We start from the raw sequence: 56,864 nt of genomic DNA, 5'->3' as shown, positions 1-56,864 counted from the left end.
GCGTCATACATGGTGTTGAGCGTGGCCTTGCCGGAATCCAGCGCCATCGCCAGCGTCAGGGTCTTGAAGGTCGAGCCCATCTCGAAAACGCCCGTCGTCAGGCGGTTGATGCGATCGGGATCGTGCGCCTCCTTCGGATTGTTCGGATCGAAATCGGGCAGTGAGACCAGCGCGACGATCTCGCCGGTCCGGACATTGGAGACGAGGCCCGAGGCCGCCTTCGCCTTGTACTTCTCCTTCGCCTTCATGAGCTCGTCGCGCAGCGCGTGCTCGACGCGCAGATCGATCGACAGTTGCACCGGCTTCTGCAGGCGGTCGGTGGCGAAGCCCGCGCGATGCAGATCGGCCAGACCATTATTGTCCAGCCACTTCTCCATGCCGGCGATGCCCTGGTTGTCGATATTCACAAGGCCGATCAGGTGGGCAACGGTAGGGCCGGTCGGATAGATGCGCCGGTTCTCGCGCAGGAAACCGATGCCGGGAATGCCGAGGCGGTGGATATCCTGCTGCTGTTGCGGCGTGATCTCGCGCTTCAGCCAGGCAAAACCTTTTCGCGAGGACAGACGATCGCGCACCTCGACGGTGTCGAGGTCGGGCAGTGTCGCTGTCAGAAGCTCGATCGCCTCGTCCTTGTCAATGATGCGGCGCGGCTCGCCAAACAGACTCGGCGCCTTGACGTCGGTCGCGAGGATTGCGCCGTTGCGGTCGATGATATCAGGGCGTGCAGTCGCGATCGCATCCTGCGCGGCAGTGCGGCGCGCGCCATGGCTGTCCGCGCCGATCGCGAACATCACGAGCCGCCCGGCGATGATGGCGTAAACAGCAGCAAAGGCGATGATCGCAAAGCCGACGCGGGCGCGCGCCTTCACTGCGCGGTCGACGTTGCGCCCATAGAGCAGGCTGCGGATCAGACGCTGCCGCCACGGCTCGGCCGGCTTTGTGTTTGGCGCGCGGTCGGTCATTGCTGATCTCCCTGCTGCGCCGGCTCTCGTACCGATCCGGTCACGCTCTCCTGGTCAGCGGCGGCCTCGATGGTGTTGATCATCGCGCCAATCGGATCATGCGCGCCCGGCCGCGCGAAGTTCGGCGGACGTTCGGGCAAATTCTTCAGCGAGTCATATTGATTGGCATTGAGCGGCTTCAACGCCAGATGACGCTCGGCCAGCCCCTGCAATCTCATCGGCGAGTCGAGCTTGGCCCATTCGGCGCGCAGGGCCGCGATCGCGTCGCGCTGCTCGCGGATTTCCGCGTTCAGCCGCAGCACGCGCTCAGTGCGCGCCGTCGATTCCATCTTGATGCGGTAGACATAGGCCGCACAAACCACGAGGAAGCCGATCACGAGGAAATGGAGGATGCGCATGCGCTAGCCTCCCCTCATCACACGTTCGAGCGTCGGCCATGACGGCGGCGTACCCTCGGCATGCGGCGGTGCATCCGTACGCTCGGCAGCGCGCAATTTGGCCGATCGCGCGCGAGGATTGGCCGCGATCTCGTCCTCGGACGGAATCAGCGGACGTTTTGTCAATATCTTGAAGCTGGGCACCGCCTGCGCGACCGCGGGCAGGTGCCGTGAACCACTGGCCGCCTTGCCGCGCTCGGCGAAGAAATTCTTGACAATGCGGTCCTCCAGCGAGTGGAAGGAAATCACCACCAAGCGACCGCCCGCTCTCAGCAAGCGCTCGGCGGCGCTGAGCGCTTGCTGCAATTCGTCGAGCTCTTCGTTGACGAAGATGCGCAGCGCCTGAAACGTCCGCGTCGCCGGATGGATCTCGTTCGGCTTGGAACGGACAACCCTGGCGACGAGGTCGGCCAGCGCCTGCGTCGTCGTGATCGGCGCTTCCTTGCGCGCGGCAACGATTGCGCGCGCCACCGCGCGCGAGTGCCGTTCCTCGCCGAAGAGATAGATGATGTCGGCAAGGTCGCGCTCGGATGCAGTTGCGATCACGTCCGCCGCGGTCGGTCCCGCGTGCCCCATCCGCATGTCGAGCGGGCCCGCCAGGCGGAACGAGAAGCCACGCGCGGCCTGGTCGAGTTGCATCGAGGAGACGCCGATGTCCATCACCACGCCGTCGATGGTCTCGACGCCCTGGGCCGCACAGACGTCGGCGAGATTGGAAAAGCGGTCCTCAACCAGCGTCAGCCGGCCATCGGCACGGTCCACCAGATCGAAACCGCCCGCGATCGCCGAGCGGTCGCGGTCGATACCGATGATGCGGGTTCCAGGCACGGCAAGGATCAGGCGGCTATAGCCGCCGGCGCCGAAGGTGGCATCAACGTAGATGCCGCCGTCCCGCGGATTCAGCATCTCGACCGCCTCGCGGCCGAGCACGGAGACATGGGGCGCAAGAGGCATCATGCGCCGGTTCCCAAGATCGTCCGACGTACGGGATCGAAACTGGACACGGACCAGCCCATGGCGCCTCGAATGGTTGCGCGTCACACCGCGGTCCCGGCCGAGCGGCCGCGGCACGGAGCACGCGCCGGTTCCCATATCAGGCCGCAAATCCTGATGTCCGACCGGAGTTTGCTGGGCTGCCATGGGATTTCGCGCGCAAGCGGGCCTCGGCCGTCCCTCAAATACCGGTTCGGCTATTCACCACTTAGTAACGGCACTTAGCGTTAAGAAAGCGTTGCCGAATTCTTCACGGTTTATTTTGCTTTTGAGCCACAGGTGGAACCGGCCGGTGCGCATCGTCCACAAGGCGGGGCTAGAATTCACGGGATATGCGCCGATATGATTGCGCCCGTGGCAGGGTAAAGGAATAGTAAATTGAAGGCTGTCCGGAAATTGCAAGACTGCCGTTCTGCCGCCGGGTTTGAGATTTGGGATGTCGCTTGGTTCGTTCACGTCTGCTGATTCGAAACGTCAACGCGCCCTTCCCGTTCCCAGGGCCATCGCCGACATGAAGACCTTTACCCCGGATTCCTCGATCGTCTCCGACGTCATCCCGTCGGTGAATTTCGGCGAGCGCGCCAACAACCGGCAGCCCGACATGATCGTGCTGCACTACACCGGCATGCCCGACGTCGAAGGCGCCATCGCGCAGCTCTGCACCGCCGGCACCGAGGTCTCTGCGCATTACATCGTGCTGGAGGATGGCCGCATCGTGCAATGCGTGTCGGAGAGCAAGCGCGCCTGGCATGCCGGCGTGTCCTGTTGGGCCGGCGAACAGGACATCAATTCCTGCTCAATCGGCATCGAGATCATCAACCGCGGCCACGACTGGGGCTATCCGGATTTTCCGCTGCGCCAGATCGCAGCAGTGATCGCGCTGTGCCGCGGCATCATGCTCCGCCGCAACGTGCCCTCGCACCGCGTGCTCGGCCATTCCGACGTGGCGCCGGCGCGCAAGAAGGATCCCGGCGAAAAGTTCCCGTGGCATTCGCTGGCCAATTCCGGCGTCGGGCACTGGGTCCAGCCTGCGCCAATCGTGCGCGGGGATACGCTCCAGCTCGGCGCGATCAACGACAACGTCACCAGCATGCAGCAGGCATTCGCCCGCTACGGCTACAACATCCCGACCACCGGCCAGTTCGACGGCCCCACCATGGACGTCGTCACCGCCTTCCAGCGCCATTTCCGCCAGGCGCGCGTCGACGGCATTGCCGATCAATCGACCATGGCCACGCTGCACGCGCTGCTGGCAAGCCTGCCGCCTGAGGCGGCGACGGTTGCGGCGAATTAGGCACTGTCTCCGCAACGAAGCTCGAACCCCTTCCCCCTAAAAGGGGGAAGGCTGGGATGGGGGTCAAGCCGCGGGCACAGGTGCTCGTGGAGAGAGATGATCCCCACCCGGTTTCCGCTTAGCGCAAACCGACCTCCCCTTTTCAAGGGGAGGTGGGAGGTAGCGCGATCAACCCATCTCCGCGATGCGCCGCGCGTAGAGCCGTCGCAGCGGCTCCAGTTGCGTCGCGGCGGTTGCTGCCAGATACGCTTCACGCGCGGCGTCGTGGCGACCGAGGCGGCGGAGCAGATCGGCGCGGACCGCCGGCAGCAATTCGTAGCCTTTCAGGCTGCCGCGCGCTTCCAGCGCGTCGATCAGGTCGAGCGCCCGCGCCGGGCCGTCGACCATCGACACCGCCGCGGCATGGTTCAGCTCGATCACCGGCGACGGGCTGATGCGGAGCAGCACCTCATAGAGCCCGGCGATCTGCGGCCAGTCGGTGTCTTTATAGCTCGGCGCACGCACATGCAGCGCCGCGATCGCGGCCTGCACGGCGTAGGATTGCGGCCGCCCGGGCATCCGCAGTGCTTCCTCCACCAATCGCAAGCCTTCGGCGATCTGGCGATAGTCCCACAGCGAGCGGTCCTGCTCCTCCAATAGCACGATATCGCCGTGCGCGGTCGCGCGGCCGGCGCGGCGCGCGTCGTGCAGCAGCATCAATGCCAAGAGCCCCTTGATCTCCCCGCGGGCGGGCATCAATGCATCGATCAGCCGCGCCAGCCGGATCGCCTCGCGCGCCAGATCCGGGCGCATCAAGTCCTCGCCGGAGGTCGCCGCATAACCTTCGGTGAAGACGAGATAGATCACCGCCAGCACGCCGCGCAGCCTCGGCTCCAGCGCCTCGCGCTCCGGCACCTCATAGGGAATGCCGGCCAGGCGGATCTTCTGCTTTGCGCGCAACAGCCGTTGCGCCATCGCGTCCTCACTGATGAGGAAGGCGCGCGCGACCTGCGCCGTTGAGAGGCCGCAGACCGTGCGCAGCGTCAGCGCGATCTGCACCTCATCGGCGAAGGATGGATGGCAGCAGGTGAAAATCAGCCGCAGCATGTCGTCGTTGAGCGTGGCATCGACGAGTTCGGAAGGCGCGGACGCGTTGAGCAGGAGTTCGTGCGTCAGCTCCTGCTGCTTGCCGCGAAATACAACGTTGCGGCGGATGCGATCCATCGCCTTGTTGCGTCCGACATTGACGAGCCACGCCCGCGGGTTTTGCGGCAGTTCACCCGCATACCAGCGCTCCAGCGCCACCGCGAACGCCTCCTGCAAGGCGTCCTCCGCCAGATCGAAATCACCGACGAGACGGATCAACGTCGCCAGCGCCCGGCTCGCCTCGTCGCGAAAGATCTTTTCGATCTGGGTTGGAGTCATCTGGTGAACTGCTCGTCGTCGTTCCGGGCCTGCGCCTCACGGCGCATCCCGGAATGACGCTGGTGAGAGACACTCAATCATATACCCAGATCGGCCGCACCTCGATCGCGCCGAGCCTCGCGCTCGGGATGCGCGCGGCAATCGCGAGCGCCGTGTCGAGGTCCTTCGCTTCGATCAGATAATAGCCCCCGAGTTGCTCGCGCGTCTCCGCGAACGGGCCATCCGTGGTCAGCGTCTTGCCGTCGCGCACGCGCACGGTGGTTGCGGTGGTCGTGGGTCGCAGTCGGTCTCCAGCCTTGAAGTTGCCGCTCTGGATGATGGACTGGGTGAACTTGCCGTATTCCTCCATCATCTTCTGGCTCGTTGCCGCGTCGAGTTTCGCGTACTCGACCTCGTTCTGATAGATCATCAACAGATACTGCATCACGAAATCTCCTTTTTCATCGGCTGGATCGCCGACAGCCGGTCGAGCGGGCCGCACGCAAAACGACATCTTCAGGATAATTTATCTTGGTAAGGTTCCGCAGGCCGCTTTCGCCTTGACCTTGCGGCTACAAACCCCCATGCCTATGGACGTCAGTCGGCCGGACGGCCGCTCCCGCAAGCGCCGAAAGGCCGCGGGGGAGGAAAGTCCGGGCTCCATCGACATGCGGTGCCGGATAACGTCCGGCGGGGGCAACCCCAGGGAAAGTGCCACAGAGAACGAACCGCTTCCCCCACCCTAGCGGGAGGGGCAGCAAGGGTGAAAAGGTGCGGTAAGAGCGCACCGCGTTTCCGGCAACGGAGACGGCATGGCAAACCCCACCGGGAGCAAAACCGAATAGGGACGGCAACGCAGGCTGTTCGCGCAAGCGATAACGCTGCAGGGCGATGTCAGGCCCGCCGTCCGGGTAGGTTGCTCGAGGCCATCTGCGAGGATGGCCCCAGAGGAATGGCCGTCACGTACCATTCGCGAGAATGGTGCCCTACAGAACCCGGCTTACAGGCCGGCTGATGTCCTAAAGCGTTTTCAAGCGAAGTGGGTTTTCGGTTCGAAGAAAACGCGTCTTGATGGACCAAATGAGGGGTTCGGCGCAAACACGCCGGACCCCTCGCCATTTTTTGGAAGCCACCTGCCGGGCTCGTCGTGTAAACGTCGGGCCAATGACAATGAGAACAAGACGATGACGGGGGATTCGCTCTAGCGCTGCTGTTTGTCGGCGCGTTCGCGGGAGGCTTAGTCTCCGGCCTCGCCGGCTTCGGCACCGCGCTGATGGCGCTGGGAATCTGGCTTTACGTGGCACCGCCTGCGATTGCCGTGCCTTTGGTCCTGATCTGCTCGGTCGTCGGCCAGCTCACGACCCTGCCCTCGATCTGGCGCTCGATCGATTTCAGGCTGGTCTGGCCCTTTGTGCTCGGCGGCCTCGCCGGGGTGCCGCTCGGCACGCGGCTGATCGCCCATGCCGATCCCAACACCTTCAAGCTGACCATCGGCGTGCTGCTGTTGATCTTTCCCACCGCGCTCTATTTTCAACGCAGGCCAATGGCGATCAAATTTGGCGGAAAGCCTTTCGACGGCGCCATCGGATTTGCCGGCGGCATCCTCGGCGGCCTCGCTGGCCTCTCCGGCCCGCTACCGATTCTTTGGGCCAGCGTACGCGGCTGGAATAAAGAGCAGCGCCGCGGGATCTTCCAGACCTTCAACTTTTCGGTGCTGGCGACGGCGTTATTGCTCCAGTCCTTCGCCGGCTTCGTCACCAAGGAAGTCCTCGCGCTCGCGGTCCTGACCTTTCCGGCGACGGTGGCCGGCGCCTGGCTCGGCGCGCGAATCTATCATGCGCTGAGCGACCGGAATTTCACAAACATCGTGCTCGGGCTTTTGTTTCTGTCCGGCATCGGACTGGTGTGCAGCGGAATTGCTCCGAGATAGCGCGCGCATGGCTGCCATATGCACCGAGTAGATTGCTGTACGCTGATCGGCAAACCCGCTATCCACGCCTATCATGTCCTCGTCCTCCTCGCGCGAACGTCTCGGCCTGTTGCTGGGCTTCATCGGCATGGCGATCTTCGGCGGCACGCTGCCGGCGACGCGGCTTGCTGTTGCGGAAATTGACCCGATTGCGCTGACCGCGGTCCGCACGGCGATTGCCGGCCTGTGCTCGCTTGCGCTCCTGATCGTGTTGCGGCGGCCGTTACCGCGAAGGGCGCTCTGGCCGCAGCTTGCGCTGGTCATGCTCTGCGTCGCCATCCTGTTTCCATTGCTGATGGCCGAGGGCATGCAGCGCGTGGACGCCTCGCATGGCGGCGTCGTGCTCGGCGTGCTGCCGATCGCGACCGCGCTGGTGGCGGTGGCCATCACCCACGAGCGGCCGCGGCCGTTGTTCTGGATCGCGGCGGCCGCGGGCGCCGCGCTGGTGATCGCCTTTGCGCTGCGCGGTGGCGGCGGCACGCTGTCGACGGGCGACCTCTTCCTGTTCGCGTCCGTTGCGGTCGCCGCCATTGGCTATGCCTTCTCCGGACGGCTCACCGCGGAGATGCCGGGCTGGGAAGTCATCAGCTGGGTGCTGGTGATTGCCTTGCCGTTCGCGCTGCCGGCGGCTGCGCTGACCATGCCGGCCGATCCCCTGCACATTTCGCTAAAGCCGTGGCTTGGCCTGCTCTACGTCGCGCTGTTCTCGCAGTGGATCGGCTTCTTCGCCTGGAATGCCGGCATGGCGATGGGCGGGATCGCGCGGGTGTCGCAGGTCCAACTGCTGCAGCCCTTCGTCACCTTCGTGCTTGCCGCGCTCTTCAACGGCGAGACCATCACCTTGCCGGTCGTGCTGTTCGCCGCCGCGGTGGTGGCGACGGTTGCGATCAGTGCGCGCACGCGCTATGGGTCGACCGTGGCTCCGGGACGGCTCAAAGAGCCGAACCCGGAACCACGAATGACGGCGGCTACTCCGCCGCGGTGACGCGGCCGAACTCGGTCGCCTGCCGCTCGAACAGGCTGCGATAGATGCCGCCCGGCCGCGCCGTGAGCACCGCATGGGTGCCCTGCTCGACGATCTCGCCGCGATCGAACACCAGGATGCGATCCATGCCGCGCACCGTCGACAGCCGGTGCGCGATCGCGATCGAGGTGCGGCCCCTCATCAGCCGCTCCATCGCCTCTTGGATCAGTGCCTCCGATTCCGAATCCAGGCTCGAGGTCGCCTCGTCCAGGATCAGGATCGGCGCGTCGGCGAGGAACGCGCGTGCCAGCGCGACGCGCTGCCGCTCACCACCGGACAGTTTGACACCGCGTTCGCCGACCAGCGTGCCGTAGCCCTTCGGCAGCCGCAGGATGAAGTCATGCGCGTTGGCCAGCCGCGCCGCCTGCTCGATCGCCGCCATGCTGGCGCCGGGCCGGCCATAGGCGATGTTCTCCGCCAGCGAACGGTGGAACAGGATCGGCTCCTGCTGCACGATCGCGATCTGGCTGCGCAGCGATTGCTGCGTCGCGTGCGCGATATCCTGGCCGTCGATCAGGATCCGCCCGCCCGAAACGTCATAGAGCCGCTGCACCAGTTTGACGAACGTGGTCTTGCCCGAGCCGGACCTGCCGACCAGGCCGACGCGCTCGCCGGCGCGAATATCGATCGACAACCCCTCATAGAGCGGTATGCGATGTCCGCCGTAGAGGAAGGTAACGTTGTCGAACGTGATCCTTCCACCCTGGACGTCGATCGTCCCTGCATCAGGCGCATCCACGATGCCGAGCGGCTCGCCATGGATGGTGACGAGCTCCTCCATGTCGTTCACCGAACGCTGAAGGTTGTTGATGTGCATGCCGACGTCGCGCAAGTAGGCGTGGATGACGTAATAGCTCGTCAGCACATAGGTGACGTCGCCCGGCGAGGCGCGGCCGGCAAGCCATAGCAGGATGGCGCCGCCGATCACCGAGGCGCGAAAGCACAGCAGCACCACGAGCTGCGCCGTGTTGGTGGCGTTGTAGCGCAGCCAGGTTCGCGACACGCGTCTGCGCCAGCGGCCGATGACGCCGCCGAGCCGCGTGTCCTCGCGCGTCTCAGCGCCGAACGACTTCACCACCGCGTTGCAGGTGAGCGCATCCGCCAGCGTGCCGCCGACCTTGGTGTCCCAGGCGTTGGATATGCGCGCGGCCGGCGCAATATAATTCACCGAGAGCACGACGGTCATGGCAACATAGATCACCGCGCCAACGCCGATCACGGCGCCAAGCACGGGCCAGTGCAGCCCGAGCAGGATCATCGAGCCGACCAGCACCAACAGCGACGGCAACAGCGCCATCAGGACAGTGTCGTTGAGCAGGTCGATCGCCCACATGCCGCGGGTGATCTTGCGCACGGTTGAGCCGGCGAACGAATTGGCGTGCCAGTCGGTCGAAAACCGCTGTACCCGCGCGAACGCCTCGCGCGCCACATCCGACATCGTCGTCAGCGTGAACGGCACGATTGCCTGCAGCCCGGCAAAGCGCAGGATGATCGACAACAGGCCGAGCGCAACGATGCCGCCGAACGCGACCATCGCCGCATGTCGCGCTGCCTGGTCCGAGGTGCCGAGCGTCAGCGCGTCGACCAGATGACCGGAGTAGACCGGCATGAAAAGGTCGGCGACGGTGGCGCCGAGAAAGCCGACCAACACGGTCGTGGCGCGATACGGTTGCTTCAGCCAGTGGCGGAATACAAACGGGATCACGACGCGGATCGCGGCGGGACGTTTGTCGACTTGAACGGTCATGGCGCAATCCGGCCGCGCTCGCCGCGCAGGCCGGCTCCATCTGAATTGACGCGCGAAGGCGCAAGAGCGCGCAACGCAAGTGTCGTTGAATAAAGTGTTGGAAGGTTTGGAGGACCGGGACGTCAGCCCCGATCAACGCTGGCGGTCAACGGCGCGACCACATACCCAGCACAAACATCGGACGGGGGCGCGCGATCTGCGAATAAGCCGAAATCATGCAAATCTCCCCGGTTCGAGCGACAATGCGTTGCTTATAAATGCGTCACGCCTGATTTGCAAGATGACAAAGCCGTGAGCTCGCGTCTTCGCGCTAATGTCCGCCGCCGCCGGGCGCCGCTACTGACGGCTTGTTCAGCAGCAACACGAGGAGACTGAGGCCGACATAGAACACAGTCAACATGAAGAAGGCGTCGCCATAGCCCATCACCGCGGCCTGACGGTGCACGATCTGCGACAATTGCTTCAGCGCCATCAGCGCGGAATCACCCATGCCCTGCATGCGCTGCGTCAACATATTGAGCGTCTCGACCGCCGCCGCGTTGCCCCAATGCACCCGATCGTGCAGACGCGAGATGTGCAGGTCGGTGCGATCGTTCAGCACCTGGTTGATGAGCGCTAATCCCACCGCGCCGCCGAGATTGCGCATCAGGTTGAACAGGCCGGAGGCGTTCTTGACCAAATGCGGCGCCAGCGTGCCGAGCGCGATGTTGTTGGTCGGCACCATCGCGCACATCATGCCGATGCCGCGCAGGATCTGCGGCACCAACAGTTCGTAGAAGTCATAGTCGCGGGTGATCCAGGTCATCTGCCACGAGCCGAGCGCGAAGGTGACGAGACCAAACGCGATGATGTAGCGCAGGTCGACCTTCTGCATCAGCTTCCCGACGACCGGCGCCATCAGGAACATCGTGATGCCCGAGACGAACATGGTCTCGCCGATCATCAGCGCGCTGTAGCCGCGGATTTCCGCCAGATAGCGCGGATAGATATAGGTGAGGCCGTAGAGGCCGATGCCGATGCAGAACTGCAGCACGCAGCCGATCGCGAAATTGCGGTTGCTGAACGTCCTCAGATCGACGATCGGCTCTTCCACCGTGAATACGCGCCAGAAGAAAGCGATCGCGGAGACGAAGCAGACCGCGGCGAAGATCGCCACCGACGTGTCCTGCAGCCACTCGTATTGCGGCCCCTCCTCCAGCACATATTCCAGCGAGCCGAGGAAGCCCGCCATGAACAAGAGGCCCCACCAGTCGAAGCGCTCGAGCAATGCGAAATTCGGCTGGTCGAAATCGATCAGCGCAAGCGCGCCGAGGGTGATGCCGATGCCGGGCACGATATTGATGAAGAACAGCCAGTGCCACGACATCAGGTCCGTGATGTAGCCGCCCACAGTGGGACCTACGGTCGGCGCCAGCGTCGCGACCAGCCCGATGATCGGCGCGACGATGTGGAACTTTGAGCGCGGGAAGATCGTGTAGGCCGAGGCGAACACGGTCGGGATCATGCCCGCGCCCAAAAATCCCTGCAGCGCGCGCCAGATGATCATCTGCTCGATCGATGAGGCGAAGCCGCACAGGAAGCTCGAGACGGTGAAGCCGAAGGCGGAGATCGCAAACAACAGCCGCGTGCCGAGCGCGCGCGACAGGAAGCCGGACAAGGGAATGGCGATGACCTCGGCGATCAGATAGGCGGTCTGGACCCACGATACTTCGCTCGAACTCGCCGAGAGCCCGGCCTGGATGTCAGCGAGCGAGGCCGAGACGATCTGGATGTCCAGGATCGACATGAACATCCCGAACACCATGATGACGAAGGCGACCACCCGCCTCGGCTCGATGCGCTCCTCGGGCGCGGCGGACGGATTCATCATGTTTGGCGAAGCGGTGGTGGCGTCAGCCATATCTGCTCACCTGCGCCCGGGATTTCCCGCGGGCTCAAAATATCACTGCGGATGGATCGTCATCGGCGCGTCGAGATCGGCATCGTTGTCCGCATCCGCGGCGCCCTCGCGGGTATCCACGGTGGTGTAGACCGACATGCCGGCACGCAGCATATTCTGCCGCGCGACGCTCTTCGGCACGCGAACCCGGACCGGCAGCCGCTGCACGATCTTGGTGAAGTTGCCGGTGGCGTTGTCCGGCGGCAGCAAGGTGAACACCGAGCCTGCGGCAGGTGAAATGCTGTCGACCACGCCTTTGAACTTGCGGTGACCGTAGGCGTCGACCGAGATCGTCACCGACTGGCCCGGGCGGATGCGCTTGAGCTGGGTCTCTTTATAATTGGCGTCGATGAAGACGTCGTCGAGCGGCACCACATTGCCGAGCCGCTGGCCGGCCTGGATGAAGTCGCCGACATTGACCAGGCGGTTGGAAAAAGTGCCGTCGACCGGCGCGCGCACCGTAGCGAAATCGAGGTCGCGCTCGGCCTTGGCGAGCTGGGTCTGCAGCTCCGCGAGCGTGGCGCGGGCCTCGTTCTGCTGCGCCTTGGTCACCTCGACATTGTCGCGCGCGGCATCATAGGCGGCCTGCGCCGACTTCACCGCGGCAATACCCTGGTCGCGGCTTGCTTCGGACACTTCGAAGGTGGCGCGCGAAGCAAAGCCCTTGGTGCTCAGCGCCTGCTGGCGGTCGAAATCGAGGCCGGCGCGCTTCAGGTTCGCTTCGGCGGAGACGAGCTGTGCCTGGGCTTGTTCGACCGCGCTCTCCAGCGCGGTGACCTGGCGGCCGATGCGCTCGATGGTCGCCTGCTGGGTGGCGATCTTGCTGCGCGCCGCATCGACTGCGATCCGATAGTCGCCGTCGTCGATCCGGAAGATCACTTCGCCGGCGCGCACGATCGCATTGTCGGCAGGCAGGATCGCCGCTAGATGGCCCGAGACACGCGCGCCGAGCATGGTGTTGTTGGCGCGGACATAGGCGTCGTCGGTCGAGATGTAGAAGCGCCCGGCCACAAACCAGTAGACGCCATAGCCGACTGCGGCGAGCGCGAGCAGGCCGAGCACGCCCATCATGACGAATTTGCGTTTGCCGGGTTTTGGCGCAGCGGCACTTCCCGCCGGCGCCGGCTGCTCCGGCGCAGGCGCGGGCGGCGTTTCGGCAGGCCGGTGCTTGGCTTCTTCAGGAGCCGGGCCGCGAAGCTGCTCTGCCGGCTGCGCCGATGCATCGCGCACAGCGTCGCCCTCGACCGCCTCCGGCTCGGAGCGAACGATGCGTGCAGCCTGATCTCTCGCCGCGGCCATGGCCGGACTCCTCACTTACCCCGTCACGACGCAAGCGAGGCTAGGTGGCCCATGCGGCATCGTATCTTTACAATATCATTGACCGAACGGTTCGGTCAAGCTACGTTACTTTGGAGGAACCCTAAGGAGAAAATCGGGTCCGGACAGTACCCCGGATCGAAATATTCTTCGAGAGACTAAACCAATGGTTGCAGGCCAAACATCCCCTTTTCAGATCGTTGCCGAGGAGGACTCCTCCAAGCGGCGGCAGATTCTCGACGGTGCCCGCAAGGTGTTCCTGGAGTTGGGTTTCGACGGCGCCAGCATGGGCGAGATCGCCCGCGCCGCCGGGGTCTCCAAGGGCACGCTTTACGTCTACTTCGACGACAAGTGCCGGCTATTCGAGGCGATCGTCGAGGAAGAGAAGATCGAGCAGAGCAAGACCGCCTTCAACTTCGATCCCCAGCGCGACGCCGATATCACCCTGCCTGAATTCGGGCGCGCCTATGTCGCCCTGCTGTGCCGCCCCGGCGGTGGTTCGGCGCTCCGCACGGTGATGGCGATCGCCGAGCGGATGCCTGAGGTCGGCAGCCGATTTTACGAGCAGGTGATCGCAAGCAACGTCAAGCGCTTTGCGACCTATCTCGAAGCACGGGCCGGACACGGCGAGCTCGCGATCGACAATTTCGAGCTCGCCGCCTGGCAATTCATGCAGATGTGCCAGGCGACGCTGTTTCAGGCTTTCATCTTCCAGGCCAAGCCCTCTCCATCGTCCGAGCAGATCGCCACCGTGGTCGACAGCGCAACGCGGGTGTTCTTGGCCGCGTACAGGAAGAAGGCGTAGCGGCGTAGGATGGGCAAAGCGAAGCGTGCCCACCACCAGCACTCCGCTCGCGAATGGGGGGCACGCTTCGCTTTGCCCATCCTACGGATTCTCTCACGCCTCGCACTGGCGTCGTCATTGCGAGCGTAGCGAAGCACTCCATCGCGCCACTTGTGGAGGCATGGATTGCTTCGTCGCTTCGCTCCTCGCAATAACGGGCGGAGAGGTTCTGATTCAAATGTCCAACAGCTCCGCTGTCATCGTCCGGCTTGATGGCGGACGATCCAGTAATTCCAGAGACGTCTGAGCTTGAGCCGAGCGGCCGCGGGTTACTGGGTGCCCCGCATTCGCGGGGCATGACCGTGGAGCGAGTGCTGATCTGCGGTTCGGTCGGAGCCGCTCATCGCCTCTGCGTCAGCGCTTGGTGTTGCTACCGGTCGTGCTCTTATGTCCCGGCGCGTATTCGGATGCGCCCGGCGCGGTCGACTTGCTCGCACCCTGCATCTTCTGGCCCGGTGCATGTTCCGAAGCGCCTGGCGCCGTAGACTTGGTCGATTTCTGCATCTGGTGGCCAGGCGACTTGCCCGACGCGCCCTGATTGGTTTGGGCGAATGCCGGAACGGCGAGAACCAGCAGAGCCGCGGTTACAGCTGACTTGAGATACATGATCTTCCTCCTCGTTAGAGGAAGGCTAACCCGCTCGATCCGACCATCGTTCCGGCGGAACGTGCCGGGTTGCATGTTTTTCCCGAAGATGAACAAATGTACAGGCTTTGCTGTCCTGTCATTCCGGGGCGATGCGATAGCATCGAGCCCGGAATCCATTTCGCCGCTTGCACATGTGGATCGATGGATTCCGGGTTCGCGCTGCGCGCGCCCCGGAATGACATCGAGGCGCCTCACGGCCTGAAGACGTAGCCCGGACGGACCGCCGCCTGCTCCGGGATCGGCGGCAGGTCGGAGAACAGTTCGGGGTGATCCTTCATCACCTTCAGGATGTACTTCGGCTCGATATGCTTGTTCACATCGAAGGTCGACTTGATGATGCCGAGCCGGGACAGACGGTCCTCGGCGCTGTAGAGCGCGCGATAATTGTTCGCCGAGAGACGGCGGTCCGCCTGCTGGATGTTGAACTGCATCGCGGCTTCGGCGATCTCCTGCTTGAGGCCGGGGATCCAGCGGGTCGCGACCTGCGCTGCCCGCTTCGGGTTCTTGCGCATCCACTGATCGGCTTCGGAGACTGCAGCCAGGAATTTCTCGATGGTCTCGCCGTTGGCCAGCACCCACGGGCGTAGCGCAACGTTGAAGCCGAGATAGGAGATCACGTCGCTGCCGCGGACGATCTCGACCGCGCCCGGCACATCCTTGCCCGCCACGATCGGCCACGGATCCCATCCGGAGAAAGCATCGATGCCCTTCGCGAGCAGCGCGACCGTCATGTCCGGCGGCGGCGTGTTCACCAGCGTGACCTCCTCCGGCTTCAGCCCGGCCTTCTCCAGGATGGCGAGGATATAGAGGTGGTTGATGGTGCCGAAGGACGCGGCGATCTTCTTGCCCTTCAGGCTCGCAAGGTCGCCCTTGACGATGCCGGAGCCTTCGCGCGCGATGATCGCCATGGTCGCATCCGAACCGGCCTTGGTGGCGTTGCCGCTGTAATTGCCGAGCGCAACCAGATCCATGCCGCGCAAGACAGCACCGATCATGGGTACGCCGACCTGCACGATCTCGCTCTCGCCGGCCTGCAGTGCGTTGAGGGCGTCGACGCCGGTGGCGTAGGGCCGCGCGATGGTGACGTCGAGGCCGTATTTCTCGAAGAAGCCGCGCTCGAGCGCGATCGGCAATCCGATCTGGTCAATGCCGGTGACCATGCCGGCCTTCAACTTGGTCAGCGTCTGCGCGCCCGACGGCGTGCAGAGAAGCGCGAACGCCGTCGCAAGCAGCAACAATCGTTTCATTCTCCTACCCTCCCGGTTTTATCGGTCCCACCGCCGTGACCCAGTACGGCCGGGCGACGGCGTTGAGGTCCGTTCGTTTGACGCCACGTAATTCAATGGAATAATCGTCGGTGGCCGAGACACGTCCGTATTGCTGGAATGCAAGCACGTGGAAGCGCTCGGGCGTGAACGGCAGCTCGATCTGCACATTGACCTTCTCGGACGTACCGGCGAGCTCGGGCGAGATCTTGCCAGGTGCGGCCAAGGTCAGCCAAAGCTGAAAGCCGGCCCAGACGGCGATGACGCCGAGTACGATGCGGCCCTTGGTTGAATTGAAGGCTTGCGCGACGAGGCTCATGCGGCGCGCACCATCTGCAGCACACGCGCGGAAAGCTGCTTGAACTTGTCGTCCTTGACGAGATCATCCCACACACGTGGCCGCGGCAGATCGACCTCGACCTGGTCGAGGATGCGGCCCTTCGAGAGCACGACGACGCGGTTGGCAAGGAACACCGCCTCCGACACGTCATGGGTGATGAACAGCACGGTCGGCTTGCGCTCCTGCCAGATCCGCGTCAGCTCTTCCTGCAGCGTCATGCGCGTCTGCGCGTCGACGCTGGCGAACGGCTCGTCCATCAGCAACACATCCGGATTGTTGGCGAGTGCGCGCACCACGCCGACGCGCTGCTGCATGCCGCCGGACAATTCGTTGGGATAGCGGTGCGCCGCGTGCGAAAGGCCGGCGAGCGCGAGATATTCGCGCGCGATGCGGTCGCGCTCGGCCTTCGGCACGCCGCGCATCTTCGGGCCGAAGCCGACATTGTCGAGCACGGTCTTCCAGGGAAACAGCGCAAACGACTGGAACACGACGCCGCGCTCGGGGCCCGGCTCCCTGACCGGCTTGCCATCGAGCAGGATCTCGCCGCCGGTATAGGGAATGAAGCCCGCGATCATGTTGAGGATGGTGGTCTTGCCGCAGCCGGATGGGCCGACCACCGAGACGAACTCGCCCTGCTCGACATTGAGCGAGACGTCGTGGACGGCGTTGACATGCGAGCCGGCATACGGATCGAAATAGGTCTTTGCGAGGTTCTTGAGCGAGAGCGTCTTCATGATGTCACCAATCCCCAACGCTGGCCGGTCGCGCGCTCGAGCGGCGCGAGGATCCAGGCGTCCACGATGTACCAGAGCAATCCGAGAATGATCATGCCGAGCAGGATCTCGACGGTGGAGCCGGCGCGGCGGGCGTCGAACATCATGAAGCCGATGCCGCTGGTGCTGACGATCATCTCCACCGCAATCAGCGCGCGCCAGCCATAGCCGAGGCCGTTGCGCAGGCCGGTGATGATGTTGGGCAGCGCGCCCGGCAGCGTCACCTCCCAGAGCACGCGTGCCGGCGAGGCGCCGAGGCTGCGGGCGGCACGCGCGAGATCGCGCGGCACGGATTCGACGCCGAGCACGGTGTTGAGCACCACCGGGAACAGCACGGTATAGACGATGACGAAGGTCATTGTCGTCAGTCCGAAACCGAACCAGATCAAAAGGATCGGGAGCCAGGCGATGTCGCCGATCGCCTGGAAGAACAGGAGGATCGGCCAGCAGATGCGATGCGCCCAGCGGCTGGTGCCGATCAGAACGCCCAACGGAATCCCGAGCGCCATCCCGACGGCGGCGCCGGTGAACAGGCGGATCAGGCTGTCGCCGAGATAATCCGGCAGGATGCCCTTGTAGATCAGCGTGAAGAAGGAGTTTACGACATCGACCGGACCGGGGAAGAACGCGCGCGGGAAGATGCCGGCGGCGGCAACCGCGCTCCACAGCGCCACTACAGGAATGAAGGGGACAATAGCCGCGAGCGCCGGCCAGCGCCGCGTCATCCGTGCGTAACCGCTCCAGCATTGCAGCAGGATATTCATGCGCGCCTCACCATGCCCCAGCGCTCGATGGTCGCCCGCTCCAGCGGGACCAGCAGCAGACGGTCGATCAGGAGCCACAGCACGCCGATCACGATCATGCCGAACACGATGACCTCGGTGCGGTAGAAATCGCGGGCGACGAACAGCATGTAGCCGAGCCCGACATTGGTCGCGATCATCTCGGCCGCGATCAGGCCGCGCCAGGCAAAGCCGAGCCCGGTGCGGATGCCGGTGACGATGTTCGGCAGCGCGCCCGGCAACAGCACTTCCGTCAGCAGCGCCCAGCGGCCGGCGCCAAGTGAGCTTGCAGCGTTGCGCAGCGTATGCGGGATGGTTTTGACGCCGAGCAGCGTGTTGTAGGCGACGACGAAGAACACGGCGTTGAAGATGACGAAGACGATGGCGCCAAAGCCATAGCCGAACCAGAGCGTTGCGATCGGAATCCAGGCGATGCCGGCGAGCACCGAGAAGAAGCGGAACAGCGGCGTCAGGAATGCCGCGACCGTCGGGCTCACGCCCATCGCGATGCCGAGCGGCACGGCGGTGACGATGCCGATCAGGGTGCCGAGCCCGACGCGCAGCAGGCTCGCGCCGACATGGGCGGGCAGTGTGCCATCCCGGATTGAATCCATCGCGGCGGTGCCGACTGAGCCGACGGAGGGGAACACCCGCGGATTGATATCGAACAGCGGAACGACGACGGCCCAGATTGCAACCAGCGCAAGCAGCGGGGCGACGAACATCGCAGCCCCGGCGAGCGAACTGACGCTGCGCGCGAGCCACGGCGATCGCCGCTTGAGACTGCCCGTCACCTCCATGTCGCCTCCCCCGATATCGACGCTGCCTTTGCCGGCATTTATTGTCGTTTATCGCGTCCGTATCGCCTTAGACACGCGACGCCATGCCTCATGTTGCGCAAATTCTACGCTCACGCAATCGCCGATCGCGGAGTCGTTCGTTGTCCAGACAATCAAAGGATGTGCGTGACGCGAGAATGCCGGCGAGATGACGGCGCGCGCCGATGCTAGATTGCAACGCAGACGTTACTCGTCCGCGAATTCGTCTTCCTCGTTGATCTTGGGCTTGCGACTGAACCAGGACGACTTCTTGCCGCCGAGCGAGCCCGTGACATAGGGATCGCGAGAGGCATAGGGGTTGCGCGAATTGGCGCGCGCCGCGATCTGCTCGCCGGAAACGGCGGCGGGCTCGCAGATGACGCGGCGGCTGGCACGGCGCATCAGGTCGACGTGGATGTGATCGTAGTGGAAACGGTTCGAGCCCGGCGCCAGCACGGTGTTGAACTGCTGGCAGGCCGCGCCCTGGATGTCGCGTAAGAACCCCTGCTCTTCCGGTAGCCCGCGCCAGCCATCCTTCACCGAGATGCGGCGACCGTCGGCAAGCGTGAAGCCGGCGATATCGAGCGCATTGCCGAAGGCGTGCTCGGAAATATGTGCGCTCGAATTGCCGTTCATGCCGCGGCAGGAATAGGCGGAGATCTGCTTGATCTCGACCACGCGTGCACCGAACCAGCGCGTGGCCGCCGGCTGTACGGAATCTGCAAGCCAATGGTCGAGCGCGGAGACGATCGGACAGGCGAGCGTCGCGGTCGGCTTCAGCGCGACCGGACCCACCGAAGTGACGGGATTGCCGCGTTCGGGCCCGAGGCGCGGCAGCGGCGCGGCTGCGCCTTCCGGCGGCGAATAAGGCGCGGGAGAATAAGGTGCAGAGGAGCGCTCGCGCTGCGGATAGCCTTGCGGCGCGCCATAGGTCGGACCGCGCGGCGGCTCCGGCGTGCCCTCGGCCGGCAAGTCGATCTCGCCCTGCTGCGGTGCGACGCCAGGGGCGTTCAGCGAAATCGGCCCGTTCGACGGCGCGCCATAGGTCGGCTGGCTTGCAGTCGAGTTCGGATAATAGGGGGCCTGTGCCGGCGGGGGCGCCGGTTGCCGCGCGATTGGCCAGCGCGGCTGGACGCGGCTCGAGCCGATATCGGCCGGTGGGCGCAGATCGTCGGCAAAACCAAAGGTCTGACTGCTCTCGCCGAGTGCAGCGACCTTGAGGGGAAATTGCGCACCGCACGCGCCGGGACCCGAGATCGGGTCGATGCGCACGAGATCCGGCCCTTCCTTCACCGCGCCGGATTTCAGGCAAGCGACTTCGGCCTCGGCCCGCCAGGGTTCACGTTCGGCCTGGAAGAAGCCGCGACCGCAACCTGCTAGCGAAGCGAGGACGACGGAGCCGACGAGATACAAACGAACTCCACGCGTCATGCGCGGCAGGTTCTGCGAATTTATTTAAGGACTCTTCAACGCGTTGTTTTTACACATCTTTAACCATGTGGTCGGCGGCCCCGGGCGCCTCGAGCCAGTACGGACAGCATCGCTGGCTTTTTCGGCGGGGAACGGTTTGGTAGATTTGCGCGTTCTGTACGGGCAGGCGCAAACGCTGGGAGCGTTCCCTATGGCTATGAGTCTTCTCGTCGGCCGGTTGAGCGTGGTCGCCGCCTATGTTGCGTTCGCCTTTGTCGGCGCGATCGTGCTCGGCCTGTTGTAAGCTTTCCCTGCTAGCCTGGATTGGACTTGCGCCCGGCGGCCCTCCCCCGCCAGGCGCTTCCGTGATTGTTACCAGCTATAGCGCACGACGCCTTTGCCGGCGTAGGAGCGCGTGACGCCGGAGAACTCGCCCTCGAAGGTCGCGGCGGTCGACCAGCCGTTCATCCAGTTCACCTCGGCGGATGCCGTGGTGAGCGCCGCATCGTGCGCGGGAGCTGCGCCATTGACGACAAACGACGCACCCGGCAGCGCCTGGAACGTCGCGGCGATGTTGCGATCGGCGTTGAAGTCATGCGCCCAGGCAAAGCGGCCACGCAGTGTGAGGACCGCGTCCGGTATGGCGAAGGACTTGTCGGTCCGCACGCCCAACTCGCTGCGCGGCGCCGTGACGGTCTTGGCGCCGTAGGCCAGAGCGAACGCACCGACGCCGGCCACGACCTGCTCGGCATAGGCCGGCAGATCGAACGTCGTGAACTGTGCGGCGGCATAAGGCGTCACCGCTCCGATCCATGGCGTCAGCAGCCGGTAACCGCCTTCGATGCGGCCCGAGTAAGCATTGGCATTGAACTCGGCGTGCAATCGATCGAGCCCGGCGCCGATCACGGTACGATTGGTCGTGATGTCCTGCCAGCCATAGGCGAGCGCGCCCAGGACATAGGCCGCGCCGACATCGTGGCGCGCGAAGACGCCGGCCTGGAACAGATCGGAACGACCGCTTCCGAGCGAATTGGCAACCGAGAAATTGGTGCCGCCGCCGGCGAGCGCGAAGCCGACAAGCGTGTTCGGCGCGATCCTGTAGTCGGCACCCGCGGCCGCGCCATAGATGCGGCTGGAGGTGTCGTTCGATCCGAGCACGGCGTTGCCATCGGTCGTCTGCGAGCCGCCGAAGCCGGACGCCCAGACGCTCCAGCGTTGCAAGGCCTGCACGGGCGACGGTGCCTTGCGATACACGGCGGCGTAGGCATCGCGTTCGGCGGGCGAACGCGGCTTCCGCGCGGACGCATAGGCGCTCGCGCCGTCAGCTTCATCGGCGAACTGCGCCACGCCGGGCGATGGAGATGCGTTGTCGCCGCGTCCGACGATGGTGGGATCGGTCATGATCCCCATGAACATGTTCATCGCGTTGAAGGTGGTCTGCTGCGAGCCCGTTGCGGTCTCGCCGGTAGCCTGCGTCAAGCCGGCCGGCGTCAGGCCGCCGAAGGCGGCGGGAATGCTGCCGCTATTGTTGAAGAAGCCAGTCAGCACGTTCGCCAGCGTGGCCTGGTTGACGTTGAGGCCGGCGCTGGAGGCGAAGTTCAGCGCCACGTCCAGATAGACGTTGTTGGCGTCATAGCTCAGGCCGGCACTGACCGAAGGCAGGTTGGTCGTGACGGACGAGGCGAAGGTGCCGCTGACGCCGCCGGTCGCGTTCAGGACCGTGTAGTGCTTCTGCAGGGACGCACCCAGCAGGGATACGTTCACGCCTGCGCTGCCCAGCATCGCGGTGCCGCTCACGTTGGTTCGACTGGCACCCGCACCGTCGACCTGCACCATATAGGTGGAGGCTGCCGTGAAGCTGAGGTTGCCCTGCACCGAGAGCGTGCCCGATGTCGTGGTGCCAGGCGCGAGAACGCCGCTAACCGCGGTGTTTCCGACGCTGCCGATGCCGCCGAGCGTGCCGCCACTATTGACCGTCACCTCGCTGGCGAGCGTACCGTTCACCAGCAAGATGGCGCCGGCGAATACGCCGGTGCCGTTCTGATAGGTCTGCGCGTCGGTGATGGTCCATCTGCCGCCCTGCACGTTCAGCGCCTGGAAATTGATGACGTTCGACAACGTGCCCGCGCCGGGGCCGTTCAGATTAATGGTGTTGGTGCCGACGCCGCCGTCGATCCGGCCGACGATGCTAGAGCTGCCATACAGATTAAGCGTGTCGTTGCCGCCTTCCATGCTGATGGCGCGGCCGGAATTGCCGCTGATCACGCCGTAGTTGGAGATGATATCATCGCCCTCACCGGTCTGGATCGCCGCACCGTCGCCGCGAATGAAGCGGGTCGAGCCGGTGCCGGTGTAGGTCACGCCATTGAGCGTGCCGACTGAACCCGGATCGGGATTGCCGTTCTGCAGCAGCGTCACGCCATTTGGACCGGGGATGGAGCCATTGCCGGTGATCGTGCCGTAGTTGACGATGGTGTCGTTGTCGGCGGTGGTGCCGGTCTTGTTCTCGGAACGAATCGCATAGCTGCTGTTGCCGACGATGGTGCCACCGGCATAGTTGATCAGGTCGAGCGCCGCCGATCCGCTGCGCGAACCATCCGGATTGGAATCGTTGTTGATCACGATGCCCGCTCCGGCGCCCGTGATGGCGCCGTAGTTGCGGATCGTGGCGCCGCTCGCCGTGATGCCCTCGCTGTTGTTGAAGCGAAGCCCATCGTCCGCGCCCTTGGCGCCGGTGCCCTGGATGGTGCCGTAGTTCGTCAAGAGCGTGAGCACGCCGTCGATGTCCATGCCGTCGCCATCGCCGCGCGCCGACGTCGTGTCGATGCTGCCAGTGATGGTGCCGTAGTTGGTTACCACGGCGTCGCCGCCGGAGCCGACGCCCGAGCCGTCGCGGCCGATGATGGTGGCGCCAGCGTAGTTGTAGACCGTGATGTTGCTGCCGACATCGCCTGCCGTGCCGTTCTTGGCGCCGGATATCAGGCCACCCGCGTAATTGTAGACGGTGCCGCTATGACCCGACTGCAGGTCGATGCCATCGGAGCCGGGACGGTCCGTAGGCTCCGGCTCCGAATTGCCGATGATCTGGCCGTAATTGTACACCGTGAAATTCTGGCCCGGCCGCATCGCGTCCGCATTGTCGGCGGTGATGAGGCCGCTGGTGCGGTTGGTGATGGTGACGGTCGCGGCAGTCGATGTCAGGTTGTCGAAGTCGAGCGCCTGGCCGGTCGCCGACTTGATGGTGCCAGCATTGTCGACCGAGAACGACGCCGCCGTGGTCGAATTGCTCGAGCCGGAGCCGTTGATCTGGATGGCATCGTCAACCGACTGGATAGTCGCGCCGGCATTGTTGACGATCGAGAGCGACGAAACGTTGTCGAGATTCGTATTCGCACGGATCGCGCGGGCCGAGCCGTCGATCAGCCCGGAATTGGTGATGGTGGTGGTGCCCGCACCGATGCGCATCACGTCGTTGCCGAGCGCCTTGAGCGTGCCGCCGGCCTCGTTCGTGATCGAGAACACCGCCGCATTCGAGGTCACCGAGTTGAAGTCGAACACGCGGCCGTTGTTCGTCGACTGGATGGTGCCGAAATTGTCGACCTTGACCGTTCCGCTAGTGAGACCGCTCTGGATCCGGAACGCATCATTGGACGATGTGAACAGCGCATCCTTGTTGTTGATCAGCGTGAAATTGCCACTGATCGCGCTGTTCGACGTATCGATGCCGCGCGAGGTCGCCGAAATCGTGCCGTCGTTGGTGATGACCACGCCTGGCGAAGCGAGCCCCGTGGTCCAGGTGATCGCCGTTCCGATCACCGAGAGCGTGCTTCCATCTGCGACAAAACCGGTATCATTGTTCGATACCGTCTTCGCGGTCGCCGGATCGTCGGACGGCACGCTGAAGCTTGCAGCTAAGGCAGAACCAAACGCGATGGACGACGCAGCAACAACCAATGCGAACCTGCTCGCATTGCTCAACAACTCGACTTTCACCACCAGCCCCCTGAAACTTGCGGTGCGCGGAACATGGTGTCCGCGTGTAACAGTTTGATAACAACGCGTTTGCGTGTAAGACATGCGCCGCACCTGTGATATAATTGCAACGAGCGAACATCTCCCTTGTCTTCAAAGCCTCAACGCCCCGGCGTCGCCGACCAGACGTTGCAACGCGCCGCGTTGGCACTGCAGATGCAGCGGCTCGACGAGGCCGAGCGATTGGCGGCGGCCGTCTTCAGGGCGAATCGCGGCAATCTGGCCGCTGCAGCACTGCTCGGCCGCGTGCTGATGCTGCAGAACCGCTTCGACGAGGCGATTGCGCCGTTGCAGAAGGCCGCGCGTCGCGGCGACGATCCCGCAGCCGAGACCCTGCTTGCCGCGGCGTTCGCGGCTACCGGCCGGGGCGACGACGCGCTCGGTCTGCTGCGCCAAGCGATAGCGCGACGGCCCGCCTTTCCGCCGGCTTTCCTTGAATATGCCGGGCAGCTCACATCCGATGGAAGGATCGACGAAGCGATCGCCGTGCTCGAGCAGGGTTTCGCGCTCGCGCCTGGAATCATCGAGCTGCAGCTTCGCTTGGCGACGCTCTATATCGGCCGCAACGAGCGCGCCCAGGCGCGCACGATGCTGCAGCAGGCGGCAGCTGCCGCGCCGGCGCGTCACGACGTGGTGGCCGAACTCGCCCGGGTGATGGTGCTCGACGGCGACTGCGCCGCCGCCGTAGATGTCTTCCGCCGTGCGCTCGCGCTGCGCCCGGATGATGCGACAACGCGCGCCAATCTCGGCGTCTGCCTGATGGAGATGGGTGAACGCACCGCTGGTGAAACAAGCGTGCGCGAAGCTGCGCGCGGCAGGCCCGACATGATGTGCCGCGCAATCATGTCGCTCGCCGCCTCCTCCCACGGCCGCTTCTTCCTGCGCCCGAGCGCCGCGGCAAAATTTTTGGCTGGCTAGGGCGTGTGTGACAGCGGCTAATTCCAAGCCGCGATCACCGAGCCACTTACTCTCTTGCTGGCCAGTCCCGCAGAAGCGTGATCCCAAACCTCGGCGCGGCGGCTTCGAGTCGCTCGATATCGGCAGGCGTCGGCGGCCCGATCACCTCTCCCTTCCGGAGTTCATGGCCCGCGGCGGCGAGAAACCGCTCGAACACACTCGGCGTGCCTATCAGGATGTAGCGAGCGCGCTGATTGCCATGGTTCATGAGCTGGTGCGGGATGCCGCGCTTCAAAAAGATGCTCTCGCCTGGCGAGAGCGTTCGGGCCTCGCCGTCTACAACGGCAGTCAATTGCCCTTCGACGACGTAGATCGTCTCGTCGTCAAGCGCATGAACATGGATTGGCGTCTTCGTCTGCCCATCGCTTCTGTTTTCGAAGAGGCAAAATGATCCCTCTGTCTGTTCGCCAGAAACCAGTCGCTTCATGACGACGCCTACGAGCACGAATTCATTGGGTTCAAGATCTGTCATCGATTCAATCCTGCCTGACGTGTTCAGAGCGTTCCGCTCAGGAGACAAGCACTTGTTGATTCCGGTGACGTGGAGCGCGCGTATTCAGGGCCACGGCAACTAGGTCATATGCTCCTGGATGCTTAGAGGATCGCCGTTGCGATCGAACGCTTCCATCCATTCAGTCAATGAAAGAAGGTGGCAAAGTCACGATGCTCCTGATCATGCGGGTTGCCCAGTCGGAATGAACTTGGACCCTATCGGGTCACGTGCACACCCGCGCTTGTGGCGCGCAGCGCATAGTCGTCAGCTTAGAATCATTCCAATCATACTGGCGTCAGAGCAAATTCGAACAATTCAAAATTTCAACGGTGGAATTGCACCGCTCTCCTTGTGTACCAGATATTGGTCGCCGCGCGACGTGGGTCCGCGGCTAACACTGTTCTTGGGGCACAAGAAACATGATGAAATTATCGTGGGCGGGTCTTCGACTTCTTGCCTCGGCGAGCTACCTCGCGCTCTGCATGTCCATCGGCGAAGCAGATGCACAGGCGCAGACGACATCGGGGCAAGGGGGAGCGGCCTCGCTGCCTCCGGTCACGATCAACCCACCAGAGGGGCGGCGACGACCCGCGCCGCCGGCCGCGCGCACTTCCACGAACGCGAGACGTGGGCGGCGAACACAGGTCGCGCGCAGAAACGAACCGGTCTCGAGCGAAAAGCCCGCTTTTGGTCAAACGCAAGATGCCCGCACAGGCACGGTCGGCGTCTATGCCAACAGCACAGCGGTCGCCACGAAGACGAACACGCCTCTGATCGACATCCCACAGTCCGTCAACGTCCTGACCAAGGAGTACATCCAGGACCAGAACTTCCAGACCCTGACCGATGTGACGCGCTACGTTCCAGGCGTCGTCATCCACCAGGGCGAAGGCAATCGCGACGAGCTTGTCATTCGCGGTGTTGACTCCAGCGCAAACTTTTATGTGAACGGCTTCCGGGACGACGTGCAATATTTCCGCGATCTCTACAACGCCCAGAGCGTCGAGGTGCTGAAAGGACCGAGCGCACTCACCTTCGGACGTGGCGCCGGCGGCGGTCTCGTGAACCGGACGCTGAAGGAAGCGGACGGCTCGAGAATTTACGAAGCGACGATGCAGACCGGGTCCTACAACGACAAGCGCGTATCGCTTGATGCGGGACAGGCCTTAAACGAGAACGTCGCGGTACGGCTGAACACCTTCTACGAGAACAGCGATACGTTCCGCGACTACGGTCACTTTGAGCGATACGGCTTCAATCCGACCGTGACGCTGAAGCCGACCGACGATACAAAGATCAAGCTCAGCTACGAGTTCTACCACGATTTCCGCCTCGCGGATCGCGGTAACCCGTCGCTCGGTCTTCCCGGCGGCGCCACGCGCTTCAATCCCACCGTACCGTTTGCACCCAATGGCGATCTGACGACGTTCTTCGGCAGCCCGATCTACAACAGCGCAAAAGTCGAGGTGCAGACCGGTATGGCCGTGATCGAGCATGATTTCGGCAACGGGCTGACCGTGAAGAATTCCACCCTCTATGCCGACTACAATCGCGGATATCGCAATGTTTATCCTGGTGGCACGGGCGGCGGCCCCGGCGGCGGCGCGGTGACGCCGGATCTCACCCAGCTCTCGCTCAACGCCTATCAGAACTATACGCCGCGCGAGAACGCGTTCAATCAGACCGATTTCGTCTACAAGACGGCGACTGGTTCCGTTCTTCACACGGTCGCTTTCGGCACGGAGTTCGGTCGGCAGACCGGCCTGTCCAGGCGCGATTCCGGCATCTTCCCGAACAACGGAAACAGGGCCTTCGACGTCGTCAATCCATTCAACCCGACCTACTTCGGACCGGTCGTGTTCACCCACCTTCCGAGCGACGCCAACAGCAAATACCGGCTGAATATCGCCTCAGGTTATGCGCAGGACCAGATCGAAGTGAACCGCTGGCTGCAATTGTTCCTCGGCGCCCGCTACGACAGCTTCGATCTGTCGGCGTTCGATTTCAATACCTTCACCAACCGCAGCAGGGTCGATGAGAAGGTGTCTCCACGCGCCGCGATTATCGTAAAGCCGATCGACGACCTTTCGATCTACACCGCCTACAGCATCTCCTATTTGCCTGCGTCCGGCGACCAGTTCAGCAGCCTCTCTCCGGGAACGCTGATCCTTGAGCCGCAGAAATTCGAGAACGCCGAGGTCGGGGTCAAATGGAACATCCAGCCGAAGCTTTTGTTCACGGCGGCCGCATATGAGCTCAACCGTACGAATGTGCCGATTGCCGATCCGAGCAATCCCGGCTTCTTTTTCCCCAGCGGGGCGCACAAGATCCGCGGTTTCGAGACGGCCGTGACTGGTTACGTGACGCCCGATTGGCAGACGACTTTTGGATACGCCTATACCGATGCGCGCATCACCAGTGCAACCTCGCCAACGATCGTGCCCGGCAATCGCGTTCAGCTCGTGCCCTTCAATCAGTTTGCCTGGTGGAACAAGTATCAGATCGATCAGCGATGGGCTGCTTCCCTCGGCATCATCTACTTCTCGGATTCCTTTGCCTCGTCAGACGACACGGTGCGGCTCCCGAGCTTCTGGCGTTTTGATGCGGGCTTGTTCGCGAAGATCGACGAGACATGGAGCGCGCAACTCAATGTCGAGAACATCTTCAACACAAGCTACTGGGCGACCGCCGACGGCAACAACAACATCTCGCCAGGCCAAGGTCGCACGATCCGGGTGCTGGCACGGGCGAGATTCTAGGTTCGTTGCGGGTCGCAAGACGGCTCGGCGCCGGAAGAACGTCGATCGGCGTGCAGACTAAAGCGTGATGACTTTTCTTCGAATCGTCATCCCGCTTTAGCTCTTTGTTTGAGCATGATCTCCGCGCAAACGCTTCGCGTTTGTCGCGAGGGAAAACCGATATCCACTTTTCCGGATCATGCTCTAGACCAAGTCGGCTTGCGGCAAGTCGGGCGCGACCCCCGATTGGGCTGCTCCGGAAGAACCACAACCGGGCCGGGAGCGTGGCTGCTGGCGCAAGCGTGCACGGCTGCTGTGCAACGCACACACGTTTGTACCAGCGAATCGGCTACGCGTTGTGGTAGTATCGGGACACAATCACGGGGAGTATCCAGATGCAGGAAGCGGAGATTGGCTGGATTGCTGCAATCATAGTTGGCGGTTTGGCCGGCTGGTTCGCCGAGATGTTCATGAAGTCCGGCACCGGCATTCTGATGAACATCATCCTTGGTATCGTTGGCGCTGCGTTGGCAAATTGGCTGCTCGGCCTGTTTGGCATCGTGCTCGGCGGATGGATCGGCTACCTGGTCGCCGGATTCATCGGCGCCTGCATCATTATCTTCCTGTGGCGGGCGATCAGGGGCCGGACTGCTTAGCGCATTTGAAAGGCCAAGAATCTCTTTCTGCACCCAAGGGGAGGCTTCTTATGGAGCAGATTCTCATCAACGTGGTAGCGGGTGCCCTCGGCGGAAACGCGGTGGGAAAGTCGTCCCAGACCTTTGATTTGGGCATGCTGGGCAACACGATTGCCGGCCTTGTCGGCGGAGGCGTTCTCGGTCAGATCATCACGCTGGTGTGGCCGGCGGTCGCCTCATCGATCGAGGGCGGCAATTTCGACATTGGGTCAATCATTACCCAGGTGATCGGTGGCGGCGCAGGTGGCGCGATCCTGACGGCCATCGTCGGCGCGATCAAAAACCGATCCGCTGCCTGAAAGCTCAGGCCAAAAACGAAGGCGCGCTATTGTTCTGGCTGCAGACGCACGATCTGGCGTCCGCCATTCATCGCTTTGAGATTGTTGACGTACTCCTCTGGACGCTGCCAGCGGTGAGGAACTTTCAATCCCATGAAAGTCGCGATGTCACCGATAAACCCGGTGCAATTGAATGTTTCAGCGTTCCAGACCGGTGAATTCGCCTGCAGTTTCTTGATGTAGGCGAAAACCCGTTTTGCGTCCGCCTCATTCAAGTAAACCCGGTAACTCGCGGTCAGGTAGTCCGGATCAAGATCGCCATAGCTTGCGCCGGTCTCCGACGGCACCACCGTCAGATGACCAACTACATAGGCCAAGGTGTCTCCCGCAGGGGTAAGACCCGCGACATCAACCGCTCGCTCGCTCGTCTTCCCATACCAGACGAAAGCATGGCCCCAGCTCGCCGCTGTTCGGGCCCTGAAATCAACGTAGTACGGACCCTTCGCGGATCTCGACGTCAACTTTCGAGGCGACGGTGGCGCTGGTTGCGAATCAGTGACCGCATCACTGGAAACAAGCGCATTCGCGTTGGCGGTGCGCTTGTAGACCTCCCGCTTCTGGGAAATGACGCGTTCCGAGCTGACGCGAGCGTCAGCCTCTTGAGCAGCAGCCGATTGGACTATGGCCGGGAGCAAAACTGCGAGTGTGAATCCCGCAAGCAAGCATCGTCCTGATCTCGTCAGGCTGTTTGCCACGCTTTGCTCCCTTAACCGTCGACGATAAAGCCCGGGATTCAACGAGAGCCGAGTATCGCGTCAGTAGCGCGGCGGAATGACAGGCGTCTTGCCGACGGGAGTCTTCCCGACCGGGGTCTTGCCAATCGGCATCTTGCCGATGGGAGCCTGCGGATAGGCGGGCACGGGCTCTCGGCGCGGGAGGTCGGCCGCGCTGGCGACGGTCACCATGGCAAGCGTTGCGCCGACTGCAATCACGATTTTCTTCACGGTATTTTCTCTCCAACGTAGAAGGAACAAGGCGATAACCTGCGCTCCTCCCGACCATGAACGTCGGAATGCGACCACAGTGCGGCAGATTGAACTCGTTCGAGGAATAGGTCCACAGTGCGGCACATATGACACACCCCTGATGCCAGTCTCACGCGGGCAAGGCGCGGTTGCGAGCTCACATAAAGGTGAACGTGACGATTGGAGGAATTTCTGATCATCCGATGCCTCCAGATGCATGGAGGTTTTGAATGCCACCCTACGCGGTCCTCGCCCTCGCCATTGTTGTCGAGGTTGTCGCCACGAGCGCGATGAAGGCCTCCGAGGGATTTACCAGGCTGGGCCCTTCCGTATTGGTTCTGGTTGGTTACGGTATCGCCTTCCTGTTACTCGCCAAGACGCTTGATCGCATACCGCTCGGCATCGCCTACGCGGTCTGGGCAGGCGGCGGTATTGTATTGGTCGCGCTCATTGCGTGGGCGATCTATGGACAGCGCCCCGACTTTGCGGGCTTCGTCGGGATGGGCCTGATCGTGGCGGGCGTCCTGGTGCTAAACCTTCTGTCCAAGACATCGGTCCACTGATCAGCTGCAAGTGCAGCGTCTACACTTCCAGCCATTCCTTGCGGATGGCGTCGTTGGCTCGGAGTTCGTCCGGCGTGCCTTCGAACACGATGCCGCCGTGGCCCATGATGTAGACCCGATGCGAAATCCTGAGCGCGATGGACAGCTTCTGCTCGACCAGCAGGATCGCAACGCCCGCCTTGGCGATATGCGCGATCAGGTCTCCTACCTGCTGCACGATCAGCGGCGCCAGCCCTTCCGTGGGCTCATCGATCATGATGAGCTCGGGGTCTCCCATCAGCGTCCGGCAGGTGGTCAGCATCTGCTTTTCGCCGCCGGACAGCACGCCGGCGGGCGTATCGGCGCGTGCCGCGAGATTGGGGAACATGTCAAGCATGTCCTGCAACCGCCATTTGCCGGGCCGACGCGTGTTCTTGATGCCGAGCAGGAGATTCTGCCGGACTGTCAGCCCGGGGAAGATGTCGCGATGCTCCGGCACATAGCCGAGCCCCAGGCGCGCGATCTTGTAGCTCGGCAGCCCGGCGATCTCCTGTCCCTTGAAGCGGATGGTGCCCTGGGGTGGCACCTCGCCCATGATCGCCTTCACCGTGGTGGAGCGGCCGACGCCGTTGCGGCCAAGCAGGCTCACCACCTCCCCGGCCGCGATGGAAAGGTCGACACCCTGGAGGATGTGGCTCTTGCCGTAATAGGCATGCAGATCCCTGACCTCGAGCATCAGTGCGCCTCTTCGCCGAGATAGGCTTCCTTGACCTTCGGGTTTGCCCGGATCTCCTCGGGCGTGCCGGAGGCGATGATGTTGCCGTAGACCAGGACCGAGATGCGGTCGGCAAGGCCGAACACCACGCTCATGTCGTGCTCGACGATCACGAGCGTGCGCCCTTCGGTGAGGCGGCGGATCAGGGCGACGGCGCGTTCGGTTTCCGCATGGCTCATGCCCGCGGTCGGTTCGTCCAGCATGATAACGTTGGCGCCGCCTGCGATGGTAATGCCGATCTCCAGTTCGCGCTGCTCGGCATAGGTGAGAAGTCCTGCCGGCACGTCGCGGCGATGGCTTAAGTGGATGTCATCCAGAATCTCGGCGGTGCGTCGTCGCACCTCCGGCAGGTCGTCCACGTTCTTCCAGAACGCGTAACGGTGGCCGGTGGCCCAAAGCACGGCGCAGCGGACATTCTCCCACACCGTCATGCGGGCGAACACGTTGGTCACTTGGAACGAACGCGACAGACCGCGGCGATTGATCTCGAACGGCCGCAATCCCGAGATCACATCGCCGTTGAGCCGGATCTCACCCGAACTCGGGCTGAGATAGCCGCTGATCAGGTTGAATGTCGTGGACTTGCCAGCCCCGTTGGGACCAATGATGGCGTGGCGCTCACCCTGCGCGACGCTCAGATTGAGGTCCTTGATGATGCTGACGTTGCCGAAGTGCTTTTCGACGGCACGAACTTCGATGGCTGGCGTCACGCGAGATACCCCCGGTCGCGGGCGATGCTGGCGGCGCGGTCCCAGGCCTCAGTGATGCGCCGCCAGGTGATGCGGGCGACAATGAAGCCGCCGACCACCAGGACGGCCGCGGTGCCCCAGGTTGCAGGCGCGGTCGTGTTGAAGGGAATGCCGAACAGTCTGACGATGCTGCCCTCGCCTCCGCCCGTGGCGTAGCGTGCCACCGTCTCGATGACAAGGATGACGCCGCAGGCCAGCGCCAGCGTCGGGAGCGCCGCGACCAGATAGGATGGGATCACCATGCCAAGCGTCCTGGCGCGGATCAGCGGCCGGTGCATCATCAGAAGGCCGGCGATGCCGCCCGGTGCGAACATCACGATGCCGATGAAGATGATGCCGAAATAGAGCTGCCACACGCTGGTCACGCTTGTCAGCCCGAGTTGCAGATAGGTCACGAGGATGGCGCCCAGGATCGGACCGAAGAAGTAGGAAGCACCGCCGATGAAGGTCGCGAACAGCACCATGCCGGACTGCACCGCGCCGAGATAGGCGGAGTTCGCGATCTCGAAATTGATGGCGGCCAAACCGCCCGCGATGCCGGCAAAGAAGCCGGCGAAACAGTAGGCGAGATAGCGGACGACGTGAGGATCGTAACCGATGAACTCGACCCGTCCGGGATTATCGCGAACGGCGTTGCAGATGCGCCCCAGCGGCGTACGGGTAAGCGCGCACATCGCGATCGCCGAAACCAGCACCCAGAAAGCGATCAGATAATAGACCTGAATTTGCGGCCCGAAGGTCCAGCCGAAGATATGCGGCAGCGCCGTGCGATCGGTGCTGATCCCGGATTCGCCGCCGAATACGCTGCGCAGGATCAGCGATGAGGACGCGACCAGTTCGCCGATGCCGAGCGAGATCATCGCGAATACCGTGCCGGCGCGCCGGGTCATCACCCAGCCGATCAGGAGCGCGAGGCCGAGGCCGCCGATGCCGCCGACCAGCGGAATCAGGGGCAGCGGAATCGGCCATCCGTGTGCCGTCACGGCATTCATGAGGTGGACGGCGGCAAAGCCGCCGAGGCCGTAATGAACCGCGTGGCCGAACGACAACAGCCCGGTCTCGCCAAGGAGAATGTTGTAGGACAGCGCGAAGATGATCGCGATGCCGATCAGGCTGAAGGAGGTGAGCGAGCCGCCCGAGGAGAAGATCAAGGGCAAGGCGACGAGTGCAATCGCCGCGACCACCCACACGCCGTAGAAGCGCAGGTTTTGGCCGGATGACTTCGCAGCGATGTCAGACGCGGAGGTGACGGTGCTGGTCATGTTTCGCGCGTCCCGAGAAGGCCCATGGGACGGACGATCAGGATGAACACCAGCAGCACATAAGGCAGAACCGGGGCGATCTGGGCGATCGTGACATTCCAGATATCGGTGAGGACCGATGGGCCGATGCTAGGATCCAGCGGCCCGAACGCGCTGGCAAGCGAGCCGTTCAGCGCCACCGCAAAGGTCTGCACGAGCCCGATGAAGAGCGAGGCGATGAACGCGCCGGGCAACGAGCCGAGGCCGCCGAACACGATGACGACGAACAGGATGGGGCCGAGCAAGGCGGCCATGTCGGATTGGGTCACCAGCGCCGGACCGGCGATGACGCCGGCGAGACCGGCGAGCGCGCTGCCAACGCCGAACACCAGCATGAACACCTGCCCGACATTATGGCCGAGATGCCCGACCATGTGTGGGTGAGTAAGCGCCGCCTGCACGATGAGTCCGACCCGGGTGCGCTTGAGCGCAATCAAGAGCGCAACGAAGATCAGCGCCGAGATCGCCAGCATGAAAATCTTGTAGGCAGGATAGTTGGTGGAAAAAACCGTGAGGGCTGGAAAGTCGAGCGCTGCCGGCACCCGATAATCCACCGGGCTCTTGCCCCAGATCATCGAGACGATTTCCTCGATGGCGAAAGCGAGCCCGAACGTCAGCAGCAATTCGGCGACGTGTCCATGCTTGTGGGTGTTGCGCAGTCCGTAACGCTCGACAGCCATGCCGACCGCCGCCACAAGCAAAGGCGCCAGCACCAGCGCGGGCCAGAACCCGATCCACTTCGTGAGCTGATAGCCGAAGAACGCGCCCAGCATGTAAAAACTGGCGTGGGCGAAATTAAGCACGCCCATCATGCTGAAGATCACGGTCAGACCGCTGGACAAGAGGAACAACAGCATCCCGAACAGGACGCCATTGAGCGTAGAAATCACGATCAGCTCAAGCACGGTTCATCCATTAGTGTCTGCCCCGTACGATCGCGGAGCAGAGACTCGAAAAGTCCCCATCGATTCCGGCATGACAGCCGCCGACGCAAACGTCCGTCCCGTTCCGGATGTCCGGAACGGGACGGACGCCGTGCGCATCATGGCCGCTTCATCTTGCAGGTGGTCGGCAGCATGGTCTGTGGTGTGTCGATCTTTGCCACCAGGCGCCAGCCCCAGCCGGTGTTCTCCTCGTCGAACGGCTCCTTCTCGCTGCGGCTGCCGAATGAAGAGATATAGATCGGCTGGAAGAACTGATGATCGTCCTTGCGCATGACGCCGCTGCCGCCATCGAGAACGTCAAACTTCAGGTCCTCGAGCGCGGCGGCGACCTTCACCGGATCAATCGAGTTGGCTTTTTCGGCGGCGGCCTTGAACATGCGCATCTCGTTCACCGCGCGCGGATACCAGAGCGACAGGCCGACCTTGGCCCGGAACGCCTTCTCGAATTCCATCGCCGCCTCGTTGCCCGAGTTCGGGATGCCTTCGCTGATCTGAAACACCTGATGATCGAGATTGGTCTGCTTGACCGCGGTCGGGCCGCCGGCGCCACCGGCATAATAGGTGTACCAGTTGACCTTGAGCCCGGCATCGGCAGCCGCCTTGAGCAGCAGCGCGAAATCCTGTCCCCAATTGCCGGTCACCACGCTATCGGCGCCTGACGCCTTGATCTTGGCGATATAGGGCGAGAAGTCGGTGATCTTGAGCAGCGGGTGCAGCTCGTCGCCGACAATCTGGACATCGGGCCGCTTCTCTCCCAGCATCTTGCGCGCCTGGGTCCGGACCGACTGGCCGAACGAATAGTCCTGGTTGATCAGGTAGACCTTCTTGATGGCCGCATTGCCCTTCATGTAGCTGGTCAGCGCTTCCATCTTGATGTCGGAGTTGGCATCCCAGCGGAAGTGCCAGAAGCTGCACTTCTCGTTGGTCATGCTCGGATCGACCGCGGCATAATTGAAGTAGAGCACTTCCTTGCCGGGGTTGCGCGTGTTGTGCTTGGTAACAAAATCCTCCAGCGCCGCGCCGACCGAGGAGCCGTTGCCCTGGGTGATGTAATGGGCGCCTGCATCGATCGCCTTCTGGGCCTGGATGAGGCTTTCCTGCGGATTGGTCTTGTTGTCGAGCGGGATGATCTCGACCTTATGGCCGAGAATACCACCCTTGGCATTCAGCTCATCGGCCAGATACTGGAATGTCTTCAGCCCGCCTTCGCCGACACTGGCGCCGCCTCCGGATAGAGGATCAATATAGCCGATCTTGACGGTATCCTGCGCGTAGGCAGCACCACTGAGCATCGGCAGGGCCACGGCGATGACCCTCGTCATTTTGAGCATTTTCTGTTTCCTCGCTTGCGTGTCGACTCTAGCGCTGGCGCGTGTTGCGCAGCACAATTGCGGCCATACTGAGCAGATTGATCCTGCGTTGACAAGTCCAACGCCGGGCAGATTCTGGTACCGCGGCAGAATGGCTCGCAAGAGACAGCAACCCGTTACCCGCGTTGTCAGAGAGTCGACGTGGATACTCGCGCAGCCGAGCTGAACGCAATTTCAGTCCGGCTTGCTACCTGGAGCTTTCTCGTCACATCTCATAGTCCTGTGATTGAAGCCTCCGAGCCAGGAGCTTCAATCACGCGCTACAAACTTGCGACTGCGAGTAGGCCGTCAGCACATCGATGCTGCCTGCGATGGTCGAGCACGATCTATCGGAAGGACCGGCTTCCGCTTTTCCGATTCATGCTCCAGCTCGTGAGCTCACACGCGAAACTGACGGCGGTAGAAGCCGGGTTCGCGTTGCATGCGGTTGGTGAGGTCGTGCGCCCGCTGCGTCTCCTCTTCGGTGAAGGGCGCGGTGCGCGCCGTCCAGTTCTCGCGCTTCACCGGAATGCATTGCGCGATCGGCGTGCCCTTCGGCAGCACGCCGCAGAAATTCACGTCGTGCCAACAGGCTGGAAAGTGAATCCAGTTGTCGTGATAGCGATCGCAATCGACGATGCCCGTCAGCGTGGTGAACGGCAGGTCGAAGCGGTTGAACGGATGCGTGAACAGCACCGCATAGCCCTCCGGCGCTTCGATGGTCCAAAGGTTGTGGAATTTGATCAGGAAGCGATCGGCTTCGAATAAGGGCGTGCCGGTCACCTGGCTCGGATCGTGAAATCCGATCGGCGACCGTACGAAGCTGACCGCGCCGCCCGGCGGCAGTTCGTTGTCCCAGGTGATCTCGCCGTTCTCGAATTTGAGATCGCACATCAGTGGGATCAGGAAGCCTGAGGTCATAGCGTCGACAAAGGGCGGGCAGCGCTTGACGGTGTTTTCCTCGCGCAGGTTGATCGCGTTGAACGCCTGGGCCGGCATTGTCTTGAGCCAGTCCGGCAGCCCAAGGCTGGCTCGGATCGGCGGCGGCAGCACACCATCGAGTTCCGCGGGGCAGCGGAAGGTTAATGTCTGGGAGAGATCGGGATCGAGCACTTTTTGGGTAATCGTTATGTGCGCTGTCGCTAGGTACGTGGACCAGGTTCACATATCTGCGACATCCTGCCACAGCTACGACCGAACGGAAGATGGCGAGAAGTGGGGCCTGCCATGCGCCGGACACGCCGAACATGAATTGTCGGTGATGAAATCCGTGGCAACAGCGCTTGGCTGAGTGCGAGGGTCCAAGAGAGGTAACGCAGGGTGGCTGCGAATGGGCCGCCGCCCATGCCGGCAATGGCGTCACCCTCGAGATCAACGGCGAGCGCATCCACATCGAAGCGCTGCACAATTGCGACTCGCTGTCCTGCATCAAGATCACGGCCCCAGGTTTCAAGGGCACGGATTGCTTCGTCGCTGACGCACCTCGCAATGACGACCCGCCGCTCACTGGATTTTCCGGGTTCACGCTTCGCACGCCCCGAAATGACGGCTGAGAGATGGCGCTCCCATTCATCCGGCGTTCAGCCCGGCACGGCTGATATCGCCGCCTCGCCTGTCTTGGTCTCTCCAGGAATCTCTTGTGACGCGGCGCCGCTTTTCTTTCGCGCTCCTGTTTGCTATCGGCTTGTTGTTGAGCGGCTCCATGGACTCGCCGGTTGCCGCGGCTGAGCCGATGCAACTCGCGCAGGCGCAGCCCGCACCCGCCCCTGCACAGGCGCCGGCAACAACCACACCGAGCGCGCCGGCGGCGGATGCGCAGCAGCCCGCGGCCGAGCCGATCGGCAATGTCGCGGATCTCACCGGCAGCGCCAGCGTCACGCGCAACAACGCCACGACGGCGCTGCAGATCAGGGACGACATCTTTTCCGGCGACGTCGTGGAGACTCAGGCCAAGTCGGCGCTCGGCATCACCTTCAACGATGCCACCACGTTCAAACTTTCGGCGAGCGCCAGAATCACGATCGACAAATATGTCTATGACGAAGGCGGCAAAAGCAACGGCGCGCTGTTCGACGTTGTCAAGGGCACGCTCGCCTTCGTCGCCGCCGGTGTCGCCAAGACCGGTGACATGCGGATCACAACGCCAACCGCGACGCTCGGCATTCGCGGCACCACGGGCCTGGTCGAAGTACCCGAAGGCGCGACCGCAACATCCAACAACGTCGCCATCAAGCTTTATCCCGACGCCGACGGTCGCGTCGGCCGGATCGAGATCAACGACCGAGGTGGCGCGCAACTGGGTACACTGACGCGCGGCGCCAGCGGCTTCACGATCCGGCCCGGCGGGCTCGGCGGAGCGCGCTTCGCCGCAGTGCCGCTGACGATGTCGGCGCTGCAGGTCCAGCGCGACCGCGGCTTTGTCCGCCAGCTGCACACCACGCAGAATTTCGGCCGGCAACTCGTCAGCGAGCAGCGCGCGTTCCGCCGCGCCAATCCCGGCGTGCCCTATCCGAACCGCGGCCAGCCGTTCCGGCCAGGTCCGCAGCGGCAGAACATGTTGCCGGGCCAGCAGAACCGTCCGGGCCAGCGACAACCGGGCATGCCTGAGCGGCAAGGCTTGCAGCAGCGACCTGGAGGATCGCAGCAGGCGGGTCCGTCGCGCCCCGATCAGCGCACGCTGCCCGGACAACCCGGCGGCACACCGCTCCCGCGTAGCGGACAGCAAGGCGCTCCGCGGCAAGGCGCAGCGCCATCGCGCGTGCCGCAGCGAGCTGGGCAACCGCCGTCGATCCACGAGGGACAACCGCGGCAAGGTGGATTCATGCAGCGTGCCCCCGGCGTGCAACGGCCGGGACTCCTGAACCGCCCGACAATGCAGCCGCGACGGCAATTTCCATTGAGGGACGGCAGGAGAGAGCGGCGCGGCGATTGAGCGGTTCGCGCGCGCTCAGGCCGCGCGGCGGAGCCAGTCCCTGACGCGCTGGATCAGGTTTCTGCGCGGCGCATGCGGCGGCTGCATCGGCACAGCATCAATGACAACTGGCTCGATCTCCGGCGCAAATGGCGGCGGGATCTCGCTCTCCGTCACGGACGCGGAGACCGGAGCCTCCACAGCCTCGTTGCCTGTTGTGAGCGGCTCCTCCTGCGCTATCGGCGCATCGAGTTGCGCGGGCTCGGAGGGCACGGTCGTTGGTTCGTTGACAGAAGGCGGCGGCGTGACCGCACGACGGGGCCGCCGCATTGCCGGCTTGGCCGCTTTCCGCCGCGTGGCTCCACCGAGGACTGCGGCGTTCAGCGCGATCGGGCCGACGTTCTCGAGGAACGCACGCTCATGATCGCGCGACAGCCGTTCGAGCGCGTCTTCGAGCGGCAGCCAGTCGACGGCCTTGATGTCGTACATCAATTCGTAGGCCGGTTCGTCGCCCGCTTCCATGCGCCAGTAGTGCACGACCTTGTAGCGGCCGCCGGAATCATAGACCAGCGTACCCAGGAATTCGTGCACGGACACCTCGTGCCCGGTCTCTTCCAGCACCTCGCGCTCGGCGGCCGCACGCGGCGTTTCGCCGTCGTCGAGCTTGCCTTTGGGCAGCACCCATTCGTTCCGCTTGCGCAGCCGCACGACCGCGATCAGCGGCGTCGCTTGCCGCCGCAGCACAATGCCTCCCGCCGCCAGAACAGGCGTCCGCGCCATCTGCCTTCCTGAATTGCTCGAATGTCGAATCGTGTCGGGACGATATAGGGGCTTCCAGCGGCAAAATCGAGATTGGAGCGCGGGGAGATCCATCCGCGCGTTCCTTCACCTCTCCCATAGGGAGAGGTCGGCGCGAAGCGCCGGGTGAGGGGTTTCGCTCTCTCGTGAGACCTGAGCCCCCTCACCCGAATTGCTGCGCAATTCGACCTCTCCCCGCTGGGGAGAGGTGAAGAGCGCGGTTCGCTCCGACAAGAAATCACGCGGCTCTACGCCGGTGGCTTTCGCAGCAGCGGTTCGCCGGCGCGGATGCGGGTGCCGTCGGCGAGATTTTCACAAAATTCGAAATGATCGGGGGCGAGCACAATGATGGTGGAGCCGTGCTCGAACCAGCCGAGCTCGTCGCCCTTCGTCGCGCCGGCATCGCAGGGGAACGTGACCGGGCCGCTGGTCTGCGCGTTCAGCGTGCGATCGAGGAAATGCAGGCGGATGCTCGCGACAAGGATCGCGGCGACCGGCACCAGCGTCAGCGGCTCGCCGGTGGAAAGGCGCGCCTCAAGCACCGCGCGCTCGTTCTTGCAGAACAGGCCCTCGACCCGTTTCAGCGCGATCGGATTGACGTTCCAGACGTCGCCATGAATAAAGGTGACCTTCTCGATACGGCAGTCCGCAGGCGCATGGAACCGGTGATACATGCTCGAGGTCAGCCGCAGCGTGACGAAGCGGCCGTTGCGGTGCTGCTCGACCAGGGCGGGATCGCCAAGCAGGTCGAGAAGCGCATAGGGCGCGCCCTTGATCTGGAACAACTTGGTGTCCTCGATCCGCCCATGCGCGCCGATGATCGCGTCCGACGGGCTCGTGATGACGGCGGGGTCCGGATCGAACGGGCGCAGTCCGGGGCGGAGCTCGCGCGTGAAACAGTCGTGCAGGCTCTTGAATTCGGTCTTCTTGGCCTCGGACAGGTCGAGGTCGGAGAACAGCCGCCAGCAGGCGATCGAGAGGTCGCGCACCACGGGGTTCTCGATCTTGGAGAACCAGCCCATGAAGCGGGTCACGGCCGCCCGCGGGATGCGGTTGGTCAGCAGGAAATTGAGGTCCTCCTGCTGGCTTATCGACGAAATCAGGCCTCGGACTGTCATGAATCTGTTAGCTGCCGACGTTAGCGCTTCTGGCATGGATACGTCCCTTCCGATTCTCTCGCTGTCCGCCGCCGCCGTCGCCGGCGCCGCCGCAGCTTTCCCCAAGATTCAGGCCCGCCTGGCGCTGTCGCGCGCCAAGCATCGCTCGCTGACCGGACATTCCAAGATGTCCAAGATGGTCGCGCGGATGGTGCCGCACTACGAATTCGATATTGACAAGTTCTTCGCCGTCGACGGCGCGCCGCGCGAGATCGCGATGCAGCGGCAGGACGGCTTCTTCCGCCTCGCCGGCTTCTATGCCCAGCACTATGCCAAGGGCCGGCAGATGACGGCCGAGGCCGCACAGCACATCTCCGACCTGCAGTTTACCGAGAGCTACCGCGTGCCGTTCCAGTTCAGCCGGCTGGTGCGCGAGCATCTGAGCACCAGCGCGTTCATGCAGTCGTCCTCGGGCGTCACCGTCACCGATGTCGACGGCAATGTGTTCTACGATCTCACCGGCTCCTACGGCGTGAACATCTTCGGCAACGATTTCTACAAGGAGTGCATCGCCGAGGGCGAGAAGCGCGCGCACGCGCTCGGCCCGGTGCTCGGCCCCTACCACCCTGTCATCATCGACAACGTCAAACGGCTCTGCGAAATCGCGGGCCTCGACGAGGTCTCGTTCCACATGTCCGGTACCGAAGCGGTGATGCAGGCGGTGCGGCTGGCGCGCTATCACACCCGCCGCACGCATCTCGTCCGCTTCGCCGGCGCCTATCACGGCTGGTGGGGCGACGTGCAGCCCGGCGTCGGCAATCCGGTGTCGCCGCACGAGACTTATACGCTCGCCGACATGTCGGAAAAGACGCTGCATGTGTTGAAGACGCGGCGCGACATCGCCTGCGTGATCGTCTTGATCTTCGACGAGGTGTTCGTCGGCTTCCGCATCGCCGCCGGCGGCGCCCAGGAATATTTCGGCGTGCGCGCCGACATGGTGACCTACGGCAAGAGCCTCGCCGGCGGCCTGCCGGTCGGCGTGGTCTGCGGCCGCAAGGATCTGATGCGGCGCTTCCGCGACGACAAACCCGCGGACGTCTGCTTCGCCCGCGGTACCTTCAATTCGCATCCCTATGTCATGACTGCGATGGACGAGTTCCTGAGCCGGCTCGCCAGCCCGAATTTCCGTTCGGTCTATAACGGGCTGGACGAGACCTGGAACGGCCGCGCCAAGCTGCTCAACGACCGGCTGACCGCGGCAGGGCTCCCGGTCCGCGTCGCCAATCTCTCGTCGATCTGGACGGTCCATTATACCGAGCCGTCCCGCTACAACTGGATGCTGCAATACTATTTGCGGGCCGAAGGGCTGGCGCTGAGCTGGGTCGGCACCGGGCGCCTGATCTTTGGCCTGAACACCAGCGACGCCGATTTCACGGAGGTCGCCGACCGCTTCGTCGCCGCCGGCGAGAAGATGAAGCGCGACGGCTGGTGGTGGCACAAGCCCGGTGTCACCAACAAGGACATCAAGCGGCAGATCCTGAAGGAAATGCTGGCCGGGAAGTTCGGGCGCTAGGCGCCCTTCCCTCCACCTCATACTGTCATTCCGGGGCGCGCCACCGGGTCCGCGCAAAGCGCGGCCCGATGACAGGCTCCGCGCGAGCCCGGAATTCATTGCGCCGCCAGCGGCTGGCGCCCGATGGATTCCGGGCTCGATGCTGTCGCATCGCCCCGGAATGACGGTGCCTGAGACAAGGATGCCCGGGACGAGCCCGGGCATGACGCAAGTGAACACAGCGAAGTCGTTTTGCTGACGGCCGCAGGCGCTCAGGCGTGCTTCTCTTCCAGCTCGCCGGCGAGATGCAGGCCGGGATCGATCAGCTCACCCTTCAGGAGTGCGAGCGGCGCCTTATGATAGAGCTTCAGGTCGTGGAAGGGATCGGTGATGATCTTGGTCATCCAGACGAGGCCAGTCTCGACATCGCGGATGAAGAACAGGTGCACGGTGCGGAACAGGAGCCCGCCGATGCCGACCGCGAGCCAGATCTTGGCGACCTGACGGGTGAAGTCGAACACCGTCTCCCATGGCGTGAACAGGCCGAACAGGGTCGGATCGGCAAAGAGCACCAGCGGCGACAGCGCCCAGATCGCCATCAGCACGATCTTGCGCTGCAGGTTGTAGCCGACCTTGATGTCTTCCTTGTGCTCGTGGGTGGCCTGGTTGACGTGGTCGTAACCCCTCGGCTCGAAGAAGAAGTGACCGGCCTGGCGCGAGGTCATCGAGACCAGCCAGCCGACCAGCGCCGAGATCGCCGGATCGAAGAACAGCATCACATAGGCGAACAGGAAGCTCAGGGCGCTGACGAAGTGCAGGCTCTGATTGATCCGGCTGTGATGATAGTAGCGGTGGTCGTCCCAGCGCTGGGTACGCAGTTCCTGCAGAAAATTGCTGATCATTCTTTCCCCCACGAGGATTTCGGGACGTGCTTACAGAGATTCGATGTACGGCGTGTGACATCATCATAATGACATATGACAGTGCGCAGCGACGCGGTGACGCAACAAGGCGAGACTCGTCCCCTCAAGGAAACTGTCTCCCCTCATCCTGAGGAGCGCGAAACGCGCGTCTCGAAGGATGAGGCCAGCGGCGGGACCTCATGGTTCTTCCGGCGATGCGGAGCATCGTCCGGAGACGCGCCTGCGGCGCTCCTCACCATGAGGGGCGGGAAGACTTAGGCGGCCTTGGCGACTTCGGCCTTGCGGAAGCGGACCAGTGAGAAATGGCCGAGCGGTGGGATCAGGCGGCGCTCGGCCAGCTCCATGCCCTTGGCGCCGGCAAGCCACTTGGTGTAGCGCGACCAGGCGAACTCGGCGGTGCGGAAGCCGAGCGGACGCACGACCGGCTGCAACTTCTGCTCGATGAAGCGGCGCACGCCGGTATCGGCGCTGACGCGGGTCAGGATGATCAGCTCGCCGCCCGGACGCAGCACACGCGCGAATTCATCGAGCGCGGCTTCCGGATTCGGCACCGCGGTGACGACATATTGCGCCATCACCACGTCGAACGAGTTGTCGGGGAATTCGAGCTTCTCAGCGTCCATCACCGCGAGGCCCTCAATGTTCTTCAGGCCGAGTTCGGCGACGCGCTTCTTCGCCTTGTCCAGCATCGCTTCCGAAATATCGGTGCCGAAGATGCGGACATGCGGAGCGTAGAGCGGCAGCGATATGCCGGTGCCGACGCCGACCTCAAGCACGCAGCCGCCGATCTTGTTGGTGGCCTGGATCGCCGCGGCCCGGCCTTTCCTAAACACGCCGCCGAACACGAGGTCGTAGACCGGTGCCCAGCGGTCATAAGCCTGCTCGACCGTCTCACGATCAAAATCCAACTGGCTGCTTCCGTCGAGTTTGATGATGTTGTCTGCCATCGAAGATACGCCTTCTCGTTCTGGAGCGGGCCGACTCTTCTGCGAAGAGTCATCGCGCTCTCTCCTCTTGTTGAAGCATGATCTCTTCGGAAAGCCGGTTTCCCACCTTTCCGGATCATGCCTGAATTAACCTTGCACCGCACTCCTGCCGGCGACGCGGCGCGCCGGACGCAGCACCCGGCTTGGCTGCAGCGCGGAGAGATTGCCGATGAATTGCCGCGCACTATTCTCCCAGGAACGCTGCAGCGCGAAGTTCCGGCACGCCTCTCGCGACATCGTGAGCGCGCGCAGGCACGCGCTGCGCAGATCAGCATCGATCGCGCCGATCGGATGATCCGATATCACGTCCTTGGGACCAGTGACCGGAAACGCCGCGACCGGCGTGCCGCAGGCCAGCGCTTCGAGCTGAACCACGCCAAACGTGTCGGTGAGACTCGGGAACACGAACACGTCCGCTGCAGCGAGATGCGAGGTGAGGTCCCGCCCGGTCTTCTCGCCGAGGAAGACGGCGTTCGGATATTTCCGTTCGAGCTCCGCCTTCTGCGGCCCATCGCCGACCACGACCTTGGTGCCCGGCAGATCCAGCGACAGGAATGCTTCGAGATTCTTCTCCACCGCGACGCGGCCCATGGCCATGAAGATCGGCCGCGGCAGATCGAGCCTGGCCGGATGATCGGGATTGAACAGCTCGGTATCGACGCCGCGCGTCCAGAAGCCGAGCTTGCGGAAGCCGCGTTCAGCCAGCTCCTGGCGGAGCGAGGGCGTCGCGACCATCGTCATGGCGCCGGCCGCATGGAAGCGGCGCAGGATCCAGTAGCCGACGCTGGCCGGAAGCCCAGTACGAACCGACACATATTCCGGAAAGCGCGTCGTGTAGGAGGTCGTGAAGGCGAGCTTGCGGCGCAGGCAATAACCGCGCACCGCCCAGCCGATCGGACCTTCGGTCGCGATATGGATCGCCTCCGGCTCCGCCGCCTCGATCCGCCGCGCGATCTCGCGCCGCTTCGGCAGCGCCATGCGCAGCCCCGGATAGGTCGGCACGCCCAGAGAAGGAAACCCTTCCGGTGTCAGGAAAGTGATCTCGGCGCCGAGCGCCGCGGCGCTACGCTGCAGCGACGTGAGCGTGCGCACCACGCCGTTGACTTGCGGATGCCAAGCGTCGGTCGCAACTAATATCCGCATCTCGAAGACCCGAAGCGTTAATGAATGATTCTTCGGGCCAGAAGTTCTGACATGGATATTTCAGGCGTATGACGTCATCGATATGTAAGGAAGCTTTTTCGGCCGGCTCCCCCGCTTTTTCGGCCAACATGACAGAACGATGTCAGAGACGAGCAAGGATCCGACTCCGACGCGGCGCCATCGAGGAAGGCGAGTCTCCGCAATCGGGCTCGCGCTCGATCAGCTCCACCATGCCGTCGCCGACGCCGCGCCTGCTCGGCATCGCTTGCCCGATGCGCCACGAATGCAGGCGATGCCATGACCTGTAGCCCGGGTGGAGCTAAGCGCACCCCGGCGCGCTGGCGTCCGCATTTACGAGCGGCGCCGGGTTACGCTTGCGCTCCACCCTAGTCTAGCAAGCAACGCGTTCGACAAGCTGACAGTGGAGCGGCTTCAAGCATTCACCACCGAGTGCCGGACGGAGCTTGCACTGCTGAAAGCCCGTGAGAAACGGAGCGCCGTCAGTGTCATGGCCCGATTACATCGCGCCTCACGGATAACTTTCTGAGCTGCCTCACGGCGGCCCCAGCACGCATCTCGGCGCTGATGATCGTCGTCTGCCCGGTGGCGGGCATTGGGTGTGGATTACGGTATGTGTGTACGACAATCCCGCATTAGCGCGGGCTTGTTCTCGGAGTAGTTGTAGTGCTAGTTGGTGCGCCCAGTCGATGGTGGAGCCCTTCCAGCGGGCACGAGCATTGGGAATGGAATTGGGTACACATCGAGCGGACGATCAGTTCTCATCGTCCAATAGGCTGGACCGTCTCGACCATCTGAGGGCTATCGCAGCATTCATGGTGCTCGCTTGGCACCTCACACGAGCATGGCCACACGACGTTTCGTCAGCCTTTGGCTTTCTCTCGATCTTCAAAGAAGGACATACAGGCGTTAGCCTGTTCTGCGTGATAAGTGGTTTTATCCTGACCACGATTTACGCGCCGCGCGAACCTCGATTCTTTTCGTTCTATAGAAATCGGTTTCTTAGGATCGCGCCCCTTTTCATTTTTGTAGTTCTGCTGTCGTACTACGCATCAGATTGGGACGCAGCGAATCTTCTCATCGTTTCCTTGACGGGACTCGTCCGAGGCGGACTTCCCTCCTACGCGGGCCCCGCGTGGACGGTTCTGGTCGAGTGTCAGTTCTACTTGCTTCTCCCGCTGCTGCTGATTTTTTTCAGACGTTACGGCATCAAATATCTGGTTGGCCTCTTGTTCGCGTTCGTGCTCACTAAAGCCGCCGTGTGGAGCGCAAGCGGCACCGTGCAGCAGGTCGCTTACTACTCGATCTTCGGCCGGATGGACCAATTCCTCATTGGCATGATCGCCGCGCTGGCGCTGTCATCACGGAGCGCCAAAGATTTCTCCGCCAAGAATGCCGCCTACCTCTTCACGGGAGGCATCGTGCTGGCAGCCGCATTTTTTTGGTGGTTTCACGCACAGGGCGGCCTCCTCAACTTCAACGGAGAGGCGTGGCCAAACAAGACCGCACTTTGGATTTTCATCCCATCGATCGAAGGGGGCGCATATGCTCTCGTAACGATCGGTTATTTGCATCTGCGGACACTGCCATACACCTCTCTTGTCTCACACGCACTGGCCTTCGTCGGTCGTGTCAGCTATTCTATCTACCTCCTGCACATTTTGTTGCTGCCTACAATTGTCAGGATGATTGTGTGGCTGAACTTGAAGCCTTCGTCTTGGGAGCACGCCCTGCTCGTGACGGCGTTCATTGCATTGCCGATCCTCGTGGCAGCTTCGACCGTCTCGTACTACCTGATCGAGCTGCCGTTTATGCATCTGAGACTACCGTCGCAAAACGGCCTTGCGCAAAATATCGTCTCAATTGAGACCACAAGAACTGTTGGACCGAGCACCGCCCGCGTTACGTCAGCGACACGTTGTTGACGCGCACGCTTTCCTGAACGTTGATGCGTCCCTGCGATTCCGGTTCGGTGCTCATTGCCGGCGTATTAGAACCAGCGGCCGATGGCCATCAAACGCGCCCTAGCTAGCTACGAACTCAAACGCCGAGATACACCTGACGGATATATTCGTCGCCGGCAAGCTCCTTCGCGCGGCCTTCGCGGACGGTGCGGCCATGCTCGAGCACATAGACGCGGTCGGCGATGCGCAGGGTTGCGGTGGCGTCCTGCTCGACGATGAGGATCGCAGTGCCGTCCTTCCTGATCTTCTCGATGGCATCGAAGATCAAGCCCTTCAGCCGCGGCGCGATGCCGACCGATGGCTCGTCGAGCAGCAGCAATTCCGGGCGCCCCATCATGGCGCGGCCGATCGCCACCATCTGCTGCTCGCCGCCCGACAGCGTGCTCGATTGCTGCTGCTGGCGTTCTTTCAACACCGGGAACAACGCGAAGACACGTTCGAGGTCTTCGGCGATCTCGGCCTTGTTGCTACGGAGATAGGCGCCGAGCTGCAGGTTCTTCAGGACAGACAATTCCGGGAACAGCCGCCGCCCTTCCGGGCAGTGGCAGATGCCGCGGGCGACGACGTCATAGGGCGGCAGCCGCTCCAGCGTCTCGCCCTTGAATTTCAGCGTGCCCGTCGAGCCGATGGCGCGCGAGATCGCCTTCAAGAGCGTGGTCTTGCCGGCGCCGTTCGGGCCGAGCACACCGACCAGCTCGCCCTGGCCGACGGTGACGCTGACCTGCTCGACCGCAAGCGCCTTGCCGTAACGCACGCTGAGATCTGCGACTTCAAGCAGAGGCATGGGCGGCCTCCGTTTTCCCGATATAGGCCTCGATCACGCGCGGGTTGCGCACGATCTCGGCCGGCGGCGCAATCGCGATGATCTCGCCGAAATCGATCGCGATGACGCGAGAGACCAGCGCCATGAATTCGCGCAGCTTGTGCTCGATCAAAAGGATCGTCAGCTTCTGCTCGCGGTGCAGCCGCTTGATCAATTGCGCCAGCGGCTCGATCTCGCGGCTGCCGAGCCCCGCAAAGGGTTCGTCGAGCAGCAAGAGGTTCGGCTTGGTCGCAAGCGCACGCGCGATCTCCAGCCGTCGGAGATCGCCATAGGGCAGCGTCTCGACCGGCTCCCGCGCCTTGGCGCCGAGCCCGACGTGGTCGAGCAGCTCCTGCGCACGCGCCTCCTTGTCATGCGCGTCGCGCGCCCGCGGCGACAGGCAGGCGACGACGACATTCTCCAGCACCGTCATGCCGAGGAACGGACGCGTGAGCTGGAAGGTGCGGGCGACACCGCGGTTGACGATCTTATGCGGCGCCAGGCCCCGCAACTCCTGCCCTTCGAACAGGACGCTGCCGGTGTCAGCGGCGATAAACCCGGTGAGCAGGTTGAACAGCGTGGTCTTGCCGGCGCCGTTCGGGCCGAGAATGCCGGTGAGTTCGCCCGGCTCGAGCGAGAAGCTGACATTCTTGGTGGCCGTGAGGCCGCCGAAGCGCTTGGAGAGGTCCTTAACGTCGAGGATGACGCTCATCGGAAGCGCTCCGTCAGTCGCCGCCACAGCGGTGCGATCAGCCCGTTGGGCAGGAGGAACAGGATCAGCATCAAGGTCAGCGTATAGACCCAGAGCCGGTATTCGCCGAACGTGCGCAGGAGCTCGGTCAAGAGCGTCAGCATGATCGCCCCAAGCGCCGGACCATAGATCGAGCCGATGCCGCCGACATAGACCATGATGATCACCGTGATCGACACCACGACCGAGAACAGCGGCGGGCTGACCTGCAGCTGGTAGTGCGCGTAGAGCGCGCCGCCGAGCCCTGCGAAGGCCGCGCTGATCGTCAGCGAGGCGATCTTGTAGAAGGTGACATTGATGCCGGCGGCCTGGCAGGTCGCCTCGTCGCCGCGGATTGCGCGCAGCAAGAGCCCCCAATGAGATTGCGCCAGCGCGGTGAGGATCGCGACTGCAGCGACCAGGATCGCCAGCACGAACCAGTAGTAATGCAGCGGCGACTGGATCAGTGGATCGAGGCCATAGAGCCCTTCCTCGCCGCCGCTATACTCCCAGAAGATCAGGCAGAGCCGCTGCATGATCGCGGAGGCCGACAGCATGGCGAGCGCGAAATATGGTCCGCGCAGCCGCAGCGTCGGAAAGCCGACAATCAGGCTGAAGGCGATCGCGACCACCACCGCCGTCGGCAGGCTGTACCAGGGATTGGCGTACCAGACCGTAGCAAGGAAGCCGGCCGTATAGGCGCCGGCGCCGATGAACAGCGAATGGCCGAAATTCTCCCGCCCCGTGAGCCCGGACATGAAGTCCCAGCTCGCCGCCCAGATCGCGTAGATCACGCAGACGGTGAGGACGCCGGTGAAGTAGTTGCTGTTGAGCAGCACCGGCGTGAGCGCCAGCAACGCCACGACGACGACGGCGCCGGAAAGATCGACGATAGAAAGCTGCTTCATCAGAACGCCGCCCGCCGGCCGAGCAACCCGGACGGCTTGATCATCAATGTTATGACGACGGCGACCAGCGACACCAGTTCAGTCCACGAGGACGAAATCAGGTATGCGACGATGGTCTCGGAATAGCCGAGCAGGAGCGCGGCCAGGATGCTGCCCGGGATCGATCCGAGCCCACCGACGATGACGATGGCAAAGGCCTTCACCATCGGCAATAGTCCCATGGTCGGCTGGACCGTGAGGAACGGCGAGACCAGGACGCCCGCGAGCGCCGCAGTGCCGGCCGAGATCGCCATCACCACCGAGAAGATGCGGTTGGTGGGAATGCCCATATATTGCGCGGCCTCCGGATCCTGCGACACCGCGAGAATTGCGGCACCAAGCCGCGTGCGCTGGATGAACAGCCACAGCAGGAGGAGCACCAGCACGCCCGCGATCAACGTGAGCAGGCGCTGCCCGCCGATGTCGACTCCGCCGATGGAAATCTTGTCCGCCACGAAGGACGGCACGTTGCGGTATTCGGAACCGAAGGTGATGAACAGCCCCTGCTCGACCGCAAGCGACACCGAGAGCGTGATCATCAGGACCGCGAGCTGCGAATAGCGCAGCGGGCGGACCAGGAATCGCTCCATCAACACGCCGAACAACGCGACCAGCAGCACCGCCAGCGGCGCTGCGATGAACAACGGCCAATGCAACAGGCTGGTGAAGGCATAGGCCGCATAGGCGCCGAGCGCGTAGAACGCGCCATGGGCGAGGTTGAGAATCCGGGCCACACCGAAGATCAGCGTGAAGCCGACCGCGAGCATGGCGTAGATCGCGCTCGACACCGCGCCATAGATCAGAATTTCAAGCATGCTATCCCTGTAGAACGTCGCGAAGCCCGCGTCCCCGCGCAAGGTCGACCGGCCACACCAAAGCGGGCCGGTCGCCCAGCGAAAACAGACGCGATCAGTTGCTCATCCAGGGCGGAGCGATCATCTTGCCGGTGGCCGATTCCTTCGGCCAGACGACGACGCGCTCGCCGTTCGGCTGCCATTGCACGAACATGAGATTCTGCAGACCGGGCCCGGTCTTGACGTCATGCAACTCGTCGAACACCAGCTTGCCTGCGATACCGACATGGTCAGTCTTTTCGAGCTCCTTGATGACGGCATCGGCTTCGGTCGACTTGGCGCGGGCGACCGCGTCGGCATAGACGTAGACTGCATCATAGGCGCCGATGCCGGTATAAACAGGCGCGGTGCCGTAGCGTTTCACGAACTCATCCCAGAACGGAATTGTTTTCGGCGTCAGTGGCGCGCGGATCGCGAACATGCCCACCGTCTCGCTGTTGGCCTTACCGCCGACGCGGGTGAAGAAGTCGGCATCCTGGCTCTTGACGTCGATGCCGCCGATCGGGATCGGCACCTGCGCGTCATGCCACTGCTTGACGAACACGTCCGAGGAGGCGTGCGACAGGATCACGATCAGGTACTGTGCGCCACTGTCCTTGACCTTGGCGAACAGCGGCGAGAAGTCCGCGGTCGAGGTGTCGAAGAATTCGGCGAGCTTCACCTCGGTGCCACCGTCGATCGCGCCCTTCTTGAGGATCGGCACCAGGTCCTGCACCCATTTCGCGTTCTCGCCGACGATCGCGATCTTGGTGTATTTCATGTCGCCCTTGAGCTTGCCGTTGATGAAGTCGACAAGCGCGCGGGCCTGGTGCGCCGCGTTGACCGGGAAGGCGCGGAAAATATACTTGTAATTGTCGTAGTCGGCTTTCACCTTCGCGGTGATCGCGGGCGACGCGGCGCCGACGCCGATATAGATGGTCTTGGCCCGCGAGATGTGCGGCAATTGCGCCAGGGTCACGCCGGAGGTGTAGCCGCCGATCAGGACGTCGACCTTGTCGTCGGCGGTGAGCTTCTTGATCGCGGCAATCCCCTGCTCGGGGTTCTCGGTCTCGTCGGCGACTACAATCTCGAGCTTGCGGCCGAGCACGCCACCCTTGGCGTTGATTTCATCGGCGGCCAGTTTCGCCGCATTCTGGGTATCGCGCCCAACCTGGAGCTGGATGGAGGTCGGCACACCTATACGGATGGGTTGCTGGGCTAGAGCGGTTTGGGCGGAAATACCGAGACCGAGAATGCTCGCGGCTGCGAGCCATTTCAAGAATGGCTTCATTTTTAAACTCCCTGCCGCAGCAGGCCTTTTCTGCCTGATGCGTTTGTTTTTCTTCTAATTGCACCAACACTTTGCCTGCGACGCAAACGGCGAGTCAAGGACGTAGGTTGGGCAGCCGGCCACGCAGCGACGAAATGCAGCGACGAAATCTTAACGAAACAATTCCTTACCCCCACGAAACCATTTTGGCGATTTCGTGCAAACGTCCCGAAACGCTTCACCTGTATTGGATGCGTCAATGAAGCGCCACACCACAAACGGCGCAACAGGGCGTAGTCAGACAGGGGTCGACAATGTTTAATTCCATTAAGCGAAACGCGCGTCTTGCCGCCACCGCTTTGGGCGCGCTGGCGATTGGCACCATTGGCTTTTCCGCATCGAGCTCGGCCGCGCCGCTGCCGTTCTTCCCCTTCCTCATGACGCCGCCGACCGAAGCCGCTCCGCCGCCCCCCGTCGAGGCTGCGCCGCCCCAGGGAGAGGGCCGGTTCGAACTGCCCGCGCGCCTGCGCCGCCAGGTCGTCAATTACGCGACGCGCGAGGCGCCCGGCACTGTTATCATCGATACCCCGCACACCTATCTCTATTACGTGCTCGGCAACGGCAAGGCGATCCGCTATGGCATCGGCGTCGGCCGCGACGGCTTCACCTGGTCCGGCGTCCAGACTGTCACCAAGAAGGCGGAATGGCCGGATTGGACCCCGCCGCGGGAAATGATCGCTCGCCAGCCCTATCTGCCGCGCCACATGGCCGGCGGTCCCGGCAACCCGCTCGGCGCCCGCGCCATGTATCTCGGCGGCACCGTCTATCGCATCCACGGCACCAATGCGCCGGAGACGATCGGCACCCACGTCTCCTCCGGCTGCCTGCGGCTCACCAACGAGGATGTGATCGACCTCTATTCCCGGGTTAACGTCGGAGCCAAGGTGATCGTGCTGCCGGTGACCGACCGTCGCGCCGATCTCGGCACGACCATCCGCTGATCCTTGCGAGACGAATTGATGAACGGCTCCGGCCTTGGCCGGGGCCGTTTTCTTTGTCCCGTAGCCAAATCAGGCCGAGCAGCAAGGAAACGCCGCAAGGCGGACACCGCTTCGCCTCACTGGCGCATCCTTCAGCTTCCCTATAATAAGCGAATCGGGGGCTTCTCGATCCGGGGGGAAGATGCGTCTGCCGATGCATCCGAAGACGATGCTGATCGGCGCTGCGGTGGTTGCGGCGTCGTTCCTGATCAGCTTGAAGGCCATGGACTGGCTGGCGCCGCGCGCCACTATGCCGGCACCGCCGCTTGCCGAATTGCCGCCGCTGCCGCCGGCGCCGCGTAGTTCCGTGGTGATGGCGCCGGTCGCTGTTGCGCTGTCGGCGATCCGCGACGCGACCGACCGCGGCGCGCCGAAGAATTTCAGCGGCAAGGCCGACAATCCCGTGTCGCAGATTCTGCAGAATGCCGATATCGGCTGGCAAGCATCGCGCGGACCGATTGCGGCGACCGGCGCGGATGACGTGCTGTCGCTCTCGACACCGCTGACAGGCAACTTGAATGTCAAGGGCTCGCTGTCGGCGAAGGCGACGGGCGCGATCGGCGATGCGCTGGGCAGCCTGCTCGGCGCTAATGCCGCCAAGCAGATCGGCGACATCAACATCAAGCAGATCAATGCAAACGCCGAGATCAGGGGCAATGTGGTCATCACCTCGCGGCCCCGGCTGGCCGCGACCTGGCGCATCGAGCCTAACCTGCAGGGGCAGGTCAATCTCGGCGACACCGGCCTGTCGGTCGCAGGCGCACGCGTCAACGTGCCGGCGCAGGTCAAGCCGCTGATCGACAAGACGGTGGCCGACCAGCTCACCGCCGTATCGACGCGGATGCGCAACGATCCAACGTTTGAGCAGAACGCGCGTGCGCAATGGGCGAAAGCCTGCCGCTCGATTCCACTGCAAGACGCGGGTGCCATCGCCAACATGCCGCCATTGTGGCTGGAGCTTCGCCCGATACGTGCGCTGGCGGCACAGCCGCGTGTCGACGCTTCCGCGGTGACGCTGACACTCGGCATCGAAGCCGAGACCCGGATCACGGAGGCGCCGACCAAGCCGGACTGCCCGTTCCCGGCGACGATCACGATCGGACCGCAGACGCCGGGCCATGTCAGCATCGGCATGCCCGTCGATATGTCATTTGTGTCACTGACGAAGCTTTTGGAGGCGCAGCTCGCCGGCAAGACTTTCCCCGAGGATGGCTCCGGTCCGGTCGACGTCACCGTGAAGCACGCGAGCGTGGCGGCATCCGGCGATCGCCTTCTGATCTCGCTGCTGGTGAATGCAAAGGAGAAGAAGAGCTTCTTCGGGTTCGGCGCCGAGGCCACCGTACACGTCTGGGGACGGCCGGTGCTGGACCAGGCGCAACAGATCGTGCGGCTGACCGATATCGAGCTGGCGGTCGAATCCGAAGCAGCCTTTGGCTTATTGGGTGCTGCCGCGCGCGCAGCGGTGCCGCAGCTACAGCGCGCGCTTGCGGAGAAGATGACGATCGACCTGAAGCCATTCGCGAGCAACGCCCGCGAGAAGCTCGCCGCCGCGATCGCCGATTACCAGAAGAACGACGATGGCGTGAAGGTCTCGACCGAGATCACGAGCCTGCGGCTCGCCGGCATCGCGTTCGACTCCAAGACGTTGCGAGTGATCGTGGAAACCGAGGGCGCAATCGACGTCTCCATCAGCAAGCTCTCGGCGCTTTAGTTCACCTCCCCTTGAAAAGGGGAGGTCGGTTTGCGCCTCGGCGCAAACCGGGTGGGGATCACCTCTCTCCACATGTACACCTGCGCTTGTGGCTCGACCCCCCATCCCGACCTTCCCCCTTTCAAGGGGAAGGAGAAGCGCAGACCTCCCCTGCGGTCTTGTTCGCAGTCTTGTGCTTTGCCGCTCCTATGGCACCGGATAGAACTGGCGGCGTTAACGAAAGCCCTTAACAAGAAGCCAGGGAGAAGAAACGATGAAATCGCTCGCGGCCGCCCTTGCGGCGGGTCTCGCGCTTGTCGCCGGTGGCGCAGCCAATGCCCAGATATCCGATGACGTGGTCAAGATCGGCGTGCTCACCGACATGTCCAGCCTCTACGCCGATGCCACCGGCAAGGGCTCGGTCGCCGCGGTGCAGATGGCGGTCGCCGATTACGGCGGCAAGGTGAAGGGCAAGCCGGTCGAGCTAGTCTTCGCCGATCACCAGAACAAGCCGGACGTCGGCGTCGCCATCGCCAGGAACTGGTATGACAACGACAAGGTCGATGCGATCTTCGACGTGCCGACCTCCTCGGTCGCGCTGCCGATCTCGGCGCTGACGCGCGAGAAGAACAAGATCAACATCAATTCCGGCGGCGGCTCGTCCGACCTCACCGGCGTCGCCTGCTCGCCCAACACAGTGCACTGGACCTATGACACCTATGCGCTGGCGAACGTCGCCGGCAAGGCGATGGTCAAGCGCGGCGAGAATACCTGGTTCTTCGTCACCGCCGACTATGCGTTCGGCATGGCGCTGGAACGCGACGCCGCCAATGTCGTCAAGGAAAGCGGCGGCAAGGTGCTCGGCGAAGTCCGCCACCCGCTCAACACCTCCGACTTCTCCTCCTTCCTGCTGCAGGCGCAAGCCTCGAAGGCCAAGGTTGTGGCGCTTGCGAACGCCGGCGGCGACACCACCAACGCGCTGAAGCAGGCCGCCGAGTTCGGTCTCACCCAGAGCGGCCAGAAGATGATCGCACTGCTGCAGGAGATCACCGACACGCATTCGCTGGGCATCCAGGCAACCCAGGGCCTGATCGTCACCGACGCGTTCTACTGGGACATGAACGACGAGACGAGAGCCTTCTCGAAGCGCTTCAACGAGAAGGTCGGGCACATGCCGACCATGATCCAGGCCGGGCTCTATTCGGCGACGATGCATTATTTGAAGGCGATCGAGGCCATCGGCACCGACGAGGCGCCGAAGGTGATGGCGCAGATGCGGGCGACGCCGGTCAATGATTTCTTCGCCAAGAACGGCAAGATCCGCATCGACGGACGCATGGTCCACGACATGTACCTGTTCGAGGTGAAGAAGCCCTCGGAGTCCAAGGGCGAATGGGACCTCTACACGCTGCTCGCCACCGTGTCCGGCGACGAGGCGTTCCGTCCGCTCGACAAGGGCGGCTGCCCGCTGGTGGGCCACTGAGGCCTTATCCGACGAAGCAAGCGAGTGATGGCTACGCACCCTCATCCGTCACTCGCATTTCATGCCAAGCGATAGGTCCCCCCGATCACCGGATCACCATCGGTCTTGACGATCCCTCGCGCGACCAGATCCTCCAGATGCGCCAGCACCGAATAGCCCGCAGCACCGGTTAGCCGCGGATCAAGGCCGATATAGATCGCGCGCACCATGGTCGGAATGTCGGCCTCGCCCTTGGCGAGGCGATGCAGGATCGAAGCTTCGCGTGCCTTTCGGTGTCGCGCCAGGTAACGCACGTAGCGCGGGCCTTCCGGAATTTCCGGACCATGGCCGGAGAAATAGAGTTCCTCGGGCCGTTGCTCCAACCGTTCCAGCGACGCCATGTAGTCGATCATCGATCCGTCCGGCGGGGCCACGATCGACGTCGACCAGCCCATCACGTGATCGCCGACGAAATTGATGCCGCGCGCCGGCCAGGCGAATGCGAGGTGATTGGCGGTGTGCCCCGGCGTCGCCACTGCCTCGAGCGCCCAGTCGGAACCCTCGATCACGTCGCCGTTCTTGACCTCGACATCGGGCTTGAAGTCGCGGTCGGCACCGGACTCCGGATTATGCTTCTCGCTCTCGAACCGCGGCCGCGAGGCGCGGTGCGGGCCCTCGGCATAGACGGGCGCGCCGGTCGCTTGCTTGATCCGCGCGGTGTTCGGCGAATGGTCGCGATGGGTGTGGGTGACCAGGATGTGCGTCACGGTCTCACCTCGCACGGCATCCAACAGCGCCCTGGCGTGCGCTTCGTCATCCGGGCCGGGATCGATGATCGCGACATTGCCCTTGCCCACGATGTAACTGACCGTGCC

General features: G+C 63.3%; 53 protein-coding genes and 1 other RNA gene (2 of these 54 running past the window's edge). 18 read left to right on the top strand and 36 right to left on the bottom strand.

Going from position 1 to position 56,864, the window contains the following annotated elements; translation table 11 throughout:
- The 3 genes in view from J6497_RS05155 to rsmH are tightly spaced (at most 3 nt apart) and all read right to left on the bottom strand, a layout consistent with a single transcriptional unit that may run on beyond the window.
- Positions 1–962, bottom strand: the 5' portion of a protein-coding gene (locus J6497_RS05155; RefSeq protein WP_225703139.1) for a peptidoglycan D,D-transpeptidase FtsI family protein. The gene continues 784 nt to the left of window position 1, outside the view; the window shows 962 of its 1,746 coding nt (coding positions 1–962); it begins with the start codon at positions 960–962; its stop codon lies beyond the left edge, outside the window.
- Positions 959–1,360 (bottom strand): cell division protein FtsL, encoded by a 402-nt coding sequence (gene ftsL / locus J6497_RS05150; protein ID WP_225703138.1) that lies wholly within the window; start codon positions 1,358–1,360, stop codon positions 959–961. The genes J6497_RS05155 and ftsL overlap by 4 nt, the downstream gene beginning before the upstream one ends.
- A gap of 3 nt (positions 1,361–1,363) precedes the next feature.
- Positions 1,364–2,353, bottom strand: a complete 990-nt coding sequence (rsmH, locus tag J6497_RS05145) for a 16S rRNA (cytosine(1402)-N(4))-methyltransferase RsmH (RefSeq protein WP_512699955.1) — start codon at positions 2,351–2,353, stop codon at positions 1,364–1,366.
- Between the two features lie 475 nt (positions 2,354–2,828).
- Between rsmH and J6497_RS05140 the strand changes: the two genes are divergently transcribed.
- Positions 2,829–3,686, top strand: a complete 858-nt coding sequence (locus J6497_RS05140; protein WP_225703136.1) for an N-acetylmuramoyl-L-alanine amidase — start codon at positions 2,829–2,831, stop codon at positions 3,684–3,686.
- 168 nt (positions 3,687–3,854) lie between these two features.
- Here J6497_RS05140 and J6497_RS05135 read toward each other — a convergent pair whose 3' ends face one another.
- Together J6497_RS05135 and J6497_RS05130 are read right to left on the bottom strand one after the other, a co-directional pair.
- On the bottom strand, positions 3,855–5,090 hold the full coding sequence (locus J6497_RS05135; protein ID WP_225703135.1) for an RNA polymerase sigma factor: 1,236 nt from the start codon (positions 5,088–5,090) through the stop codon (positions 3,855–3,857).
- 73 nt (positions 5,091–5,163) lie between these two features.
- A complete protein-coding gene (locus J6497_RS05130; RefSeq protein WP_028167510.1) occupies positions 5,164–5,514 on the bottom strand; it encodes a YciI family protein in 351 nt (116 codons plus the stop codon).
- A 152-nt stretch (positions 5,515–5,666) separates the two neighbouring features.
- On the opposite strand from J6497_RS05130, the gene rnpB reads away from it, so the two are divergent.
- The 3 genes from rnpB (at position 5,667) to J6497_RS05115 (ending at position 8,023) form a co-directional block, all read left to right on the top strand.
- Positions 5,667–6,088, top strand: an RNA gene (gene rnpB / locus J6497_RS05125) — RNase P RNA component class A.
- Between the two features lie 188 nt (positions 6,089–6,276).
- Positions 6,277–6,999 carry a sulfite exporter TauE/SafE family protein gene (locus tag J6497_RS05120; RefSeq protein WP_225703231.1) on the top strand — a complete coding sequence of 241 codons (723 nt, stop codon included), beginning with the start codon at positions 6,277–6,279 and terminating at the stop codon, positions 6,997–6,999.
- Positions 7,000–7,072: 73 nt separating this feature from the next.
- Positions 7,073–8,023, top strand: a complete 951-nt coding sequence (locus tag J6497_RS05115) for a DMT family transporter (RefSeq protein ID WP_225703134.1) — start codon at positions 7,073–7,075, stop codon at positions 8,021–8,023.
- On the opposite strand, the gene J6497_RS05110 is transcribed toward J6497_RS05115, so the two are convergent.
- The 3 genes from J6497_RS05110 to J6497_RS05100 all read right to left on the bottom strand — a co-directional run bounded on the left by J6497_RS05110 (position 8,007) and on the right by J6497_RS05100 (position 13,047).
- Complete coding sequence (locus J6497_RS05110) at positions 8,007–9,809, bottom strand: ABC transporter ATP-binding protein (RefSeq protein WP_225703133.1); 1,803 nt, start codon at positions 9,807–9,809, stop codon at positions 8,007–8,009. The genes J6497_RS05115 and J6497_RS05110 overlap by 17 nt on opposite strands.
- Positions 9,810–10,119: 310 nt before the next feature.
- Positions 10,120–11,709: a DHA2 family efflux MFS transporter permease subunit gene (locus J6497_RS05105; protein WP_225703132.1), complete on the bottom strand. Its 1,590-nt coding sequence runs from the start codon at positions 11,707–11,709 to the stop codon at positions 10,120–10,122.
- Between the two features lie 42 nt (positions 11,710–11,751).
- The gene (locus J6497_RS05100) at positions 11,752–13,047 is read right to left on the bottom strand and encodes an HlyD family secretion protein (protein ID WP_225703131.1); all 1,296 of its coding nucleotides are present in this window, start codon (positions 13,045–13,047) and stop codon (positions 11,752–11,754) included.
- A 184-nt stretch (positions 13,048–13,231) separates the two neighbouring features.
- Here J6497_RS05100 and J6497_RS05095 point away from each other — a divergent pair, with 184 nt between their 5' ends.
- Positions 13,232–13,870 carry a TetR/AcrR family transcriptional regulator gene (locus J6497_RS05095; protein ID WP_225703130.1) on the top strand — a complete coding sequence of 213 codons (639 nt, stop codon included), beginning with the start codon at positions 13,232–13,234 and terminating at the stop codon, positions 13,868–13,870.
- 393 nt (positions 13,871–14,263) lie between these two features.
- Here J6497_RS05095 and J6497_RS05090 read toward each other — a convergent pair whose 3' ends face one another.
- From J6497_RS05090 to J6497_RS41500, 8 genes are all read right to left on the bottom strand, one after another.
- Positions 14,264–14,515: a hypothetical protein gene (locus J6497_RS05090; RefSeq protein ID WP_225703129.1), complete on the bottom strand. Its 252-nt coding sequence runs from the start codon at positions 14,513–14,515 to the stop codon at positions 14,264–14,266.
- A gap of 233 nt (positions 14,516–14,748) precedes the next feature.
- Complete coding sequence (locus tag J6497_RS05085; protein WP_225703128.1) at positions 14,749–15,804, bottom strand: ABC transporter substrate-binding protein; 1,056 nt, start codon at positions 15,802–15,804, stop codon at positions 14,749–14,751.
- A 4-nt stretch (positions 15,805–15,808) separates the two neighbouring features.
- Positions 15,809–16,141, bottom strand: a complete 333-nt coding sequence (locus tag J6497_RS05080) for a hypothetical protein (RefSeq protein WP_225703127.1) — start codon at positions 16,139–16,141, stop codon at positions 15,809–15,811.
- Positions 16,138–16,896: an ABC transporter ATP-binding protein gene (locus J6497_RS05075; protein ID WP_225703126.1), complete on the bottom strand. Its 759-nt coding sequence runs from the start codon at positions 16,894–16,896 to the stop codon at positions 16,138–16,140. Before J6497_RS05075 ends, J6497_RS05080 begins: the two co-directional genes overlap by 4 nt.
- Entirely contained in the window at positions 16,893–17,699 is an 807-nt protein-coding gene (locus J6497_RS05070) for an ABC transporter permease (protein ID WP_225703125.1), read from the bottom strand. Before J6497_RS05070 ends, J6497_RS05075 begins: the two co-directional genes overlap by 4 nt.
- Complete coding sequence (locus J6497_RS05065; protein WP_225703124.1) at positions 17,696–18,517, bottom strand: ABC transporter permease; 822 nt, start codon at positions 18,515–18,517, stop codon at positions 17,696–17,698. The genes J6497_RS05070 and J6497_RS05065 overlap by 4 nt, the downstream gene beginning before the upstream one ends.
- A 225-nt stretch (positions 18,518–18,742) precedes the next feature.
- Positions 18,743–19,966 carry an extensin-like domain-containing protein gene (locus J6497_RS05060; protein WP_225703123.1) on the bottom strand — a complete coding sequence of 408 codons (1,224 nt, stop codon included), beginning with the start codon at positions 19,964–19,966 and terminating at the stop codon, positions 18,743–18,745.
- A gap of 351 nt (positions 19,967–20,317) precedes the next feature.
- The gene (locus tag J6497_RS41500; protein WP_225703122.1) at positions 20,318–23,761 is read right to left on the bottom strand and encodes an autotransporter outer membrane beta-barrel domain-containing protein; all 3,444 of its coding nucleotides are present in this window, start codon (positions 23,759–23,761) and stop codon (positions 20,318–20,320) included.
- Between J6497_RS41500 and J6497_RS05050 the strand changes: the two genes are divergently transcribed.
- Together J6497_RS05050 and J6497_RS05045 are read left to right on the top strand one after the other, a co-directional pair.
- Entirely contained in the window at positions 23,733–23,996 is a 264-nt protein-coding gene (locus J6497_RS05050) for a hypothetical protein (RefSeq protein WP_225703121.1), read from the top strand. The genes J6497_RS41500 and J6497_RS05050 overlap by 29 nt on opposite strands.
- Before the next feature lie 68 nt (positions 23,997–24,064).
- Positions 24,065–24,895 (top strand): tetratricopeptide repeat protein, encoded by an 831-nt coding sequence (locus J6497_RS05045; RefSeq protein WP_225703120.1) that lies wholly within the window; start codon positions 24,065–24,067, stop codon positions 24,893–24,895.
- 46 nt (positions 24,896–24,941) lie between these two features.
- Here J6497_RS05045 and J6497_RS05040 read toward each other — a convergent pair whose 3' ends face one another.
- Complete coding sequence (locus J6497_RS05040) at positions 24,942–25,361, bottom strand: cupin domain-containing protein (RefSeq protein ID WP_225703119.1); 420 nt, start codon at positions 25,359–25,361, stop codon at positions 24,942–24,944.
- Positions 25,362–25,849: 488 nt separating this feature from the next.
- Between J6497_RS05040 and J6497_RS05035 the strand changes: the two genes are divergently transcribed.
- From J6497_RS05035 to J6497_RS05025, 3 genes are all read left to right on the top strand, one after another.
- The gene (locus tag J6497_RS05035) at positions 25,850–28,186 is read left to right on the top strand and encodes a TonB-dependent receptor (RefSeq protein ID WP_225703118.1); all 2,337 of its coding nucleotides are present in this window, start codon (positions 25,850–25,852) and stop codon (positions 28,184–28,186) included.
- A 374-nt stretch (positions 28,187–28,560) separates the two neighbouring features.
- On the top strand, positions 28,561–28,821 hold the full coding sequence (locus J6497_RS05030; RefSeq protein WP_225703117.1) for a GlsB/YeaQ/YmgE family stress response membrane protein: 261 nt from the start codon (positions 28,561–28,563) through the stop codon (positions 28,819–28,821).
- Positions 28,822–28,871: 50 nt separating this feature from the next.
- Positions 28,872–29,159 (top strand): hypothetical protein, encoded by a 288-nt coding sequence (locus J6497_RS05025; RefSeq protein WP_225703116.1) that lies wholly within the window; start codon positions 28,872–28,874, stop codon positions 29,157–29,159.
- A 26-nt stretch (positions 29,160–29,185) separates the two neighbouring features.
- Here the strand turns inward: J6497_RS05025 and J6497_RS05020 are convergent, their stop codons facing one another.
- Both J6497_RS05020 and J6497_RS05015 read right to left on the bottom strand, forming a co-directional pair.
- Positions 29,186–29,893 carry a hypothetical protein gene (locus J6497_RS05020; protein ID WP_225703115.1) on the bottom strand — a complete coding sequence of 236 codons (708 nt, stop codon included), beginning with the start codon at positions 29,891–29,893 and terminating at the stop codon, positions 29,186–29,188.
- Between the two features lie 60 nt (positions 29,894–29,953).
- On the bottom strand, positions 29,954–30,142 hold the full coding sequence (locus tag J6497_RS05015) for a hypothetical protein (protein WP_225703114.1): 189 nt from the start codon (positions 30,140–30,142) through the stop codon (positions 29,954–29,956).
- A gap of 251 nt (positions 30,143–30,393) precedes the next feature.
- Between J6497_RS05015 and J6497_RS05010 the strand changes: the two genes are divergently transcribed.
- The gene (locus tag J6497_RS05010) at positions 30,394–30,726 is read left to right on the top strand and encodes an SMR family transporter (protein ID WP_225703113.1); all 333 of its coding nucleotides are present in this window, start codon (positions 30,394–30,396) and stop codon (positions 30,724–30,726) included.
- A 19-nt stretch (positions 30,727–30,745) separates the two neighbouring features.
- Here J6497_RS05010 and J6497_RS05005 read toward each other — a convergent pair whose 3' ends face one another.
- The 6 genes from J6497_RS05005 to J6497_RS04980 all read right to left on the bottom strand — a co-directional run bounded on the left by J6497_RS05005 (position 30,746) and on the right by J6497_RS04980 (position 36,936).
- Complete coding sequence (locus J6497_RS05005) at positions 30,746–31,441, bottom strand: ABC transporter ATP-binding protein (protein WP_225703112.1); 696 nt, start codon at positions 31,439–31,441, stop codon at positions 30,746–30,748.
- The gene (locus J6497_RS05000; RefSeq protein ID WP_225703111.1) at positions 31,441–32,190 is read right to left on the bottom strand and encodes an ABC transporter ATP-binding protein; all 750 of its coding nucleotides are present in this window, start codon (positions 32,188–32,190) and stop codon (positions 31,441–31,443) included. The genes J6497_RS05005 and J6497_RS05000 overlap by 1 nt, the downstream gene beginning before the upstream one ends.
- Entirely contained in the window at positions 32,187–33,491 is a 1,305-nt protein-coding gene (locus J6497_RS04995) for a branched-chain amino acid ABC transporter permease (protein ID WP_225703110.1), read from the bottom strand. Before J6497_RS04995 ends, J6497_RS05000 begins: the two co-directional genes overlap by 4 nt.
- Positions 33,488–34,435 (bottom strand): branched-chain amino acid ABC transporter permease, encoded by a 948-nt coding sequence (locus J6497_RS04990; protein ID WP_225703109.1) that lies wholly within the window; start codon positions 34,433–34,435, stop codon positions 33,488–33,490. Before J6497_RS04990 ends, J6497_RS04995 begins: the two co-directional genes overlap by 4 nt.
- A 137-nt stretch (positions 34,436–34,572) precedes the next feature.
- Positions 34,573–35,805 (bottom strand): branched-chain amino acid ABC transporter substrate-binding protein, encoded by a 1,233-nt coding sequence (locus J6497_RS04985; protein ID WP_225703108.1) that lies wholly within the window; start codon positions 35,803–35,805, stop codon positions 34,573–34,575.
- A gap of 417 nt (positions 35,806–36,222) precedes the next feature.
- Positions 36,223–36,936, bottom strand: coding sequence for a hypothetical protein (locus J6497_RS04980; protein ID WP_225703107.1), 714 nt, complete (start codon positions 36,934–36,936; stop codon positions 36,223–36,225).
- A 170-nt stretch (positions 36,937–37,106) separates the two neighbouring features.
- Between J6497_RS04980 and J6497_RS04975 the strand changes: the two genes are divergently transcribed.
- Positions 37,107–37,376: a hypothetical protein gene (locus tag J6497_RS04975; protein ID WP_225703106.1), complete on the top strand. Its 270-nt coding sequence runs from the start codon at positions 37,107–37,109 to the stop codon at positions 37,374–37,376.
- Positions 37,377–37,525: 149 nt separating this feature from the next.
- Positions 37,526–38,755 (top strand): FecR domain-containing protein, encoded by a 1,230-nt coding sequence (locus J6497_RS04970; RefSeq protein WP_225703105.1) that lies wholly within the window; start codon positions 37,526–37,528, stop codon positions 38,753–38,755.
- A gap of 15 nt (positions 38,756–38,770) precedes the next feature.
- Here J6497_RS04970 and J6497_RS04965 read toward each other — a convergent pair whose 3' ends face one another.
- Both J6497_RS04965 and asd read right to left on the bottom strand, forming a co-directional pair.
- On the bottom strand, positions 38,771–39,514 hold the full coding sequence (locus J6497_RS04965) for an NUDIX hydrolase (RefSeq protein ID WP_225703104.1): 744 nt from the start codon (positions 39,512–39,514) through the stop codon (positions 38,771–38,773).
- A 266-nt stretch (positions 39,515–39,780) separates the two neighbouring features.
- Positions 39,781–40,650, bottom strand: a complete 870-nt coding sequence (asd, locus tag J6497_RS04960) for an archaetidylserine decarboxylase (protein ID WP_225703103.1) — start codon at positions 40,648–40,650, stop codon at positions 39,781–39,783.
- A 34-nt stretch (positions 40,651–40,684) separates the two neighbouring features.
- Here asd and J6497_RS04955 point away from each other — a divergent pair, with 34 nt between their 5' ends.
- The gene (locus J6497_RS04955; RefSeq protein ID WP_225703102.1) at positions 40,685–42,202 is read left to right on the top strand and encodes an aminotransferase class III-fold pyridoxal phosphate-dependent enzyme; all 1,518 of its coding nucleotides are present in this window, start codon (positions 40,685–40,687) and stop codon (positions 42,200–42,202) included.
- A 251-nt stretch (positions 42,203–42,453) separates the two neighbouring features.
- On the opposite strand, the gene J6497_RS04950 is transcribed toward J6497_RS04955, so the two are convergent.
- From J6497_RS04950 to J6497_RS04940, 3 genes are all read right to left on the bottom strand, one after another.
- The gene (locus tag J6497_RS04950) at positions 42,454–43,083 is read right to left on the bottom strand and encodes a hypothetical protein (RefSeq protein ID WP_225703101.1); all 630 of its coding nucleotides are present in this window, start codon (positions 43,081–43,083) and stop codon (positions 42,454–42,456) included.
- Positions 43,084–43,358: 275 nt separating this feature from the next.
- Positions 43,359–44,051, bottom strand: coding sequence for a class I SAM-dependent methyltransferase (locus J6497_RS04945; protein ID WP_225703100.1), 693 nt, complete (start codon positions 44,049–44,051; stop codon positions 43,359–43,361).
- A gap of 126 nt (positions 44,052–44,177) precedes the next feature.
- On the bottom strand, positions 44,178–45,233 hold the full coding sequence (locus tag J6497_RS04940) for a glycosyltransferase family 4 protein (protein ID WP_225703099.1): 1,056 nt from the start codon (positions 45,231–45,233) through the stop codon (positions 44,178–44,180).
- A gap of 743 nt (positions 45,234–45,976) precedes the next feature.
- Here J6497_RS04940 and J6497_RS04935 point away from each other — a divergent pair.
- A complete protein-coding gene (locus J6497_RS04935) occupies positions 45,977–47,176 on the top strand; it encodes an acyltransferase family protein (protein WP_225703098.1) in 1,200 nt (399 codons plus the stop codon).
- A gap of 115 nt (positions 47,177–47,291) precedes the next feature.
- Here J6497_RS04935 and J6497_RS04930 read toward each other — a convergent pair whose 3' ends face one another.
- The 5 genes from J6497_RS04930 to J6497_RS04910 all read right to left on the bottom strand — a co-directional run bounded on the left by J6497_RS04930 (position 47,292) and on the right by J6497_RS04910 (position 51,818).
- Complete coding sequence (locus tag J6497_RS04930; protein WP_225703097.1) at positions 47,292–47,999, bottom strand: ABC transporter ATP-binding protein; 708 nt, start codon at positions 47,997–47,999, stop codon at positions 47,292–47,294.
- Positions 47,986–48,729: an ABC transporter ATP-binding protein gene (locus J6497_RS04925; protein WP_225703096.1), complete on the bottom strand. Its 744-nt coding sequence runs from the start codon at positions 48,727–48,729 to the stop codon at positions 47,986–47,988. Before J6497_RS04925 ends, J6497_RS04930 begins: the two co-directional genes overlap by 14 nt.
- A complete protein-coding gene (locus tag J6497_RS04920; RefSeq protein ID WP_225703095.1) occupies positions 48,726–49,655 on the bottom strand; it encodes a branched-chain amino acid ABC transporter permease in 930 nt (309 codons plus the stop codon). The genes J6497_RS04925 and J6497_RS04920 overlap by 4 nt, the downstream gene beginning before the upstream one ends.
- Entirely contained in the window at positions 49,655–50,509 is an 855-nt protein-coding gene (locus tag J6497_RS04915; protein ID WP_225703094.1) for a branched-chain amino acid ABC transporter permease, read from the bottom strand. The genes J6497_RS04920 and J6497_RS04915 overlap by 1 nt, the downstream gene beginning before the upstream one ends.
- Positions 50,510–50,603: 94 nt before the next feature.
- Positions 50,604–51,818 carry an ABC transporter substrate-binding protein gene (locus J6497_RS04910; RefSeq protein ID WP_225703093.1) on the bottom strand — a complete coding sequence of 405 codons (1,215 nt, stop codon included), beginning with the start codon at positions 51,816–51,818 and terminating at the stop codon, positions 50,604–50,606.
- Positions 51,819–52,111: 293 nt separating this feature from the next.
- Here J6497_RS04910 and J6497_RS04905 point away from each other — a divergent pair, with 293 nt between their 5' ends.
- The 3 genes from J6497_RS04905 to J6497_RS04895 all read left to right on the top strand — a co-directional run bounded on the left by J6497_RS04905 (position 52,112) and on the right by J6497_RS04895 (position 56,010).
- Positions 52,112–52,798: a L,D-transpeptidase gene (locus J6497_RS04905; protein WP_225703092.1), complete on the top strand. Its 687-nt coding sequence runs from the start codon at positions 52,112–52,114 to the stop codon at positions 52,796–52,798.
- 181 nt (positions 52,799–52,979) lie between these two features.
- On the top strand, positions 52,980–54,548 hold the full coding sequence (locus J6497_RS04900; RefSeq protein WP_225703091.1) for a DUF4403 family protein: 1,569 nt from the start codon (positions 52,980–52,982) through the stop codon (positions 54,546–54,548).
- A 253-nt stretch (positions 54,549–54,801) separates the two neighbouring features.
- On the top strand, positions 54,802–56,010 hold the full coding sequence (locus tag J6497_RS04895) for an ABC transporter substrate-binding protein (RefSeq protein ID WP_225703090.1): 1,209 nt from the start codon (positions 54,802–54,804) through the stop codon (positions 56,008–56,010).
- Between the two features lie 59 nt (positions 56,011–56,069).
- On the opposite strand, the gene J6497_RS04890 is transcribed toward J6497_RS04895, so the two are convergent.
- Positions 56,070–56,864, bottom strand: the 3' portion of a protein-coding gene (locus J6497_RS04890; RefSeq protein WP_225703089.1) for an MBL fold metallo-hydrolase. The gene runs 123 nt beyond the window's last position; only the last 795 of its 918 coding nucleotides appear in the window; its start codon lies beyond the right edge, outside the window; its stop codon occupies positions 56,070–56,072.

The sequence above is a fragment of the Bradyrhizobium cenepequi genome, assembly GCF_020329485.1.
GTDB lineage: Bacteria > Pseudomonadota > Alphaproteobacteria > Rhizobiales > Xanthobacteraceae > Bradyrhizobium > Bradyrhizobium cenepequi.
Note: the sequence above shows the minus strand (reverse complement) of the source record. Positions and strands in the feature narration are given on the sequence as shown.

Coding starts and splice junctions, on each gene's coding strand:
- J6497_RS04905 (WP_225703092.1), top strand. CDS start 52,112: ATGTTTAATTCCATTAAGCGAAACGCGCGTCTTGCCGCCACCGCTTTG.
- asd (WP_225703103.1), bottom strand. CDS start 40,650: ATGACAGTCCGAGGCCTGATTTCGTCGATAAGCCAGCAGGAGGACCTC.
- J6497_RS05090 (WP_225703129.1), bottom strand. CDS start 14,515: ATGTATCTCAAGTCAGCTGTAACCGCGGCTCTGCTGGTTCTCGCCGTT.
- J6497_RS05005 (WP_225703112.1), bottom strand. CDS start 31,441: ATGCTCGAGGTCAGGGATCTGCATGCCTATTACGGCAAGAGCCACATC.
- J6497_RS04970 (WP_225703105.1), top strand. CDS start 37,526: ATGGACTCGCCGGTTGCCGCGGCTGAGCCGATGCAACTCGCGCAGGCG.
- J6497_RS04985 (WP_225703108.1), bottom strand. CDS start 35,805: ATGCTCAAAATGACGAGGGTCATCGCCGTGGCCCTGCCGATGCTCAGT.
- J6497_RS04925 (WP_225703096.1), bottom strand. CDS start 48,729: ATGAGCGTCATCCTCGACGTTAAGGACCTCTCCAAGCGCTTCGGCGGC.
- J6497_RS04935 (WP_225703098.1), top strand. CDS start 45,977: ATGGAATTGGGTACACATCGAGCGGACGATCAGTTCTCATCGTCCAAT.
- J6497_RS05115 (WP_225703134.1), top strand. CDS start 7,073: ATGTCCTCGTCCTCCTCGCGCGAACGTCTCGGCCTGTTGCTGGGCTTC.
- J6497_RS05070 (WP_225703125.1), bottom strand. CDS start 17,699: ATGAATATCCTGCTGCAATGCTGGAGCGGTTACGCACGGATGACGCGG.
- J6497_RS04940 (WP_225703099.1), bottom strand. CDS start 45,233: ATGCGGATATTAGTTGCGACCGACGCTTGGCATCCGCAAGTCAACGGC.
- J6497_RS04955 (WP_225703102.1), top strand. CDS start 40,685: ATGGATACGTCCCTTCCGATTCTCTCGCTGTCCGCCGCCGCCGTCGCC.
- J6497_RS04930 (WP_225703097.1), bottom strand. CDS start 47,999: ATGCCTCTGCTTGAAGTCGCAGATCTCAGCGTGCGTTACGGCAAGGCG.
- J6497_RS05140 (WP_225703136.1), top strand. CDS start 2,829: ATGTCGCTTGGTTCGTTCACGTCTGCTGATTCGAAACGTCAACGCGCC.
- J6497_RS05030 (WP_225703117.1), top strand. CDS start 28,561: ATGCAGGAAGCGGAGATTGGCTGGATTGCTGCAATCATAGTTGGCGGT.
- rsmH (WP_512699955.1), bottom strand. CDS start 2,353: ATGCCTCTTGCGCCCCATGTCTCCGTGCTCGGCCGCGAGGCGGTCGAG.
- J6497_RS05080 (WP_225703127.1), bottom strand. CDS start 16,141: ATGAGCCTCGTCGCGCAAGCCTTCAATTCAACCAAGGGCCGCATCGTA.
- J6497_RS05105 (WP_225703132.1), bottom strand. CDS start 11,709: ATGGCTGACGCCACCACCGCTTCGCCAAACATGATGAATCCGTCCGCC.
- J6497_RS05075 (WP_225703126.1), bottom strand. CDS start 16,896: ATGAAGACGCTCTCGCTCAAGAACCTCGCAAAGACCTATTTCGATCCG.
- J6497_RS05095 (WP_225703130.1), top strand. CDS start 13,232: ATGGTTGCAGGCCAAACATCCCCTTTTCAGATCGTTGCCGAGGAGGAC.
- J6497_RS04920 (WP_225703095.1), bottom strand. CDS start 49,655: ATGAAGCAGCTTTCTATCGTCGATCTTTCCGGCGCCGTCGTCGTCGTG.
- J6497_RS05060 (WP_225703123.1), bottom strand. CDS start 19,966: ATGACGCGTGGAGTTCGTTTGTATCTCGTCGGCTCCGTCGTCCTCGCT.
- J6497_RS05065 (WP_225703124.1), bottom strand. CDS start 18,517: ATGGAGGTGACGGGCAGTCTCAAGCGGCGATCGCCGTGGCTCGCGCGC.
- J6497_RS05135 (WP_225703135.1), bottom strand. CDS start 5,090: ATGACTCCAACCCAGATCGAAAAGATCTTTCGCGACGAGGCGAGCCGG.
- J6497_RS05100 (WP_225703131.1), bottom strand. CDS start 13,047: ATGGCCGCGGCGAGAGATCAGGCTGCACGCATCGTTCGCTCCGAGCCG.
- J6497_RS05025 (WP_225703116.1), top strand. CDS start 28,872: ATGGAGCAGATTCTCATCAACGTGGTAGCGGGTGCCCTCGGCGGAAAC.
- J6497_RS04910 (WP_225703093.1), bottom strand. CDS start 51,818: ATGAAGCCATTCTTGAAATGGCTCGCAGCCGCGAGCATTCTCGGTCTC.
- J6497_RS05130 (WP_028167510.1), bottom strand. CDS start 5,514: ATGCAGTATCTGTTGATGATCTATCAGAACGAGGTCGAGTACGCGAAA.
- J6497_RS05010 (WP_225703113.1), top strand. CDS start 30,394: ATGCCACCCTACGCGGTCCTCGCCCTCGCCATTGTTGTCGAGGTTGTC.
- J6497_RS04900 (WP_225703091.1), top strand. CDS start 52,980: ATGCGTCTGCCGATGCATCCGAAGACGATGCTGATCGGCGCTGCGGTG.
- J6497_RS05040 (WP_225703119.1), bottom strand. CDS start 25,361: ATGAAGCGACTGGTTTCTGGCGAACAGACAGAGGGATCATTTTGCCTC.
- J6497_RS05035 (WP_225703118.1), top strand. CDS start 25,850: ATGAAATTATCGTGGGCGGGTCTTCGACTTCTTGCCTCGGCGAGCTAC.
- J6497_RS04895 (WP_225703090.1), top strand. CDS start 54,802: ATGAAATCGCTCGCGGCCGCCCTTGCGGCGGGTCTCGCGCTTGTCGCC.
- J6497_RS05110 (WP_225703133.1), bottom strand. CDS start 9,809: ATGACCGTTCAAGTCGACAAACGTCCCGCCGCGATCCGCGTCGTGATC.
- J6497_RS04950 (WP_225703101.1), bottom strand. CDS start 43,083: ATGATCAGCAATTTTCTGCAGGAACTGCGTACCCAGCGCTGGGACGAC.
- J6497_RS04965 (WP_225703104.1), bottom strand. CDS start 39,514: ATGGCGCGGACGCCTGTTCTGGCGGCGGGAGGCATTGTGCTGCGGCGG.
- J6497_RS04995 (WP_225703110.1), bottom strand. CDS start 33,491: ATGACCAGCACCGTCACCTCCGCGTCTGACATCGCTGCGAAGTCATCC.
- J6497_RS05085 (WP_225703128.1), bottom strand. CDS start 15,804: ATGAAACGATTGTTGCTGCTTGCGACGGCGTTCGCGCTTCTCTGCACG.
- J6497_RS04915 (WP_225703094.1), bottom strand. CDS start 50,509: ATGCTTGAAATTCTGATCTATGGCGCGGTGTCGAGCGCGATCTACGCC.
- ftsL (WP_225703138.1), bottom strand. CDS start 1,360: ATGCGCATCCTCCATTTCCTCGTGATCGGCTTCCTCGTGGTTTGTGCG.
- J6497_RS04945 (WP_225703100.1), bottom strand. CDS start 44,051: ATGGCAGACAACATCATCAAACTCGACGGAAGCAGCCAGTTGGATTTT.